Here is a 56,005-nt window from a genome sequence, read left to right as displayed (position 1 = left end):
TGGCGGCTGCTGGCCCGGCGGCGGCATCGGCGGACCCGGCGGCATCGGCGGCTGCTGGCCCTGCGACTGCGCCCACTGCACCTGCTGATAAACCTCGCCGGGCTGCGGGAAACAGAACGTCAGCTTCGCGTTCACCGAACCCTGGACCGCCGCACCCCACAACTTCCCGCCGACGAACGCGTACATCTGCGCCGCCGAAACATCGACGGCCACCATGCGCGTCTCGCCACCGAACTGGTTACCGGACTTCGCCGACGCGGCCTGCGCGGCGTCCGGATACACGCGGTCACCGATCAGCCCGGCGATCACCACCGAAGCGGCCGTCCAGCCGACCGTGCCCATCACGTTCGCGCGCGCGTGCTGCGTCGCCAGCCCGGTGAAGTCGTACAACGCGGGCGCGGTCACCTCCGGGATCGCCGCGGCGACCACGCAGTAGTTCATCGTCGACATCATCACGGATTCGGTGAACAGGCCGACGACAGCCGTGCTCGGACCGATCTGGACGGTGTTCAGCCTGCCCCCGCTGCGCTGGATACGCTCTGCCACCGCACCCAGGTACTGCTCCTTGGTGAGCACCGATGCCTCCCGAAGATTCCTCACGCGGCGCCATCGTCGCACGAACAGGGCGGATGGTCGCACCGGCGCGGCGATCCGATCTGCTTCACTGGACGCCACTATGCGACGTCTTCTGATCTTGCCGCTCGCCGTGCCGCTCCTGGCGGCCTGCGGACCGACGGAACAGCCGCCGACCGCGGCGAGCTCGCCGTCGCCCTCGGCCACCGCGGCGCCCAGCATCCCGCCCGCCCCGGAACCCACCGGCAAAGGCCCCTGCCCGTACCTGGGCACCGAGTTCGTCTCGGACGCCAACGGGCAGAAGGTCTCCAAGGTCAAAACCTCGGCGGATCAGCCGCATCCGACCTGTTTCTTCTACGCGCTCAGCGGGAAACTGCAGCTCACGGTGCGCGTGTACGTCGGAGAACCCGCGGTGGCCAAGGCACTCGTCGATCAGGCGGCACCCATCGACACCTCCAACCCCGCCGACGAACCGGCGGGCTGGAAGGGCGGCTACCAACCGACCGGAGAAGGCGCCGTTTACGCCGTTTCGAAGGCCGGGAACGCGGTAGTCGTGACCACCAACCAGAAGCAGAGCATCAAGGCACGTACGGTGGCGAAGGAGGCTATCGGTGAGCTGCAGCTCTAGGTAGTGGTATCCACACGTCAGAGTGAAGTTGATCTTGTACTACCCTGTGCCGCACGCGCGACGGTTCGCGGGACCAGCGCAACGCCGGATCCGGCGGAGGCCGCCTTGCGGTGTGGCTCGGCGGCACAAAGATCACTTCTCCCCATAAGACAAAAGGACAGGTTTCGTGGCTGACACCCTCAAGGAAATCTTGCTCGACTCCAGCCGTCGCCCGGCTGTCGTGAGCGACTTCGAAGGTCTCGTCGACGCCGAGGTTTCGGACAAGGGCGGCGTTTCGGGTGCCGTCGTGAAGACCGGCTTCGCGGCCGTCAAGAAGATCAAGCCGGGCATCATCCCCTCCGCCGTCGACGCCCTGCTCGACGACTTCACCGTCGCCCTCGAGCCGTTCTACGGCGACTACAAGGCCAAGGGTGGCAACGACTTCGGTGCCTACCTGGCAGGCCGCGGCGACGAGGCCGCCGACGCGCTCCTGTCGGTCACCGACGCGCGCGCCGACAAGAGCAGCCGCGACAGCATCAAGAAGGTCTACGGCAAGCTGCGCCCGAACGGCAAGAAGAACGTCGAGGAGGCCCTTCCCCGCCTCGGCCAGCTGATCGACAAGCACGCGGCGCTTGTTTAATCGCGCGCTGACGTAAACGCGCCGAAGGGGCGCCCGTTCGCTTTCAACGTTCTGTTGGGAGTGGAGGGCGCCCCTTCATCGCGTTTACGTGGGCCTTCGGCCCGAAAGAGGGCGCGCGACTGGTGAAGTCTCGCCGTCGCGCTGGCGCGCTCCCGGCGAGACAGTCCGCCGGTCACCTTGTTGGGCGCGTTGATCTTTGGCACCAAGACATGAGAGGGCCGTCCAGTGACCTTGGGGGTCACCAGACGGCCCTTTCGTGACGGGTGTTAGGCGTCAGTTCTTCTTGTCGGCGGAGCTGGTGCTCGGAGCCTGGTGCCCGTTCTTAGGGGTGCCGGGCTTCGGAGCCGCGGGCTTCACCGGAGCCGGACCGGAAGCGGCAGGCTTCGCCGCGGGCGGAGCGGGAGGCTTCGGAGCAGCCGCGGCCGGAGCAGCCGGCTTCGCGGGCGGGGCAGGCGGAGCCTTCGGCGGCGCGGGCGCGACCGGCGGCTCCTGCTTGGAACGCAGGGCGTAGGCGGCACCGGCACCGACGACCGCGATACCGATCACCCACGGCCAGCGGCGACGCTTGCGCGTCCCCTTGGCGGCGGACTTCGCCTCGACGAGCGCGGCCCTGAAGTCCTTCTTCGCCGCCTTGAAGTCCTTCTTTCCCCGGCGCTTGGACTCACCGGCGGACTTCGCGGCCTGGATGGCGGCCTTGCGTGCCTTGCGGCCCGGCTTCCGCATCTCGGAAATCCTGGCCAGCGCCTCCTTGCGAGCCGCCTTCGAGCTCCGCTTGAGCTCCTTGCGGGTCAGTTCCGTCTTCTTCGCGAGCTTCTTGCGCGCGCGACGGCTGGTCTTAGCGATCTCACCGGCGCTCTCGGAGAGCTTCTGCTCGGCTACCTCTACGGCGTGGGCGGTGGCTTCCTTACCCGCCTCGACGGCACGTTTGCGCAGGCCGAGCGCGCCGGCCTTCGCCGACTCGCTCACCGAATCTGCGGCCCGGGTCATGGCCTTCACCTCATCAATCGTTTTGATTCTGCTTCGTTGCTTGTAACCTATCGTGCCCCTTTTCCCCAGATCTTGCCGCAGATGGCACGATGAAGCTCGTGACTGAAAGCAAGGGATCCCTCATTGGTGGCGCGCTGAAGGCCACTCTGCACACCAACCAGGGTGACATCAACCTGAACCTGTTCCCCGACCACGCGCCTAAAACGGTCGCGAACTTCGTCGGGCTCGCCGAGGGCAGCAAGGAGTACACCCAGCCCAACGCGCAGGGCACGAACTCGGGCCCGTTCTACGACGGGTCGATCTTCCACCGCGTCATCGACGGCTTCATGCTCCAGGGCGGCGACCCGACCGGCACCGGCCGCGGCGGCCCCGGCTACAAGTTCGGCGACGAGTTCCACCCGGAGCTCCAGTTCTCCAAGCCGTACCTGCTGGCCATGGCCAACGCCGGACCCGGCACCAACGGTTCGCAGTTCTTCATCACCGTCTCGCCGACGACGCACCTGAACTTCAAGCACACCATCTTCGGCGAGGTCGCGGACCAGGCTTCCCGCGACGTCGTCGACGCGATCGGCAGCACGGCGACCGGTCCCGCAGACCGTCCGCTGCAGGACATCGTCATCGAGAAGGTCAGCATCAGCCGCGAAGGCTGACACAACGCTGATCACACGGCCTGATACGGGGGATTTCGGTAGGTTGGTGGCATCGTGAGCCAACCACCGAATCCCCAGTACCAGCAGGCCGCCATGCCCGGCTGCTGGTGGCATCCGAACCGGCCGACCGGGCTGAGCTGTTCACGCTGCGAGCGTCCGGCCTGCCCGGATTGCCTGCGCGAAGCCGCCGTCGGCTTCCACTGCACGGACTGCATCCAGGCAGGCCGCCAGCAGGACCGCGTCCAGCAGAAGCAGTACCGCGACGCGGGCTACGGCGCGACCACCCTCGCCGGCGCCCAGCCGGTCCGCACGGCTGTCGTCACGCCGGTGCTCCTGGCGCTCAACGTCATCATCTTCTTCATCACCGTCGCCCAGTCCGGCAGCATCTCGGACAACAACTTCTCCTCGCTCTTCCAGCTCGGTGAGCTGGCGAACCCGCCGACGCTCGCGAACAACGAGTGGTGGCGCGTCTTCACCTCGGGCTTCCTGCAGTACGGCCTGCTGCACATCGCGAGCAACGCCTTCTCGCTGTGGTTCGTGGGCCGCCCGCTGGAGACCGCGCTCGGGCGCGTGCCGTTCACCGCGCTCTACTTCGTGTCGATGCTCGGCGGCTCGGCCGCGAACCTGGTCTTCACGGACCTCGACGCCGTCCCGGTGGTCGGTGCCTCCGGCGCCATCTTCGGGCTCATCGGCGCGTACACGGTCATCGTCATCAAGCTCAGGCTCAACCCGACCTGGCTGCTGGTCATCCTCGGGCTGAACATCTTCATCACCTTCCAGGTGCCGGGTATCTCGGTCCTCGCCCACGCGGGTGGTTTCGCCGCCGGTCTGCTGGCGACGTTCGCCCTGCTGTACGCCCCGGAGAAGAACCGGCTCGGCTGGCAGATCGGCGGCATGGCGATCGTCGTGGTGGCGATGGTCGGGCTCATCGTCTGGAAGGACGTGCAGACGGTGTCCGCCGCGTACTGCCAGCTCACCTCGTTCCAGGGCCAGACCGCGTACCTCTGTTACCGGTAGTAGGCGCGCTTCCACCGAGTGGGTTATGCGAATACCCGGTGGAGAAGCAACCAGGTTGGGTACCTTCGAGTTGATCATCGACATCAACTTGGGGGTTGAGATGAAGATCCGGAAAGCCGCGGCTCTCGCCGCCGTCGCCGTGATGGCTTCGGCACTCGCACCGTCGGTCGCGCAGGCCGACCAGGCCGCTGAAACCTGTCAGACCTATACCAAACGCTATTTCCTCGGCTCGGGCAGCACGATCACGCTGCGTGTCGCTTACGTCGATTCTGCGTTGAAAATCTGCTTCGGGGATCCGGGCGTGACTTCGGCGGTGGCGACGCAGACCGTCGGCACCACCGGGCCGGGTGCGGCCAGCGGCTGGGAGATCACCGCCGGTCCGGCCGTGGTGGAAGACCAGCGGCCGCGGCACGTCAAGGCGAAGTTCAGCGGTTCGCTGCGGACCTGCGTCGTCAAGATCAACCCGATCTGCTCGCCGGCCTCGCCGTACGAGATCTTCGGGGAGTACGCGCCGCCCGCGGTGGGACCGGCCGTTCCGGGCTGGTCACACGGCCCGAACGGCGACGTCCACTACTACGACAACGCCTGACCCTTGAGTGCGGTGAGGACGTCCAGGACGTCCCTGGGGTCCTCACCGAGGTCGATCCGGCCGAACACCAGCAGGTGTTCGCCGGATTCGACCTCGAGGGTCACGCTGTCCCGGCCGAGCCGTCGCGTCGTGCGCAGCCGGAGCCGGGCTTCGGTCCAGGAGTAGCGGTGCGCGCCGCCGACTGTCCTGGCCAGGATTCCGCCGGGACCGGCCGCCAGCCGGGGACGGATCAAGGTGCCGTGGAGTGCGAGCGCGCCCGTGGAGAGCATGGCCATCCCCGTCAGCACGGTGCCGCCGAGGTCGCCGCCGACGGCCAGCCACAGCGCGCCTGCCAGCAACGACAGGGTGATCGCCCAGGCCGCTACCACAACGTTCCGCTGCGGCGCCCACGAGGTGGGGTAGTTATCCACAGGGGTTATCCACACTGGGGATGAGTCACACCGGTGTAATTCGGCGTCAAGCCGCCATCCGGGGTAATGCTCACCGCCACCGCATCGTCATGAGCAGCCCGGCGATCATCAGCACGAAGCCGATGGCGAAGTTCGTGTTGCCCAGATCCGCCATGAAGGGGATCTTGTCGCCCGCGATGTAGTTGACGACCAGCCACATCAGGCCGACCAGCATGAGACCGAACATCACGATCTTGTAGAACAGGTTCGACGGGCCCGCGGCCTTGACCTTCACCGGCGTGCGGCGGTCGGTCGGCGGGGTGTACGCCGTCTTCTTACGGACCTTGGACTTCGGCATCGTGTTCCTCGCGTACTGTTCGGCTTCCCTGGTGGCGATGACCCGCTTTCGGGTGCGCAACCAGCGCCACGTGCACACGTTAACGTAAACGAGCGCCGCTGGGCACCGTCCGGGACCGGTCGATTTCCCGCACTGTGACAATGGTGTCACACACGGTTCGACACGGTGCTGGTTCGACACGTGCTGGTTCGACACTGCGGCTTGGTTCGAGACTGAGGAGCTTGCGTGGCTGAGCGGGAAGAGCCGGGCGGGGACCGACGGCGGTACTCCCCACGACCCCCCGGTGGAGGCGGCCAGGCCCCCCGGCGTAGGCCGGACGAGGGCCGCGCCCCTGGAGAGGCGCCCACGCCGCGCCGGAGGCCGCCGGAAGGCCCGCCGCCGCGCCGCCGGATGGACGGGCCGCCGCCGCGCCGTCGTCCCGCGCCGCCGCCGGGATCGACCGAAGAGACCGTCATGTTCGAACCGGTCGGCGGTGGCACCGCGACCGAAGAACGTCCGCCGCCGCGTGAGCTGGGCAAGGGCGGCGTCGCCATCCGGTCCGTGGGCGAACTGCTCATCACCGCCGGTCTCGTGGTGCTGCTGTTCATGGTCTACGAGGTCTACGTGACCGACCTGTTCTCCGCGGGCAAGCAGTCCGAGGCGAGTTCGGAGCTGGACGGCGACTGGTCGAAGGACCGGCAGCTGCACCCCGACCTCGTCGACGGGAAGGCGTTCGCCAGGATCCACATCCCGGTGTTCGGCGCCGACTTCAACTTCACCATCCAGGAAGGCACCACCGAGGCCGCGCTCGAAGTCGGCCCCGGCCACTACAAGGGCACGGCGCTGCCGGGCGAGCCGGGCAACTTCGCCATCGCCGGCCACCGGGTCGGCAAGGGCGCGCCGTTCAACGACCTGGACAACCTCAGCTCGTGCGAGCAGATCATCATCGAGACCCAGACCGACTTCTACATCTACAAGGTGCTGCCCTACAAGGACGAGGTCGAGGGCTGGGCCGCGGGCAAGGGCGCCGACCCGAAGTGCAAGAACGTCGGGACGCTGCGTGACCCGAACGCCCCGGACGGCGGCGCCTACGGCGAGACCAACGGCCGCCGCATCGTGTTCCCGAGCAAGGGCGAAACGGTGAACCCGGTGCCGTACAAGGACCCGGAGATCCTGCCGAAGGCCGAGCAGGTCTCGCTGCTCACGCTGACGACCTGTCACCCGAAGTTCTCGGCGAAGGAACGGCTCATCATCCACGCGGTGCTGGCCCAGCAGGTGCCGAAGAACCAGGTCGGCTCCTACGCCGAACTCCTGCCCAAGATCTCGGAGGCGCGCTGATGTACGGCTGGATCTGGCGCAAGCTGCCGGGCCCCTTCGCGGTGAAGCTCGCGACGGCGGTCGTACTGGCTCTCGGGGTCGTGGCGCTGCTGATGTTCGTCGTCTTCCCCTGGCTCGAGCCGCGCCTGTGGTTCAACGAAGTGAGCGTCCAGTAGCCGCGCGGTTCGGCGTTTTTCTCGTCTCGGGGCGGTTTCCCGGGCAGGAGGACGCCGATGTCCTCCGCCGGTCGGTCGACGCCGCCATCGCCGCCGAGCGGGCCGGATTCGACGACGTGTGGTTCGCCGAGCACCACTTCATGCCGTACGGCGTCTGCCCGTCCGCGATCACCCTCGCCGCGCACGTCCTCGGCCGCACCGAGCGGATCGCGGTCGGCACCGCGGTGAGCGTGCTGTCGATCGCGCATCCGGTGGCGCTCGCCGAACAGTGGTCGCTGCTCGACGCGGTTTCCGGCGGACGGTTGCGGATCGGCGTCGGCAGGGGTGGGCCCTGGCAGGACCTCGAGGTCTTCGGCACCGGCGAGTCCCGCTACGAAACGGGCTTCGAAGAGAGCCTCGACCTGCTGCTCGCGGCGATGACGTCGGAGACCGTCTCGGCGGGCGGCGACCACTTCAGGTTCCGTGAGGTGCCGATGGTGCCGCGGCCCGAGCGGGCTCCGCGCATGGTCGTGGCCTGCGGGGACGCCGGCTCGCGCGCGGTCCGGCTCGCCGCCGATCGCGGGCTGCCGATGTTGCTCGGCCTGCACGCCGACGACGACGGCAAGATCGAAACCCTTGCCGCGTACGGGGATTCCGCCGCCGAGCACGTCTCGACGGTGATGTGCCAGGTCGGGGACGACGCGCTGGACGTCGTGCGGTCCGCGTTGCCGGGTTCCCTGAAGGAGGGCTTCGCCGGGCACGTGTACCTCGACGGCAAACGCGGGCTGGACAAGGATCCGGTGTCCTACACCGACAAGCTGTGCGAGATGCACCCGATCGGCGGCGTGGAGTACTGCGTCGACCGGCTGGGAACGAGCATCCGGCGTACCGGGGTCTCCCACGTGATCATGATGGTGGAAGCGTCCGGTACGCCGGAGGGAACGCTCGAGAACATCGCGCGGATCGGCGCCGAAGTGCTGCCCGCGCTGCGTTAAACGTCAGCAGTCACGCAGTTCCGGGCTCTGGTTCAGCAGCTGCCCGCGCACCGAGACGAACGCGCGGTAGCGGTCACTGTCCACTTGGGACGGTTTGAACGCGGCGACCCGGTGGCAGTTCTGGAACGCCAGCTTGACACCGAAGTGCCGTTCCAGCCCGCCGCGGATGGAGTCCGAGGCCAGCGCCCGCAGCAGCTGCCCGCGTTCGGCCTCGCTCGGCGGCGGCGTCTCGTTGTCGGCGAACCCGTCGGCCGCGCCATCGGCCTCCGCGATGACACCGGTGATCACGGTCCAGGCGTACGGCAGGGATTCCCGGACACAGGTGACGAATTCGGCGTCGGAGACCTCCCCGCGCTCGGCCTTCTCCAGCAGCGCGGGCGATACATCCAGAGACATCGAACCTCCGAGGGAGACACAGTGAACGTGGGCCTCCTTCCTGACTACTCACCCGAGGGCCAAGCCACAAGAGAAAACGATCATCATCACCACTTTGGCGGAAGCCGTCGTCACTCCCAGCGAAAGAGCTTCGCCGCCACGACACAACTGCCCACCGCGAAAGCCGCCAGAACGGCGAGTTGCAGCGGCTGGGCGCCCGTGCCGGTCCAGGCGTCTTCGAGGGCTTTGACACCCGGTGGGATGTACGCGCCGATGTCCCGGATGGCCTCCGGAAGCAACGGACGCGGCAGCCAGACGCCGCCGAGGAACATGACCGGGATGTAGGCGATCATCGCGATCCCTCCCGCGGCGCGACTGGTCTTGGCGACCGCCGCGGCGATCAGGCCGAGACCGAAGATCGCGATCGTGCCGAGGACGAACGTCAGCAAGAAGCCGAGCGGGTGCCGCGGGCTGGGGACGTCGAAGACGAGGCCGGCCGTCACCAGGAGGATGCCGACCCCGCCGATCGTCACGGTGACGTTGATGATCAGCTGGGCCATCAGCAGCTGGACCGGGTGTACCGGCGTGGTGGCGTAGCGGCGAAGGATGCCCTGCTCGCGGTACGACGCGATGATCCCTGGGATCGATTGCAGGCCCATCATGGCCATGGTGAGCACGATCATCGACGGCACCCAGGCGTCGAGGAAACGCATGCCCGTCGTTGTTCCGCTCTCCGCTCGAATGCCGGGGATCACCCCGAGCACGGCCGTGATGGCCGTCGGCAACACGAGGCCGCCGATGACGAAGCCCGGCGTGCGGAGGGCGAGTTTCGTTTCGGTGAGAGTGATCTTGGCGAGGGTGTTCATTTTTCGTCTCCTCGATCAGTCGCGGCCGGTCAGGGTCACGAATGCTTCGTCCAAAGTGGATTTACCGGCGCGGTCACGGAGTTCGCCGGGGGTGCCGGTGGCGACCACGCGCCCGGCGTCGAAGATCGCGAGGCGGTCGCAAAGGCGCTCGGCCTCGTCCATGAAGTGCGTGACGAGAAGGACGGTGACGCCGGTGTCGCGTACGGTCTCGACGAGCTTCCAGGTGTCGCGGCGGGCATGCGGGTCCAGACCGGTGGTCAGCTCGTCGAGGACGGCGACCTCGGGGCGGCCGACCAGCGCGAGCGCGATCGAAACGCGCTGCTTCTGCCCGCCGGAAAGCTTGCCGAAGTACTGGTTCCGCTGCTCGGTGAGACCGAGTTTCGCGAGCAGGTCGCCGGTCTCGGCGGGGTTCGCGTAGAAGGACGCGTAGAGGTCGAGCGCCTCATGGACCTTGATCTTGTCCGGAAGGCTGCTCTCTTGGAGCTGCGAGCCGAGGCGCTGCCGGAGGGCGCCGTGGTCCTTACCGGGGTCGAGGCCGAGGACCGACATGGTGCCGGAGTCCGGCGAGCGCAGTCCCTGGAGGCATTCGACGGTGGTGGTCTTGCCCGCGCCGTTGGTCCCGAGGATCCCGAAGATCTCGCCCTGTTCCACGTGGAACGAAACGTCGTCGACCGCGACGCGCTCCCCGTACGTCTTGCGGAGGTTGGTGACTTCGATGAGTGGCATGCGAAAAACGTTATGGCGCAAGGGACTTGGCCAGAATGGCGCTGAACCCACACCTGGGGTGGGGCTGGACCCACCCTGATCGGGGGCCTGCGGTCACCGTGCCGGCCGGGATGGTGGGGAAGACTTCGTCGCATGATCCGCACCCACCTCACTTCAGTGCGCCGGGGCTTCGTGCTCGCGGCCTTGGCACTGGTGAGCTGGCTGGACCTGCTGCTCGAACTGGTGGGGTTCTGCCTGCTCTGTGTCGGCCTGGTCTTCGCCTACACACTGGCGCTCGAAGGGACGCGTCCGCGCGCCGCGCTCACCCGGCGACTGTCCGGGCGCTGGTGTGGGATCGAGGTCGAGCCGCCCTATCGGCCGGCGCCGCCGGAGCCGGAACGCGAGCGCGACGGCTGGTACCGCGAAGGGAACAGCCTGTTCAAGCGGTCCTGGTTCATCCGGTGGACCAAACGGTTCGAGTGGATCTCCGACGATCCGGCGACCGGCCGCGACCTCGGCTGGCAGTTGTGGAATCCGCTCGCGGGCTTGCTGCTCGTGCCCGCGGTCCTGGTGGCCGGGCCGCGCGCGCTCCGGCTGTACGGGAAGTGGACGCGCTGGTGGCTCGGCCCCCGCCCGGCCCGCGACCGCGACGGCTGGGTCAAGGGCAGGTTGAAGGCGCTGGGGTTCCAGCTGGGCCTGTTCGCGCTTTCAGCCGCACAGCTCGGGATGGTGTTCCCGACGCTGTTCGCCCTGGTCTGGCCGTCGCCGCTGTTCCCGACGATGGTCGTCGCCGGTCGTACGGTGACCGACACCCTGCGCCGCGAGGCCAAGAACTGGACCGGTGTGCGGATCGACCGCCCGTACCTGCCGGAGCCGCCGTTCCCCGTCCCGCGGGCGGACGGGATGTACCAGCACGGACGGCAGCTGTACGACACACCGTGGTGGCCGGCGCGGCTGGCGCGCTTCCGCTGGGCGATCTCCGACCGCGCGACCTGGCGCGACCTGGCGGCCGCGGTGGTCAACTCCGTGGTGCTGCTGCTGATGGTGGTGCCGACGGCGGCACTGGTGTTCTTCGGCTTCTGGGGCGTGCTGGCCCTGTGGGTCTGGCGGCCGATCGGCCAGTGGACGGGCATCTCGTGGTCGACCACGAACTGGTTCTCGATGGTCGGCTTGCCCGAGGCGACCACGCACGGACAGGCGCTCGCCCTGACTCCCGTCGCGGTGGCGGCCTTCGTCGCCGGGCTGATCGCGACGCCATGGCTCGCCCGTCAAGGAGCGCGCTTCGCGAAGCTGCTGCTGGGGCCGACAGAGGCTTCGCGGCTGGCGCAGCGCGTCGAACGGCTGAAGCAGACACGGACCGACGCGTCGGTCGCGCAGGCCGCCGAGCTCCGGCGCATCGAGCGGGACCTGCACGACGGGGTCCAGTCGCGGCTGGTCGCGCTGGGGATGAAGCTGGGTGCGGTCGAAGCGCTGATCGACAGCGATCCGGCCGCGGCGAAACGGCTGGCCGCCGAGCTCCGGCAGACGTCGTCCGAGACACTGACCGAGTTGCGGCTGCTGGTGCGCGGGATTCACCCGCCGGTGTTGTCCGAGCGGGGTCTCGGTGACGCGGTGCGGGCAATGGCGCTGGACAGCCCGATGCGGGCTTCGGTGAACGGCGTCCTGCCCCGGCTGGAGCAGCCCGCCGAGGCGTGCGCGTACTTCGCGGTCAGCGAGTTGCTGGGCAACGCCGCGAAACACGGCGAGGCGCGGCGAGTGTCGATCGAACTGGGCTACGAAGACGGTCTGCTGCGGATCGAGGTGACCGACGACGGCAAGGGCGGCGCGAACGCGGCGCGGGGGAGCGGGATCCGCGGGATCGAACGCAGGCTGGGCGCGTTCGACGGTACTTTTGCTCTGACCAGCCCGCCCGGCGGGCCGACGAAGGCGACCATGGAGATCCCGTGCCAGCTCGACCCCGATGCGTCGTCGCCGAGGACCAGTACCTCCTCCGAGACGGCCTGACGCATTTGCTGACCGCGCACGGTTTCGACGTCGTCGAGGCGGTCGGGACCGGGCCGGAACTGGAGCACGCGCTGCGCACGCACCGGCCGGACGTTTCCGTCGTCGACGTCCGGATGCCGCCGACGCTCACCGACGAGGGCCTCCAGGTTTCGCTGGCGGTGCGGCGCGACATCCCCGGACTGCCGATTCTCGTGCTGTCACAACACGTCGAGCAGCTCTACGCCAGGGAACTGCTGGCCGACGGCGCCGGCGCGATCGGTTACCTGTTGAAGGACCGGGTCTTCAACGCGGACCAGTTCATCGACGCGGTGCGGCGCGTGGCGGGCGGCGGGACCGCGATGGACCCCGAAGTGATCGCGAAACTGGTAGCGGGCAACGCATCCGACCCCCTCGCGGCGTTGACCCCACGCGAACGCGAGGTGCTCGGCTTGATGGCCGAAGGCTGTTCCAACGCCGCCATCGCCGGACGACTGCACTTCAGCGAAGGCGCGGTGGGGAAGCACACCGCGAACATCTTCGCGAAACTCGGCATCGTCGCCTCGGACGACACGAACCGCCGGGTCCTGGCGGTCCTGGCCTACCTGGGCTCGCCGTGAGGGCCTCCTTCCCTACCTTGAGCGTAGGGAAGGAGGCCCTCACGGAACGGGTTCAGTCCCTCGAGATCCGAGTCATCTCGTCGCGCTCCACGACCTTCACGCGTTCCCGGCCGTGCGGGACGCCGAGGGCCTTCTCGTGGGCGTCGAGCTTGCCCCAGCCTTCCCAGGTGGTGAAGGGAACGCCGCGTTCGGTCAGGAAACCGAGGATCGCGTCGGGGTCTTCGATGGCCGGGGCCGCCAGCGCGTCGGCGTCGGCCAGCAGGCTCGCGATCGTTTCGGCCGCGTCGCCCTTGGTGTGACCGATGAGGCCGACCGGGCCGCGTTTGATCCAGCCGGTCACGTAGACGCCCGGCACCTGGTCCTCGTCGATGTCCAGCACCCGGCCCGCCTGGTTCGGCACGGTCCCGGTGGTGTGGTCGAACGGGATCTCCGGCAGATGCGACGACAGGTACCCCACCGCGCGGTAGACGGCCTGGACGTCCCAGTCGTGGAACTCGCCGGTGCCGCGCACGTTGCCGTCACCGGTCAGTTCGGTGCGCTCGGTACGGAGGCCGGTGACCTTGCCGTCCTCGCCGACGATCTCGCAGGGCGAGTGCAGGAAGTGCAGGTGCAGCCGCTTCGGCCGGTCACCCTGGTCGCGGATCGCCCACTCCTGCAGCGTCTTCACGACCATGTCGATCTGCTTCGACGCCCGCAGCGCGGCGATGCTGCCCTCGTCGAACTCGATGTCCTCGGGGTGGACGATGACCTCGACGTTCGGCGAGTGGTCCAGCTCGCGCAGCTCCAGCGGCGTGAACTTCGCCTGCGCCGGGCCACGGCGGCCGAACACGTGCACGTCGGTGACCGGGCTGGCCTTCAGGCCCTGGTAGACGTTGTCCGGGATGTCGGTGCTGAGCAGCTCGTCCGCGGTCTTCGCGAGGATCCGCGCCACGTCGAGCGCCACGTTCCCGACGCCGAGGACGGCGACCGACGTCGCGTTCAGCGGCCAGGTGCGCGGCACGTCCGGGTGCCCGTCGTACCAGGACACGAAGTCCGCGGCGCCGTAGCTGCCGTCGAGGTCGATCCCGGGGATGTCCAGCGCGCGGTCGGCCATGGCGCCGGTCGAGAAGATCACCGCGTCATAGAACTGGCGCAGGTCGTCGAGTTTGAGGTCGGTCCCGTAGTCGACGTTGCCCAGCAGCCGGATGTTCGGCTTGTCGAGGACCTTGTGCAGGGCGGTGACGATGCCCTTGATCCGGGGATGGTCGGGCGCGACGCCGTACCGGATCAGCCCGAACGGCGCCGGCATGCGCTCGAACAGGTCGATCGTCACGTCGGCGTCGGACTTGTCGAGGATGTCGGCGGCGTAGATACCGGCCGGACCGGCACCCACGATGGCTACACGAAGAGAACGGCTCACTCCTACCACGGTAAGTTAGGCAGCCCTAACAATCATTGTGATCTGGCGTACGGTCCACCTGGTGGGAGCCGCTAAGCTGGCTCCATGCGCGTGCTCGTCGTCGACAACTATGACAGTTTTGTCTACAACCTGGTCCAGTACCTGGCCCAGCTCGGCGCCGACTGCACCGTCTGGCGTAACGACGTGGTGGAGATCGGCAAGCTCGCCGAGTTCGACGCGGTGCTCGTCTCTCCCGGCCCCGGGACCCCGGAACGCGCTGGTCAGAGTATGGACGTCGTCCGCGAATGCGCCGAGAAGCGGATCCCGATGCTGGGTGTCTGCCTCGGCCATCAGGCACTGGGTGTCGTCTTCGGCGCCACCGTCGACCGCGCCCCGGAACTGCTGCACGGCAAGACCAGTCAAGTCCACCATTCGGGCGAAGGGATCCTCGCCGGGCTCCCCGCGGAATTCACCGCCACGCGGTACCACTCGCTGACCGTTTTGCCCGAAACCATCGACGATGCCGTGTTCGAGATCACAGGCCGCACCGAGTCCGGGGTCGTGATGGGCATGCGGCACCGCGAATTGCCGCTCGAAGGCGTCCAGTTCCACCCCGAGTCCGTGCTCACCCAGGGCGGGCACCGGATGCTGGCGAACTGGATGGCTTCCGCCGGGCACCCGGTCCCCGAAGCCAAGGTCAACGAACTCGAACAGGAGACCCGCGCGCTGCAGAAGGCCGCTGCTGCGTGACCTCGCTGATCCGGCTCGAACGAGTCGGGAAGCGCTACGGCCGCGGTGAACCCGTGCTCGTCGACGTCGACCTCGACGTCCCGGCGGGCCGCGTCGTCGGCGTCCTCGGCTCGAACGGCTCGGGGAAGTCGACGCTGCTCAGGATCCTCGCGGCCCTCTCCCGTCAGACCTCGGGAGCCGTCGTGGGCAGTCCGCGCGTCGGCTACCTGCCCGACCGTTTCCCGGCGGGACAGCGGATGAGCGCCAGGGCGTACCTGCGGCATATGGCCCGAATCGACGGTCTTGTCGACTTGTCGGCAATCGATCCCTTGCTGGACCGGCTGGCGCTGGTCGGCGGGCCGGACGCGCCGTTGCGGACCCTGTCGAAGGGCAACGCCCAGAAGGTCGGCCTCGCCCAGGCCGTCTTGGCCGAGCCGGAACTGCTGATCCTCGACGAGCCCTGGTCCGGCCTCGACGTCGAAGCACACATGGTGCTTGGCGAAATCGTCGCCGAGACCAAGGAACGGGGCGCGAGCGTGGTCTTCACCGACCACCGCGCGGCCGTCGTGCACGCCCACGCCGACGACGTCTACCGGATGGACGACGGCCTGCTGACCCGCGTCGAAACGAGAGCCGAAAACGCGACGAGGATCGTCCTTCACGGACCCGGTGGCGACTGGTCTTCGGAACCCGGCGTCAGCCAGGCCGAAACCGAGGGCGAGAAGGTCGTCCTGACGGTCGAAGCGGGGCACACGGACGCCGTCCTGCTGCGCGCGCTCAACCGCGGCTTCTCGGTCCGGGAGGTGGCGCCGTGCTCGCGATGACCCGCTACTACCTCGCGGTGCTCGGCCATTCCCAGCGCTATCTCCCCGCGATCCTCGCCTATCTCGCGGTCAACACCGTGCTCTACACGGATCCGAAGTCGCCGCTGCTGCCGCAGTACGGGATCAGCGCGGGTTCGCTCCTGGTCGTCTCGTGCTGGCTGACCATCGCGATGCTCGACGTCGAAGACCCGGTCCAGCGGCTCGTCACCTTCAGCCACGCACGACGCTGGCGATCGGTCCTCGCCGGCGCCACGCTGGCCGTCTTCGGCTGCGCCACCGTGCTGATCGTCGTGACGTTGGCGTGGTCGGGCCTCAGGTCCGGCGGCTTCCCGATCGGCAGCCTCGCCCTCGGCGCCGCGGCGCACGCGTTGTGCGCGCTGTTCGGGATCGCGATCGGCCTGCCCTGTTCGCGGCTGCTGGTGCCGCGCGTCGGCTGGTCCGTCCTGGCGGCGGTCTTCGCGCTCGCGGCCGTGCTCCTGGTGAAATGGCTGCCGCTGGCCAACCCGCTGCTGCGTGCCCTGACCTCGCAACTTCCGCCGGCAGGCCCGTTCACGGTGGCCGTGGTGGCGGCGGTCGCCGCCCTGCTGCTGAGCGCGACGGCCGTCGGATACCTGCTCCGCCGCAACGCCTGATGCCGCGTCTCATCGCACTCAACGGCCCGCCCGCCTGCGGGAAGTCGACACTCGCCCGGCTGTACGCCGAAGACCACCCGTTGACGCTGAACTGAGAGGTAAGGCAAAGATGTCGTGGTTGACCGCGTCCCTCACTGTGTGGATTTTGGTGCGTTAGATGACCCGAAATCCACACGGTCCCGCACGAGGAGTACCTGTGACCACCAGATTCGGACGGGGTGTGTGGAAATAGGGACACTCAACGTCCCTATTTCCACACACCCCTCACCCGACGTCACCTTTGCCCCACCCCTCAGGATCTTCGGGCGGAAGATCGCCGAGTAGCTCGATCAGCTCGCCTAACGGAACGAAGGTCGGCTTCCAGCTGTGCGGAACGATGTCCGCGACAGGCGAGCCGTCACGGGTGAGAACAAAGCTCTCCCCTTCTTCGACGGCACGCATGATGTTCGGTGTGTCGTCGCGCAGCTCGCGTTGAGTGATTTGCCGGACCATGCTCGAAAAGTAGCGACCCGACCTCTTCGGCATGAAAAGGGCCCCGCACGAAACCGTGCGGGGCCCCTTTCAGCTCTGCCTACCCGTTACCCGGCAGACCGGGGATGCCCGTCCGGGAACTCGTCGTCGGTGTCTCGTCGCCTTCGACGATGAACAGCGTGATCGCCGCGTTCTTCGCGATCTTCGCGCCGGCCTGCGGGTTGGTCTTGCTGACCTTGCCCGCCATGTCACGGTCGCCGTTCTTGTCGGCCTGCGTGTTCAGCTGACCGTTCCAGCCCAGCTGCTGCAGCTGACGCGTCGCCTGCTCCTCGGTCATGCCCTGCAGGATCGGCATCTCGAAGGTCTCCTGGCTGCCGTCCGACACGGACAGCTTGACCACACTGCCGACGGCCAGCTTGCCGCCGTTCGGGGTCTGGTCGATGACCGTGCCCTTGGGCTGTTCGGAGCTCACGTTGGTGACCTGCGGGGTGAACCCGGCCGCCTTCAAACCGGCTTCGGCCTCGGCCTGCGTCTTGCCCTTGTAGTTCTGGACCGTCTTCAGTTCCTTGGACTTGCCGACCGTGATGTCGACCTTCGAACCCTGGTCGACCTCGGCCTGCGAAGCCGGGTTCTGCGAGATGACCTTGCCGGCCTCGTTGGTGTCTTCGGTCTCTTCCTCGCTGGTCGCACCGAGCTTCAGACCGGCTTCGGTCAGCGCCGTAGTGGCCTCGGCCACGCTCTTGCCCTTGAGGTCCGGCGTCTTGACCTTGCCCGGCTTCGCGCCGACGGTCAGCGTGATCTTGTCCGAGGTGGGCGTCACCTGGCCTTCGGCCGGGCTGATCGCGATGACCTTGTCGATCTGGTTCTCGTCGCAGGCGGGCTGGCCGTTCACGGACTCGCCGGTGCACGTGATCTTCTTGGTCTGCTCGAACGAGATGAACCCGACGCCGCGGAGCGTGTCCTTCGCCGAAGCCTCGGACTGGCCGATCACCTTCGGGATCGCCTTGCTCTCCGCGTTGGAGCCGTTGAACGCGTTGGACAGCCACATGATCAGCAGCACCACCGCCGCCAGCGAGACCACCAGACCGGCGATGAGCCAGGCACGGCGCTTCTTCTTCGCGGCCGGGTCTTCGTCTTCGTCCTCGTACTGGTCGTAGCGCTGCGGCACCCGGCGGTCGGAGTCCATGACCTGGGTGCGCTCGTCCTCCGACATCACCATCGGCGCGGACGGCCGCTGGCCGGACAGCGTGCGGACCAGGTCCGAACGCATCTCCGCCGACGACTGGTAGCGGTTCGCCGGACCCTTCGCGAGCGCCTTGAGCACGACGGCGTCGAGTTCGGGCGCCACGGCCGGGTTCACCGACGACGGCGGGTTCGGGTCTTCCCGGACGTGCTGGTACGCCACCGCCACGGGGGAGTCGCCGGTGAAGGGCGGCTCGCCGGTGATGAGTTCGTACAGCACACAGCCGGCGGCGTAGACGTCGGAACGCGCGTCGACGGACTCACCGCGCGCCTGCTCCGGCGAGAGGTACTGCGCCGTGCCGATCACCGCGGCGGTCTGCGTCATCGCGGACTGCCCGTCGTGCATGGCGCGCGCGATGCCGAAGTCCATCACCTTGACGGCGCCGTTCTTCGTGATCATCACGTTCGCCGGTTTGACGTCGCGGTGCACGATGCCGTGCCGGTGCGAGAAGTCCAGCGCCGCGCAGACGTCGGCCATGACCTCCATCGCCCGCTTCTGCGACATCGGGCCTTCGGTCTTCACGATGTCCCGCAGAGTCCGTCCTTCGACGAACTCCATGACGATGTAGGGCAGCGGGCCGAACTCGGTGTTCGTCTCGCCGGTGTCGTAGACGGCGACGATCGCCGGGTGGTTCAGTGCCGCCGCGTTCTGTGCCTCGCGACGGAAACGTTCTTGGAACTGGGGATCCCGCGCCAGGTCGGCACGCAGGATCTTGATCGCCACCTCCCGGCCCAGGCGCACGTCGTGGCCGTGGTGGACCTCGGACATGCCTCCGTAGCCGAGTGTCTCGCCCAGCTCGTAGCGGTTGCTGAGCAGTCTTGGTGTGCTCATCTCTGCGTGCCGTTCCATTCCGTCCAAGGTTTGCTGCTCATCATTCCTGGATTCGCCTGTCCGGCCGGCTCCTCGGTGCCGCCCTCCGTCGGCACCGCGGGGTACGCGGATGTCGGCGAAGGACCTTCAGACTCCTTACCCGGAGCCGGTGCTTGTTCACTCGTTTCCACGCCGCCCGACTGCGGTCCGTTGCCCGAACCGACCAGTCTCACGATGAGGAAGGCTCCTGCCACCAGTACTGCGATCAGGATCACCGCGAGCAGCACCCACCAACCCCACTGCGTCCGTCTGCCGGGCAGGCGGCGGACCGCCATCGGCGGCGGGCCGGTGACCGGGTGCATCGCGGGATGCGACGCCGGTCCGACCGCCGCCATCGGGTTCGGCGGCGAATGCGGGCCGGGCGGGACCTGCTGCGGCAGCACCGGCTGGCCTGCCGAGTAGGCCACGTTGACCAGCCCAGACGGCGTCGGCAGCGGAAGCCCGGCGCGGACCGCGGCCACCGCGGCCGCGAACTCGCCGCCGCTGTTGTACCGCTGTCTCGGATCCTTGATCAGGGTCGCCTCGATGACCGCGCGGGTGCCGGGGGGCACGTCCGGCGGCAGCGGCGGCGGGAGGTCGCGGATGTGCATCATCGCGACGGTCACCGCGTTCTCCGAAAGGAACGGCCGGTGCCCGGTGAGGCATTCGTAGCCGCAGACGGCGAGCGAGTAGACGTCGCTCGCCGGTTCGGCGTTGTGCCCGAGCGCCTGTTCGGGGGCGATGTAGTGCGCGGTGCCCATCACCATGCCGGATCTGGTCACCGGCGCGGCGTCGGCGGCCTTGGCGACCCCGAAGTCGGTGATCTTCACCTGGCCGGCCGGGGTGACCATGATGTTGCCCGGTTTGACGTCGCGGTGCACAAGACCCGTTTCGTGCGCGGCCTGCAGTGCGTTACCGGCCTGCTCGAGGATGTCCAAAGTCCGCTCGGCGTTCAGCCGCCCTTCGCGGGTGATGATCGCGGCCAGCGGATCGCCTTCGACCAGCTCCATCACCAGATACGCGATCGACAGCTCGTCCGCGACCGTCTCGCCGTAGTCGTGCACGGCGGCGATGCCGGGGTGGTTCAGCGACGCCGTCATCCGCGCCTCGGTCCGGAACCGGTGCAGGAACTCCGCGTCGCCGGACAGCTCCGCCTTGAGGATCTTGACCGCGACCGTCCGGTCCAGCCGCGTGTCACTGGCCTGCCAGACCTCGCCCATCCCGCCGACGGCGATCCGGTTCGTCAGCTTGTACCGGTCGGCCAGCAGCTGACCCGAGGACAGCATCCGCTATCCACCCCCGAGCATGGCGTTGACGGCGGCGCGGCCGATCTCCGCGGCCACGGTGCCACCGGTCGCTTCGAGCCCTCGGTTGCCCCCGGACTCGACGATCACCGAGACGGCGATCTTCGGGTCCATCGCCGGCGCGAACCCGGTGTACCAGGCGTGCGGCGGGGTGGCCTTCGGGTCGTTGCCGTGCTCGGCGGTGCCGGTCTTGGAGGCGATCTGGATGTCGCCGCGTTTGCCGGCGCCCTTCGTGTTCTCTTCCGACGCCAGCATCATGTCGCGCAGGATCGCGGCGTTCGCGCTGGACATCGCGGCGTCACCGGTCAGTTCGGCCGGGGTGTAGTCCTCGATGGTCGACAGGTTCGGCGCCAGCAGCGACTGCACGAGCTGCGGCTTCATCGCCATCCCGTTGTTCGCGATGGTCGCCGAGAGCAGGGCGTCCTGCAGGGGCGTCAGCCGCACGTCGCGCTGGCCGATGGCGCTCTGGAACAGGGCCGCCTTCGATTCGAGCGGGCCGAGGGACGAGCCGGCGACCCGCATCGGCACGGCCAGGTCCTCGCCGACGCCGAAGTTCTTCGCCATCGCGTTCAGCTTGTCCTTGCCGAGTTCGCCCGCGAGTTCGGCGAAGGGCACGTTGCAGGAGTACCGCAGCGCTTCCTTCAGCGTGCTGCCCTTGCAGGCCGCGCCGCCGTAGTTCTCCAGCGTGGTCTGCGTGCCGGGGAGCTTCACGTTGGGCGCGGTGCTGACCGGCATGTCCGCGGTCTTGCCGTCTTCGAGCGCGGCCGCGGTCACCAGCAGCTTGGCCGTCGACCCCGGCGGGTACGTCTCCGAGATCGCGCGGTTCAGCATCGGCTTTTTCGGGTCGTCGCGCCACTGCGACCAGGCCGCGACCTGTTCCTTGGTGGTGTGCGAGGCCAGTTTGTTCGGGTCGAACGACGGCGTCGACACCATGGCGAGGATGCGCCCGGTCTTGGGCTCCAGCGCGACCACCGCGCCGGTGTAGCCCTTCTGCGTCATCAGGTCGTACGCGGCCTTCTGCACGGCCGGGTTGATCGTCAGCCGCACGTTCCCGCCGCGCGGGTCGCGGCCGGTGACCATGTCCGAAAGGCGTCGCACGAACAGCCGCGGGTCGGAACCGTTGAGGACGTCGTCCTCGGACCGCTCCAGGCCGCCGGCGCCGTAGTTGATCGAGTAGTAGCCGGTGACCGGCGCGTACATCGGACCGTCGGCGTAGGTCCGGATGAACTTGTACTTGTCGTTCGACGGGTCGACCTTCGCGAGCGCGGCGCCGTCGGGCGTCACGATCAGCCCTCGCTGGCGGGAGTACTCGTCGTAGAGCACGCGCACGTTGCGCGAGTCGGTGCGGTAGTCGTCGGCCTTGACCACCTGGATGTAGGTGGCGTTGGCCATCAGGAGCACCACCATGACGAGCATGGCGACACCCACCTTGCGGAGCGGGGTGTTCACGCGGGGCTCCCCTCACCGGTCGCGGGCGGCCGCTGGACCATCACCGTGTGCGCTTCGGCGAGCGGCGCTTGCGGCTGCTGCGGCTTCGGCCGCACGGCGGGTTTGCGGGCGGCGTCGGAGATTCGGAGCAGGAGGGCCACCAGGATGTAGTTCGCGAGCAGTGAAGAACCACCGCGGGAGAGGAACGGGGCGGTGATGCCGGTGTTCGGGATCAGGTTCGTGACGCCGCCGACGACGACGAAGATCTGCATGACCAGTGCGAACGACAGACCGCCGCCGAGGAGTTTGCCGAAGGTGTCGCGCACGGCGAGTGCGCTGCGCATCCCGCGCATCGCCAGGATCAGGTACAGCATCAGCATCGCCGTGAGCCCGATCAGGCCGAGTTCCTCGCCGATCGCGGTGGTGATGAAGTCCGTCTTGGCCTCGGGGACCATGTCCGGCCGTCCGGCGCCGAGGCCGGTTCCGCCGACGCCGCCGGTCCCGAGCCCGAACAGCCCCTGCGCGACCTGGTAGCCGCCGCCGGGGTCGTCGTAGGTGGCCAGCGGGTCGATCCAGTTCCGGACGCGCTGCTGGACGTGCGTGAACAGGTTGTAGGCGATGATCGCGCCGGCGGCGAAGAAACCGACCCCCAGCACGACCCAGATGACCCGTTCGGTGGCGACGTACAGCATCACCAGCGTGACACCGAAGAACAGCAGCGACGTGCCGAGGTCCTTCTCGAACACCAGCACGCCGAGGCAGGCGGCGGCCGCGATGAGGATCGGCCCGAGGTCACGGGCACGCGGCAGCTCGACACCGACGATCCGCTTGCCCGCGACCATGAACAGGTCGCGTTTCGTCACCAGGAACGAGGCGAAGAAGATCATCAGCAGGATCTTCGCGAACTCGCCCGGCTGGATCGAGAAGAACGGCAGCTTGATCCAGACCTTCGCGCCGTTGACCTCGGACAGGCTCGACGGCAGCACCGCGGGCAGCGCGAGCGCCACGATGCCGACCAGGCCGCAGGTGTAGCCGTAGCGGGTCAGCGTGCGGTGATCGCTGATCACGACCAGCACCACCACGAACAGCACCAGCGAGATCGCCGTGAACAGCACCTGCTTGGTGACGTCCGGCGTGTACTCCTTGCCCTGCTGGATCGCGCGTTCCGCGAGCGCCAGGTCGATCCGGTGGATCATCACCAGGCCGAGCCCGTTCAGCAGCGCGACACACGGCAGAATCACCGGATCCGCGTACGGCGCCCAGCGGCGGACCGCCAGATGCGCCGCCGTCAGCACTCCGAGGTACGACAGGCCCAGCCAGATGATCGAGCTGGTGAGCTCCTGCTCCTGGTTCGCCTCCACCAGCACGAGCGCGACGGTGACGATGAACGTCGCGAACGCCAGGAGGACGAGTTCGGTCCCGCGCCGCTTGGGCAGCTCGCGCGGAGGGTTCGTGGCGAACTGGGCCGAAGCCGGATCGGCGAGCGGCGTGCTCATCAGTTACCGCCCCCTGGTGCTGCCGTGGTCGGCGTCGAGCAGTCCCTCCCCGCTGGCTGGTTCGCCGAACTCGGCGAGGCGGGGGTAGAAGGGGCTGCCGCCGACGACGACACCGGAGGCGACGACGCGGTGGGCGGCGTGGAAGTCGAGCTGGTGGCCTGCTTGCAGTCGGCCAGCTGCTTGTGCGGACGCAGGAAGTCGTCGATGTACTTGCGGGCGTCGTCGAGGTTGTCCTTCTTGACGCCGTTCTTCACCGCGATCCGCGCGTCCTCCTGCAGGGCCGGCACCAGCAGCTTGTCGGTGCACAGCCCGCCCGGCGGGCACGAGCCCTGCTCGTAGGCGTGCAGGTCGATGCCGAGGATGCTGCCAGGGACGCCGCGGTAGATCACGACCTCCTCGCCCGCACCCTCGCCGACGTAGTACTGGCTCAGCACGAAGTACCGCGTGGCGATCGCCGCCGCGGCCAGCACGATCAGGACGACCACTGCTCCCGCCAGCCAGCGAAATCGCCTCCGGCGCTTGACCTTCGGGTCCTCCTGCTGGGGCTGGACCTCCGGCCGCGGCTGCGGCGCGGGCTGGGTCAGCGCGCGGGCACGGGCGGCGGGGGAGTCGCCCTGATGGAATTCGTCACTGCCGTCACCGGCGGCGCCGCCCACGATGGGCGCGTCCTCACCGAAGTCGACGTCGACGACGTCGGCGATGATCACCGTGACGTTGTCCGTGCCGCCGCCCTTGAGCGCCAGCTCGATCATCCGGTCCGCGCAGGCCTGCGGATCCGGGATCTGGATCGCCTCGGACAGCGTCTCGTCGCTGACCATGCCGGACAGACCGTCCGAACAGATCAGGTAACGGTCACCGGCGCGGGCTTCGCGCACGGTCAGGCTCGGCTCGACCTCATGGCCGGTGAGCGCCTTCAGCAGCAGCGACCGCTGCGGGTGCACCGCGGCCTCTTCCGGCGTGATCCGGCCCTGTTCGAGAAGTTCGTTGACGAAGCTGTCGTCCCGCGTGATCTGCGAGAACTGCCCGCCGCGCATCAGATACGCCCGCGAGTCGCCGACATGCACGACACCCATCCGCGAACCGGCGAACAGCACGGCGGTCAGGGTGGTGCCCATCCCGTCGAGGTCCGGGTCCTGCTGGACGAGTTCGGCGATGGCGGCGTTGCCGTTCTGGACGGCCTCACGCAGCTGAGCGAGAAGGTCGTCGCTGGGGTCGTCGTCGTCGAGGGGGGCGAGGGAGGCGATGACGACCTTGCTGGCCACCTCACCCGCGGCGTGACCGCCCATGCCGTCGGCGAGGGCGAGCAGGCGGGGACCGGCGTACACGGAGTCCTGGTTGCTGGAACGCACCAGGCCCCGGTCGCTGCGAGCCGCGTAGCGGAGGACGAGAGTCATGGGCGAAGCTCGATCACCGTTTTGCCGATCCGGATGGGGACTCCGAGCGGGACCCGGAGGGGTGCCGTGACCTTAGCCCGGTCGAGGTACGTCCCGTTCGTCGAGCCCAGATCTTCCACGTACCAATCCTCCCCGCGCAGTGCGATCCGGGCGTGCCGGGTCGACGCGTAGTCGTCGTCCAGCACCAGGGTCGAGTCGTCGGCACGGCCGATCAGGATCGGCCTGCCGTCCAAGGCGATCCTGGTACCTGCCAGCGCACCATGGGTCACGAGCAGCTGCTGCGGCGACTTCCCGCCGCGCGGCTTCTTGTTTTCCTTCTTCTTGCGACCGAACGTCGGGACGGCGACTCGCAGCCCCGATGCCGCGTACAGATCCGAACGGACGACACGCAACGCGGCGAACACGAAGAGCCAGAGCAGCACGAGAAAGCCCACCCTGGTGAGTTGAACGACCAGCTCTGGCACTTGTTGTGTCCGCTCCCGTTTCTCCTGTACGCCGCGGAGAGCCCGTGCCGTCCGGGATGGTCGGCTCCGGACAGCGCTGCTCTCCGCGTACGACCCGAGGTGCCGATCCACCACAGGTCCGCCCACCGCAATTCTGCGATACCCCCTCCGGACGCCGCCGGTCAGCCCTGCGTACGGAACACGAGAGACGAGTGGCCCACGCGGATCACGTCGCCGTCGGCCAGCTGCCAGGTCTGCACCGGGGTGCCGTTGACGGTCGTGCCGTTGGTCGAACCGATGTCCGCGAGCGTCGCGCTCTGGCCGTCCCAGGTGATCTCCAGGTGACGACGCGAGACACCGGTGTCCGGGAGCCGGAAATCGGCGTCCTGTCCACGGCCCACGACGTTCCCGCCCTGCTTGAGCGAGTACGAGCGGTTCGATCCGTCGTCCAGCTGGAGGCTCGCCGCGAGCTGACGACCTGCCGCGGGCTGGCCACCGTAGCCGCCACCCTGCGCGTACGGATCCGCCGCGGGCTGGCCGTACTGCTGCTGGGCACCGCCGTACTGGTCGTAGCCGGGCTGCTGCTGGCCGCCGTACTGGTCGTACCCGGGCTGCGCGGCACCGCCGCCGTAGCCGCCCTGGTCGTAACCGGGCTGCTGCTGCTGGCCGCCGTACTGGTCATAACCCGGCTGCGGTGCGGCACCGCCGCCGTAGCCCTGGTCGTAACCCGGCTGCTGCTGGCCGCCGTACTGGTCGTAGCCAGGCTGCTGAGCGCCGCCATAGCCCTGGTCATAGCCGGGCTGCTGCTGGCCGCCGTACTGGTCGTAGCCAGGCTGCTGAGCGGCACCACCGCCATAGCCCTGGTCGTAGCCGCCCTGCTGTTGGCCGCCATAACCCTGGTCGTACCCGGGCTGCTGCTGGCCAGCCTGCTGTCCGTAGCCGTACTGGCCCTGCTGGCCGTACGGGTCACCCTGGTCGTATTGGCCGTAGCCGGGGGGCTGGCTCATTGCTGGGTCTCCTGCGTTGCTGGGTCGTGCCGACCGTGACGAACCTTCGGCGCCGTGGGGCCTGACGTCGGGATCGACGGACGAACGGGTCTTGAACTGTCCAGTATGCAGCGCCTCGTTGCGCTCGAGCGAAACTACGACGTCACCATAGGTGTCCCAACCGTGCTCGGCGAGGTGTTCCTTGACCGCCTCCGCCAACACCGAAGTGACCCGACGCTCGTCTCCGGCCATACGTTCGTGATCAGCCTGCCCCAACGACACGATGTAGTGATTGGGGGCGAGCTGTCGACCACCGGCCAGCTCACGAACGTTCTCCTCGCTCTCGCGCTCAAGCGCCACCGCCACTTCCTGCGTGACGACATTGCCACCGAACATGCGCGCGAAGGTATTGCCCACGAGGTTCTCGAGCCGCCTATCAAAGCGCTCAACGCGGCCCACCGGGCAACCTCCTCACACGTGTGCTTCCCCGTCGATCCTATCCGGGTACGGCCAGTCGGACACGGCCCCCGGTGAAACCCGTGAAATCAGCCTGCTACGCTTTGCGAGCTGTCAGAGAACGAAGCACTCGGGCGAGTGGCGGAATGGCAGACGCGCACGGTTCAGGTCCGTGTGTCCGAAAGGACGTGAGGGTTCAACTCCCTCCTCGCCCACTCTTGTTCGAGGCCCCCTTTGCTCCGCAACGGGGGCCTCTTTCGTGCGGTCGTCGCTCGTCAGCTCCCGAGGGCCGAGCCCTGGACCCCCACGGTGCGTTAAGGCGGCGGTTGGCGGGTGGGCTGAAAGGGACCTTCACCTCGTGTGATGCGACGAAGGGAGCCTTCGCCCCATTAGATGAGGCGAAGGCTCCCTTCGCGAGGTGTTCTGTGGGTCAGTTCACGCCGACCAGGTCGACGACGAAGATCAGGGTCTCGTTCGGCTTGATGACGCCGCCGGCGCCGCGTTCACCGTAGGCGAGGTGCGGCGGGATGGTCAGCTTGCGACGGCCGCCCACCTTCATCCCGGCGACACCCTGGTCCCAACCGGGGATGACCTGACCGGCGCCGAGGCCGAAGCGGAGCGGCTCGCCGCGATCCCACGAGGCGTCGAACTGGTCACCGGTCGAGTGCGAGACACCGACGTAGTGCACCGAAACGGTGTCGCCGGCCTTCGCCTCCTGGCCCTCGCCGACGGTGATGTCGGACTTCTCCAGGTCGGACGGCGCGGGGCCCTCCGGGCGGTCGATCTGGGGCTTCTCCAAAGGCATGCTCAGGAAGATACGTGAAGCGAAGCTTCTCCGCTGAGGGCGGCGGCGGGGAGGAAGGAGGGGTACATCCGCTGGTCCTGGGTTCGCAGGTCGAGTGTTCCACCGAACGGCGGCAAGAACGCGAAAACTCTTCACAAATTCGGATACCCGTGGGTAGTGTGCGCCTCGTCACTCTCCGACGACGGAGGTCTTTCATGCGACGAGGCATACGGGTCTTGACGACGCTGGCGGGGCTGACGCTGGTGGCGGGCACCGTTCCGGCACTCCAGGCGAACGCGGCGGAGGCACCACAGAACTCCGTGGTCGCGGCGGCGCTCGACGACTACTGCGGCGGCCAGTGCGCCGACATCCTGCCGCCCGGCACCAAGGGAAACGCGACGCTCGCCGAGATCCTGGCGCACAAGGCGCTCGGCACCCGCCCCGCGCATTCGGCCGATCAGCTCGGCAAATACGCCTCGCTCGCCGACGGCTACAAGACGCTGACCACGGACAAGATCAACCAGTTCTTCAACGACGCCTCCTTCGGCGTCCAGTCCGGTCAGGTCGAGAGCACGATCAAACCGCGTTCGGACGTGACGATCACCCGCGACAAGGCGACCGGCGTTCCCCGCGTCGTCGGCACCACGCGGCCGGGCACGATGTACGGCGCCGGGTACGCCGCCGCGCAGGACCGGCTGTGGCTGATGGACATCATGCGCCGCGTCGGCCGCGGCCAGCTGACCTCGTTCGCCGGTGGCGCCCAGGGCAACCGCGAGCTCGAGCAGAGTTTCTTCTCGTCGGCGCCGTACACCGAACAGGAACTGCAGAAGCAGATCGACAACGCCGCGGCCAGTGGCCCGCGTGGCGCGCAGGGCAAGGCCGACGCGGAGGCTTACGTCCAGGGCGTCAACAAGTACATCGCCGACGCGCACGGCGGCCGCTACTTCCCCGGCGAGTACGTGCTCACCGGGCACGTCGACGCGATCACGAACGCCGGGACCATCGAGCCGTTCAAGCTGACCGACCTCGTCGTCCTGGCCGCCGTCGTCGGGGCGCAGTTCGGCGCGGGCGGTGGCGGCGAGGTGCAGAACGCCATCGCGAAGATGGCGATGCAGGAGAAGTACGGTCTCGAGCAGGGCGACAAGGTCTGGAAGAGCCTCCGGTCCGAGGACGACCCCGAGACCGTCAAGACCCTCCACAATGGACAGACTTTCGACTACGGCAAGGCGCCGTCGAACCCGCAGGGCGCCGCGATGCCGGACAAGGGTTCGGTCACCGGGCAGCAGCTGGTCTTCGACCCGACCGGTTCCGCCGGGACGGCGACGCCCGCCAAGGTGGACGTCCCCGCGCCCGAGGACCAGAAGGCCGTCCGCGGGATCTTCGACGACGGCGTCCTGCCCGGCAACATGCTGTCGGAGAAGCACGGCATGTCCAACGCGCTGGTCGTCTCCGGTGCCAAGACCGCGAGCGGTCACCCGGTCGCCGTCTTCGGCCCGCAGGCAGGCTACTTCGCGCCGCAATTGCTGATGCTGCAAGAACTCCAGGGCCCTGGCATCAGCGCCCGCGGTGCCTCGTTCGCGGGCATCAGCATGTACGTGCTGCTCGGCCGCGGCAAGGACTACTCGTGGAGCGCGACCTCGGCGTCGCAGGACATCACCGACACCTACGCCGTCGAACTGTGCGAGCAGAACGGTTCCGCGCCGACGAAGAACTCCAACTTCTACCGGTTCCGCGGCCAGTGCCTGCCGTTCGAGATCGTCGAGCGCAAGAACGCCTGGAAGCCCACCGTCGCCGACGGGACGGCGGCAGGTTCGTACACGCTGCGCAGCTTCCGCACCAAGTACGGGCCGGTGACGAGCCGGGCGCTGGTCGCAGGCAAGCCGGTCGCGTACGCGTCGCTGCGGTCGACCTTCCAGCACGAGATCGACACGATCATCGGCTTCCAGAAGTTCAACGACCCGGACGCGATCAAGTCCGCGCAGGACTTCCAGGCCGCGGCGGCCGACGTCAACCAGACCTACAACTGGTTCTACGCCGACTCACGTGACGTCGCGTACTTCAACTCCGGCTCGAACCCGGTCCGCAACCCGAACGTCGACCCGGCCATGCCGGTGCGGGGCGACGCCGGATTCGACTGGCAGGGCTGGAATCCCGACGGAAACCTCGCGAACTACACGCCGTCGTCGCACCATCCGCAGTCGATCAACCAGGACTACTACATCAGCTGGAACAACGCGCAGACCAACGGTTACGCGGCCAGCGGCGCGGACAAGAGTTCCGTGCACCGCGGCGACCTGATCGACGCGCGGGTCAAGAAGATGATCTCCAACGGCACCAGGGTGACACGCGTGAACCTCACGCAGGCCATGGAGGAGGCGGCGCTGGCCGACCTCCGCGCGGAGAGGGTACTGCCGGAACTGTTCAAGGTGATCGACAAGGCGCCGGTGACCGGTCCGGCCGCGGACGCGGTGGCGAAGCTGAAGACCTGGCTCGCGGCGGGCGGCCTGCGTTCGGAGACCGCGCCCGGCAGCAAGGCGTACGCGAACGCCGACGCGATCCGCATCATGGACGCCTGGTGGCCGCTGCTGGTCAACGCCCAGTTCAAACCCGGGATGGGCGACGCCGCCTACGCGGCGATGGTCGGTGTGCTGAAGATCAACGAGTCGCCTTCCGGCTGGCAGAACGAGGTCCCCGGCAAGCACGTCGGCCAGGGACACGCGGGTTCGTCGTACCAGGCGGGCTGGTGGGGCTACGTGCACAAGGACATCCGCTCGGTCCTCGGGCAGAACGTGGCCGGCCCGCTCGCCGTGAAGTACTGCGGTGGCGGCGACGTCAACACCTGCCGTCAGGTGCTGCTCGACTCGCTGACGCAGGCCGCCGCACAGCCCGCCAACACCGTCTATCCCGGTGACGGCGACTGCGCCGCGGGCGACCAGTGGTGCGCCGACACGATCATCCACCGCGCGCTCGGCGGCATCACGCAGGACAAGATGAGCACCCAGAACCGGCCGACGTTCCAGCAGGTCGTGGAGTTCCCGGCGAAACGCGGCGACAACATCGCCAACCTCGCCACCGGCCGCTCGGTGAGCGCGACCAGCCACGAAACGGGCTGGTACAACTCGCCGCCGTCCAACGCCATCGACGTCAACCTCTCGACGCGCTGGGCGAGCGACTGGAGCGACAACCAGTCGATCACCGTCGACCTCGGTTCGGTGCAGCGCGTCTCCCGGGTCGTCCTGCACTGGGAATCCGCGTACGGCAAGGCGTACAAGGTGCAGGTTTCGGCCGACGGGACGAACTGGCGCGACGTGGCGTCCACAGTGGACGGTAACGGCGGGCAGGACAACGTCGCCTTCGAAGCCGTGGACGCCCGGCATGTCCGGATGGCCGGTGTCCAGCGCGGCACGAAGTACGGCTACTCCCTCTACGAGTTCGAGGTGTATGCCCACTAGCGAGGCGAAGGTTTACGGTGGCGGGGTGGACACGAACGACTGGTCACCCCGCACCCTCGCCGTCGCCGCCGGACGACCGGAGGGTCCCGGCGAACCGCTGAACGTGCCGATCGTCGCGGCGAGCACCTTCGATGCCGGCGCCGACCGCGCGTATTCGCGGGAAGACGGCACCCCGACCTGGGAAGCCCTCGAAGCCGCGATCGGCGCGCTCGAAGGCGGGCACGCCACCGCGTTCGCCTCGGGGATCGCGACGCTCAGCGCCGTCGTCGACACCCTGCCGGTCGGCGCGAAGGTCTGCGTCCCGACGTTCTCCTATGCGGGATCGCGTGGCCTGCTCGCCCACGCGCAGCGCACCGGCCGCCTGGTGGTGACCGAGATCGCGCCGGACGACACGGCCGCCTGGGTCGCGGCCGCGGACGCCGACCTGCTCTGGCTCGAATCGCCGACCAACCCGACGCTCGACGTCATCGACATCGAGACGATCGCCGCCGCCGCGAACGGCCTGGTCGCCGTCGACAACACGTTCGCCACCCCGCTCGGGCAGCGGCCACTGGACCTCGGCGCCGACATCGTCGTGCACAGCGCGACGAAACTCATCGGCGGCCACAGCGACCTGCTGCTCGGCCTGACCATCGCGGCCGACGAAGGCGTCGCGAAGGACCTGCGCGACGCGCGCACCAGGTTGGGCGCGACGCCGGGCGCGCTCGAAGCGTGGCTGGCCCTGCGCGGGCTGCGGACCCTGCCGGTCCGCCTGGCCGAGCAGACCCGCACGGCCGCGCTCCTCGCGGCGCGGCTGGTCGACCACCCCGCGATCACCCGGGTGCGTTATCCCGGCACCGGCACGATGATCGCGTTCGAACTCCCCGACGCGGAGACCGCGGACAAGGTCATCGGGTCGCTGCGGCTGATCCGCGCGGCCACCAGCCTCGGCGGGGTGGAGAGCCTGGTCGAGCGCCGGGCTTGGCTGGCAGGCGACGCCCACGTGCCCGCCGGGCTCGTCCGGTTCAGCGTCGGGCTCGAAGACCCGGAAGATCTGTGGACGGATCTGTCCTCGGCACTGGGTTAGCGCCTTAACCTGAATCACGTGGAGGAGACGAAACCGCCAAGGCGGCTCGGTCAATTGCTGTGGGGCCTGTTCTGGCTCCTGGTGCTCGGCTTCCTCGCGATCGTCGCGGCGGGGTTGCTGGCCGAATTCGCGGCGTCGCCCTGCCCGAACGACGGAATCTGGGCGTGTGACGCGGAAAACCGGACCTTCGCCACCTTCCTGCCCGCGATCGGGTTCGGTCTCGGCTTCCTGCTCGCGGTGGTGGGCGGCGGCCGGGCGGTCCGGAACCGGACGTCACCGAAGCCCTGGCTGTTCTTCGCGGGACTCCTCGGCGTGGTCTCCCTCGCCGTGGCCCTGTTCCTGGTGTTCTGATCGTGACCTTCGGGTTGCCGGGCACCGGCCTTCATTCCGGAATGGACAGTTATTCACGGGCGGGTACTCCGAACGCGTGAACGCGTCGGTGGCAAGTCACTGTACGAAGTGAGTTTGCCCAGAAGGACCGGCATTTTCGCGACGTGGTGCGGGTGGCGAAAAAATACTTCCGCAACGCAACCGATCCACCCCCGCGGGTGTTAACATTCCTTCGTCGCGGCGAGGTTTCCCTTTGCCGAGCGGCTTTCGGGCCCATGTATCGAGCGGGGACATTCCCGCGTTACCGGTTTCCCCAGTGGCTCTTGTCACCGCCTATCCGCTACGGCTCACCTGCACTTTTCCGGCAGTATCACGCTGTCACCCGAACGTGGGATTCCGCTCGGGTGGTCGCAGGGTGGGGGTCACCGTGCGTTGCGATGTTTTTTCCACCGGGAGATCACTTTGAAGAAGACGTTGGGCCGCCTCGCGGGCGCGGTGCTGGCCGGCGCCGTCATCTCGCTGGCCGTGACGCCGGTCGCGATGGCGCAGACCGAAACGACGACCACGCCTCCCGCGCCGACGAGCGAGACGCCCACCACGGCGCCCTCGCCTTCGTGGTCCGGCGGCCAGGTCAGCTCGGCCCCCGAGTGGTCGGGCGGCAAGGTCACGACGGCTCCGCCGACGACCGAGAGCAGCACTCCGACCTCGACGAGCGGCAAGCCGACTTCCAGCAAGCCGTCGCCGACCTCCACCTCGGAGAAGCCGACCACGCCGCCGGAGGAGCCCTACGTCGACAACGTCGGCGCGGGCTACATCGGCGACAACGGTGTCGGCGCGCTGGTCATCGCCTGCGAGTCGGGCGAGCCGTCGAACGTTTCGGCGCCGGACTTCGACACGCTGTACAGCAACCAGGCCGAGGACGACGGTCGTTACTGGGTCTACATCGTGAAGGTCAAGAAGTCCTTCAAGGGCAACTCCAGCACCTTCACCTGGACCTGTGCCGGCAAGCCGGGCAAGGCCGACATCGAGTTCGAGGCGCCCATCGGCGGCGGCGCGGCCACTCCGGGCAAGCCGGAGAAGCAGGTCAAGTACGCCCCCAAGGGCGGCATCGAGACCGGTTTCGGCGCCACCGCGGCCTGATCGATGTCGACGAAGTTCCTCAGGCGGGGTGGCCGCGCGGTCGCGGCCACCCTGATCCTTTCCCTCGCGCTGACCGGTTGCGGTTCCGACTACCCGGCGCCCGCGGCACAGCAGGCCCCGGCGGAATCGACCGTCCCGGTCACGAAGCCGTTCAGCGGCACCAGGCCGACGAACGTGAAGATCCCCAAGATCGGCGCGGAGTCGAACCTGATCGCCGTCGCGGTCAACAAGGACGGCAAGATGGCCGTCCCTTCGGCGAAGAAGCCGATGCAGGCTGCCTGGTACCAGCTTTCGCCGGTGCCCGGTGACGTCGGCCCGGCGATCCTGCTCGGCCACGTCGACGGCAACAAGCAGCCGGGCATCTTCTACAAGCTCAAGGACGTCAACCCGGGTGACGAGATCCTCGTCGACCGCAGCGACGGCAAGAGCCTGAAGTTCGTGGTCGAGAAGAAGGACCAGGTCCCCAAGGACCAGTTCCCCGAGGAAGCGGTCTACGGCAACACGGACAAGCCGCAGCTGCGGCTGATCACCTGTGGCGGTGTCTTCGACAAGGAAGAGCACAGCTACAAGGACAACGTGATCGTCTACGCGAACCTCGTCACCTGACGAGCGCTATAAAAGGACCTTTCCTTGCAAATTTGGCAAGGAAAGGTCCTTTCATAGCATCGGTGGACGCGCTCAGCCCAGCCCCGCGGCCGGGAACGGGAACCCGGCGGGAGCGGCCGCTTCGGTGTCGACCCACTTCCGCATCCCCGCGTCGCAGGCCGCGTAACCCCAGTTGATCAGCCGCTCCTGCAGCACTTCCGGCAGCTTCGTCAGGCGCGTCGGCGTCTCCGCCAGCTCGTGCGTGAGATCCACGGGCGCCCTCAGCGAATCCTTGAGCTCGAAGTTCTCGAGGTCGACATAAGACCCCCAGTAGGCGCCGGCGAAATCCTTCTCCACATAGGACTTGAGCAGCGCGCCGCGCCGCAGTTCGCGCACCTGGTTGTCGATCACGTCGAGGACGCGCAGCAGCTGCCGTCCCCAGTCGCGGTTGACCTTCCGTTTGACCTTCATCCGCTTGCCCGCGTCACTGACCAGCACCGTCGCGTGCCCTTCGACCGGGTCCAGGCCGAGGTTGTCGTAGACGCCGGCGTCGCTCAGCACGATCTTGCGTTTCCGGTCGTCCGAATGCGGGTCTTGGATCACGACAGGCGAAAGCATCGGCGGGAACGCCGAAGAAGCGGCCACCGCGGTCGCGAGCGGGATGTTCCCGTGCGGCCCGTTCTGCCGGAAGAACCACCATTGCGCGCCGTCCTGGAGGTTCGTCGCGGTGAAGACGAACTGCGGACCGGCGGGATCGATGTCCTTGAGACAGCAGTCGCCGAACAGATGTTTCGCATACACCCGCGCGAGTTCCTCACCGGCGCTCCGCCAGGGAATCGCCATGGCCAGCAAGGTGACCGGGATGTCGAGCCGGGTGCGCGCGAGGTTCCGTACCGGCGTGACGACCTCGTCGTAGAAGTTGTTCGCGGCACCGTTCTCGAACTTCAGGTCCGACCACGCGTACGCGAGCACGCCCGCGGCGATCGAGCCGCCCGAGACGCTCGAGAACGTCGAGATCTTCGACAGCCAGCCGAGTTCGTTGAGCCGCCACAGAGCGCCGGTGTGGAACAACATCGCGCGGTAGCCGCCGCCGGACAGCGCGAGACCGACACCCTGGCGGGCTGTTGAAGGCTTCTCGGTATCCCCCACCTGAGCGAGTGTAGAGGCGGTCAAGCGAGCAGCGGCCGCAAGAGGCGACGTTGCTCTTCAGGGACGTACTCGGCGTAGTTGTCGTACAGCGCCTGCTTCGCCAGCCTTGACGCGCGCTCGCCGTCGGAATCCCTGATCGCTCCCAGCACTTCTTCGTGATGCGCCAGCCAATTGCGCATCAACGCCGTCCGGTCGTCGGCGTGCTCCAGTTTGTCTTCGATGAGCTCCAGCACGACGCCGCGGACGACCTCGCCGCTGATCACCAGCAGCGGATTCCCCGTCGCCCGGGCGATGGCCTCGTGGAACGCGACGTCCGCGTGGGAGAACTCGGCGAAACCCTCCGTGATGCCGGCGCGCATCGCCTCGAGCGCCGTGTCGAGTTCGGCGAGATGGTCTTCGGTCCTGAGCTGCGCGGCGAGCAGATGTGCGGAACCGTCGAGGACCATGCGGAACTGCAACAGCTCGGACAGGCCGATGTGGTCGGCGCGCGCGAGCCGGTGCATCGACCGGTGCAACGCGGCGGGCGAGGCGGCCAGCACTTCGGGGCCGCGCGGATCGCCGGGCCGCGAGCGGATCATTTCCGCCGCCTGCAGCACACGCAGCGCTTCCCGCACGGTCGAGCGGCCGACGTCGAACTGCACCATCAGTTCGCGTTCGCTCGGCAGCCGGTCGCCGGGTTTGATCCGGCCGCTGAAGACGGCTTCCTCGATCTGTTCGACGACGCGCTGGTACGCGCGGACAGGGGCGACCGGCTCGAATTCCATCTTGACCCTGCCGTCTCGTCTGGTTTACTGGTCAGACCAGTCTACCGGCTAGGGGGCAGGATGAAAGCCCGGATTCACGCGGCAGTGGCAGCGTTGCTGCTGGTGGCGTCCGGCTGCTCGGCCGGTTCGAGTGCCACAGTCGCCAAGGATCCCGGCACGCTCGCCGTCGGGTACACCGCCGAACCCGCGAACTTCGACTTCACCCGCACCGACGGCGCCGCCATCCCGCAGGCCTTGCTCTACAACGTCTACGAGGGCCTGGTGAAACTCGACGCGGACGCGAAGATCGTGCCGCTGCTGGCCGAATCGTGGACGGTCTCGGAAGACCGCAAGACCTACGACTTCAAGCTCCGGAAGAACGCGAAGTTCAGCAACGGCGCCCCGTTCACCGCCGAGGACGTCAAGTTCTCGCTGATGCGCGTGAAGACCGACTGGACGGTGTCGATCAAGTCCACAATGGACGTCGTCGATCGGGTCGACGTCGTCGCGCCGGACCACGCGCGGGTCGTGCTCACGAAACCCAGCAACGGTTGGCTGTTCAGCCTCACCAGCAGGCTCGGCGCGATGTTCAGCCGTGCCGGGGTCGCGGATCTGGCGAACAAACCGATCGGCACCGGGCCGTACACGGTGTCCTCGCGCAGGCGCGGCGATTCGATCGTGCTCAAGGAGAATCCCGCGTACTGGGGCAGGAAACCGGCGTACTCCACGGTGGTCCTCAAGTACATCAAGGATCCGACGGCGCTCAACAACGCCTTGCTCAGCAACGGGATCGACGTCATCTCCGCGATCACCGTGCCGGATTCGATCCCGCAGTTCCAGAGCGACGACCGGTTCACCGTCGTCGAAGGCACGACGAACAGCGAGGTCACGCTCGCGTTCAACAACTCGCGCCCGCCGTTGAACGACGTCCGCGTCCGACGGGCGCTGTCGTACGCCATCGACCGGAAGGCCTTGCTGGACACGGCTTGGGGCGGCCGCGGCACGCTCATCGGCAGCATGGTCCCGCCGACAGACCCCTGGTACGAGGACCTGTCGAAGGCGTACCCGTTCGATCCCGCGAAGGCGAAAGCGCTGCTCGCGGAAGCAGGCCAGCCGAATCCGGCACTGCGGCTGAGGATTCCCAACTTGCCGTACGCCGTCTCGTCCGCGCAGGTGGTGGCGTCGCAACTGGCGGACGTCGGGGTCACGGTGACGATCGAGCCGCTGGACTTCCCGGCGGTGTGGCTCAAGCAGGTGTTCACCGACCGCGACTACGACCTGTCGATCATCCAGCACGTCGAGGCACGCGACATCGTCACCTTCGGCAGGCCGAAGTACTACTGGGGTTACGACAGCAAGCCCGTCCAGCAGAATCTGGCGAAGGCCGACGCCGGAACGCCTCAGGAGCAGGCCGACGCGATGCGCCAGGTCGCGCGGCGGCTGTCCGAAGACGCCGCCGCGGACTGGCTCTTCCTGTTCCCCAACGTGATCGTGGCGAAGAACAAGGTGACCGGGTTCGTCCGCAACCAGGTCAGCGAGTCCTTCGATCTCACGGGATTGGCGCCGCGATGACGGTCAAGGTGCTCCGCCGCCTGGGGATCCTGGTGGCCAGCGTGCTGGTCGCGTCCATCGTGGTGTTCCTGTTCATGGCCGTGCTGCCGGGTGATCCGGCGCAGGTCGCGCTCGGCGTCAACGCGACGCCGGAACTGGTCGCGAAGACCCGCGCCGAATTCGGTATCGACCGGCCGTTGGTGACGCAGTACTTCGACTGGATCGGCGGTGTCCTGCAAGGCGACTTCGGCCGCTCGTACGTCACGCGCGAGGAGATCGGGCCCGCGCTGGCCGACCGGCTCGGCGTGACGTTGTGGCTGGTCGGGGCCGGGATGCTGGTGGCGCTGCTGATCGCCGTCCCGGCGGGGACGTTCGCCGCGGTGCGGCATCGGAAGGCCGACGGCACCGCGGTTTCCGGCCTCTCGCAGCTCGGCGTCGCGATCCCCGCGTTCCTCGCCGGCATCATCCTGGTGCAGATCTTCGCGGTGCAGTTGCGCTGGCTGCCGTCCGGCGGGTGGACGCCGCCGGTGCAGGATCCCGGCGAATTCCTCCGCGGCCTCGTCCTTCCCGCCCTGTCGCTGGGACTCGTTCAGGGCGCCGTGCTCACGCGGTATGTCCGGTCCGCCGTACTCGACACGCTCGGGCAGGACTACCTGCGCACGGCGAGGTCCAAGGGCCTCCGGCCGTTCCCAGCGCTGTTCCGGCACGGTCTGCGCAACGCGGCCGTGCCGGTGGTGACGGTGCTCGGCCTGCAACTGGCGACCCTGCTGATCGGCGCCGTCGTCGTCGAACGCGTCTTCGTCCTGCCCGGTCTCGGCAGCATGCTGCTCGACTCGGTGGCGTCGCGGGATCTGCTGTCCGTGCAGGGGATCGTGCTGGTCCTGGTGGTCGGCGTGCTGCTGGTGAACTTCGTGGTCGACGTCCTCTACACGGTGCTCGACCCGAGATTGCGGGGTTCCTGATGCGTAACCGCACTCTCGTCATCGGCGGCGTGCTGGTCGCGCTGATCGTGCTCGCCGCACTGCTTTCGTTCGTGTGGACGCCGTTCGACCCGGTGAAGGTCGACGCGGCCAACCGGCTGCACGACTTCAGCGGCTCGAACCCGCTGGGCACGGACAGCTTCGGCCGCGACGTGCTCAGCCAGCTCATGGTCGGCGCGCGGACGACGCTGTACGTCGGCGTGGTCGCGGTCGGGATCGCCGCGCTGATCGGGACGCCGCTGGGCATCCTCGCCGGGATGTCGTCGCGCTGGCTCGGCGAGTTCGTCATGCGGGTCAACGATCTCGTGCTCGCGTTCCCGGCGCTGCTGCTGGCGATCATGTTCGGCGCGGTGTTCGGGGCGAACACGCTGACCGCGATGGTGGCGATCGGCATCGCGACCATCCCGTCGTTCGCGCGGATCGCGCGGTCGGGGACGCTGCAGGTGATGAGCAGCGAGTTCGTGCTGGCCGCGCGGTCGGCCGGGCGTTCGCGGCTGAACATCGCGGCGCGGCACGTGCTGCCGAACATCTCCGGGCTGCTGATCGTGCAGGCGTCGGTGTCGTTCGCGATCGCTGTGCTCGCGGAAGCGGCGCTGTCGTTCCTCGGGTTCGGCACCCGGCCGCCGACGCCGTCGTGGGGCCGGATGCTGCAGGAATCGCAGATGTTCCTGACCCTGCACCCGCGGCTCGCGCTCGTGCCCGGCGTCGCGATCGCCATCGCCGTCCTCGGTTTCAACCTGCTCGGCGACGGCCTCCGCGATCGTCTCGACCCCCGATTGGCGGCGCGGCTATGACCGCTATGACACTGCAGGTACATGGTCTCGGCATCTCCGGCCTGGTTCGCGGAGTCTCGTTCGGCATCGCGCGCGGTGAGCGGGTCGGGCTGATCGGCGAGTCGGGTTCCGGGAAGTCGTTGACAGCACTGTCGATCATGGGGCTGCTGCCCGAAGAACTCGCCGCGTCCGGATCGGTGAAGCTCGACGGCCGCGAACTGCTGGGCGCGCCGGAGAAGGACCTGTCGCGGCTGCGCGGCAACGAGATGTCGATGGTGTTCCAGGAACCGATGACCGCGCTGAACCCGGCCATGCGGGTCGGCGCGCAGGTGGCCGAACCGATGCGCATCCATCGAAACGGCGGGAAGGATCCCGAGGCTTTGCTGGATTCCGTCGGGTTGCCCGGTGTCGCTCGCGCGTATCCGCATCAACTGTCCGGCGGGCAGCGGCAACGCGTCGTCCTCGCGATCGCGCTGGCCAACGATCCGAAGCTGCTGATCTGCGACGAGCCGACGACGGCGCTCGACGTCACCGTGCAGGCGCAGATCCTGGAGCTGATCCTCGCCGGCGTCCGGGAACGGGAAAGCGCGCTGCTGTTCATCACGCACGACCTCGCCGTCGTGGCGTCGGTCTGCGAGCGGGTGCTCGTGATGCTGGACGGCGAGATCGTCGAAGCCGGCACCACCCGCGACGTGCTGACCGCGCCCCAGCACGACTACACGAAGAAACTTCTGGCCGCTTCGGATCTGGAGGCGAGCCGATGATGCTCGAAGTGCGCGGCCTCGAACGTCGCTACACACGGCGCGATGTGCATGCCCTGCGCGGCGTCTCGTTCGACGTCGAGGCTGGTCAGCGGTTCGGCATCGTCGGCGAGTCGGGTTCGGGAAAGTCCACTTTGGTCAGACTGCTGGCCGCGCTCGACAAGCCGACGGCGGGCAGCGTCTCGTTCCAGGGAAAGCGAATCGACACCCTGCCCGAACGCAAACTCGGCTTCCTGCGGTCGGAACTCCAGATCGTCTTCCAGGATCCGATGGGTTCGCTCGATCCGCGGATGCGGGTGCGCGACATCATCTCCGAGCCGTTGGGCCGCCGGGACCCCGCGCGGGTTTCGGAGCTGCTGAAGGCGGTCGGCCTGCCCGAAGACGCCGCCGGCCGCTATCCGCACCAGTTCTCCGGCGGGCAACGGCAACGCATCTCGATCGCGCGGGCGCTCGCGCCGAACCCGAGCGTCCTCATCGCGGACGAACCGGTGAGCGCGCTCGACGTCTCGGTGCGAAAGCAGATCCTCGACCTGCTCGCGTCGCTGGTCGAGCTGTACTCGCTGACGCTGATCTTCGTTTCGCACGACCTCGGCGTGGTGCGGCACGTCTGCGACCGGGTCGCGGTGATGCGGCGCGGCGAGATCGTCGAGATCGGCGACGTCGACCAGGTCTACGACGCGCCGGAACACGAGTACACCAGGGAGCTGCTGGCGGCCGCGCCGAATCTGCGGGCCGAACTGGCGCGGTTGAGGGGAGGGGACGATGGCTGAGTATCCCGAGGGACTGCCGATCGGTGACGGCTGGGTGTCCACTGTGGACACTGTGTCGGTGGACTTCCCGTACGACGGGAGTGAGATCGGCCGGGCGTCGGTCGGGACGCCGGAGCTGGCCACGCGCGCGATCGACGAGGCCGTCGCGGTGTTCAAGCAGGTCGCGGCCCTGCCGTCGCGCACCCGGCGTTCGCTCCTGAACGACGTCGCCGCTGCTCTGGAAGCCCGGCGCTCCGAATTCGAGCAGCTTCTGGTCCTCGAAACCGGAAAGCCGTTGGTCGACTGCCGGGTCGAGGTCGCGCGCACGATCGTCACCTGGCAGGCCGCCGCCGAAGAGGTCTCGCGGTTGCACGGCGAGACCGTGCCGCTCGACCTGCTGCCGTCCGGTGACGGGCTGGTCGGGTTCTGGAAACGCAAGCCGATCGGCGTCGTGGTCGGCATCGCCGGGTTCAACTATCCGCTGCTCCTGGCGTCGCACAAGATCGCGCCCGCCATCGCCGCGGGCTGCCCGGTCGTGGTGAAACCCGCGCCGCAGACCCCGCTGGCGACGTTGTGGCTCGTGCATCTGGTGCGCTCGCTGACCGAGCTGCCCGCGATGGTCCAGCTGGTCACCGGGGACGCGGCCGTCGGCTCGGCGCTGGTCACCGACCGGCGGGCCGGCGCGGTGTCGTTCACCGGATCCGCACTGGTCGGGCACCGGATCGCCCGCGACGCCGCACCCACGAAGACGTTGCTGGAGCTGGGGTCCAACGCCGCCCTGGTGGTCGCCGAAGACGCCGATCTCGACGCGGCCGTGGACGCCGTGCTGCGCGGCGGGTTCTACGCGTCCGGCCAAGCGTGCATCTCGGTGCAACGCGTTCTGGTCGTCGAAGCCGTTGCCCAGGAGTTCACCGAACGGGTGCTCGCGCGGCTCGATGAGGTCGTCATCGGTGACCCCCGAGACGAGAAGACGCGGGTCTCGGCGCTGATCGACCCGGGGTCGACCAGGCGCGTTCAGGAATGGGTCGACAAAGCGACTTCGGCCGGTGCGCGGCTGGTCGGAGGCGGCGTGGACGGCACCGTGCTGCGTCCGGCCGTGCTGCTCGACGTGCCCGACGGCCTCGAATGCTGGGACGAGGAGATCTTCGGCCCGGTGGTCTGCGTCCGCACCGTGTCCTCTGTGGACGAAGCGTTCGACGCGGTCAACGCGTCGCGGTACGGCCTGCACGCCTCGGTGTTCAGCACGTCCTTGAAGACTGCGTTCCGCGCGCTCGACGAGCTCGAAGTCGGTGGCGTGGTGGTCAACGAGGTGCCCGGTTTCCGGTCCGACACCATGCCGTACGGCGGCGTGAAGGACTCCGGCATCGGGCGGGAAGGGCCGCGGTTCGCGGTCGAAGAACTGACCGTGACGAGGATGGCGGTGCTGCGCCCGTGAGCTACGAAAACCTGTTCCGGCTCGACGGAAAGCGAGCGGTCGTACTCGGCGGTGGCAGCGGGATCGGCCGCGAAGCCGCCAAGGCCTTGGCCGCGCACGGCGCCGAGGTGATCGTCGCCGACCGCGATGTCGCCGCCGCCAAGGAAACCGGCGTGGGCGAGGCGTACGAGATCGACCTGCTCTCCGACGGTGCGGCCGCGCGGGCGGCGGTGGAACTCGGCGAGATCGACGTCGTCGTGCTGACCGCAGCGACCAACGTGCGCAAACGGCTGCTGGAGTACTCGCGCGAGGAATTCGACCGGGTGATCGCGCTGAACCTCGGCGCGACCTTCGAGGTCGTCCGCGCGTTCGGCGCCGGGATGGTCGAACGCGGGCGGGGGAGCATCATCGGGTTCTCCTCGATCCGTGGCACCACCGTCGAGCCGGGGCAAGGGCCGTACGCGGCGACGAAAGCCGGGCTGGTGCAGCTGTTCCGCACGGCCGCGGCGGAGTTCGGCCCGGCCGGGGTGCGGGTCAACGCGATCGCGCCCGGCGTCGTCGAGACGCCGCTGACAGCCCAGATCAAAGCGAATCCGGCCTGGTACGACGCGTACGCGACCAAGGGCGCGCTCGGCCGTTGGGCACGTCCGGACGAACTCGCGGGCGCCGTCGTCTACCTGGCCTCGGAGGCGTCGTCGTTCGTGACCGGCTCCGTGCTGGCGGTGGACGGCGGCTGGACCGCGGTCGACGGCCGCTTCGAACCGCCCGCGACGTAAAGGAGCCTGTCCGTGCCGGAGTTGCCTGATCTGACCGCCGTCGAACTGGTCGCGCAGTACCGTGCCGGGACGTTGTCGCCGGTCGAAGTCACCGAAGCGGTCCTCGCCCGCGTCGAGGCGCGCGAACCCGAGCTGCACGCGCTCTACGCGTACGACCCGAGCGGCGCGCGTGAAGACGCGAAGGCGTCCGAAAGCCGCTGGCACGCCGGGGAACCGCTCGGTCCGATCGACGGCGTTCCGTTGACGCTCAAGGAGAACATCGCGACCCGCGGCACTCCGGTCCCGCTCGGCACGGCCGCCACGTCACTGGAACCCGCGCCCGAAGACGCCCCGGCGGGCGCTCGCGTGCGCGAGTCCGGCGGGGTCCTGCTGGGCAAGACGACCATGCCGGACTACGGGATGCTGACGTCCGGGCTGTCGAGTTTCCACACCGCGTCGCGGAATCCCTGGGACACCACGCGCACGCCCGGCGGCTCCAGCGCCGGTGCCGGTTCGGCGGCCGCCGCGGGCTACGGCCCGCTGCACGTCGGCACCGATATCGGCGGCTCGATCCGGCTGCCCGCCGGCTGGTGCGGCCTGGTCGGGCTGAAGCCGAGCTTCGGCCGGGTGCCGGTGGATCCACCGTTCCTCGGCCGCGTCGCCGGGCCGATGACGCGGACCGTGGCCGACACCGCGCTGCTGATGAGCGTTCTGTCCGGTGTGGACGGTCGCGATCACCTTTCGCTGCCTGCGTCCTCTGTGGACTGGTCGTCGCTGTCTTGCGCGGTCAGAGGTCTGCGGATCGGGCTGCACCTCGATCCTGGTGTCGGGCTTCCGGTGCTGCCGGAGACGATCGCCGCCGTCACCGAAGCCGCACGTGTCTTCGAGGCCGCGGGCGCCGTCGTCGAGCCGGTTTCGCCGTTCCTTCGCCGCGAAATGCTCGACGGCCTCGACACCTTCTGGCGCGTCCGAGCCTGGTCGGACATGTCGGCCCTGCCCGAAGACCGCCGCGCGAAGGTCCTGCCGTACATCGCCGACTGGGCCGCCGGCGGCGCCGACGTCAGCGGCGTCGACACCTACCGAGGCTTCGCGCAGATCGACGCCATCGCCGTCGCGACCCTGCGCGCGACCGAACGCTTCGACGTCGTCCTGTCCCCGACCTGCCCGGTCTCGGCCCCGCCCGCCGACTGGCCCTCGCCGACCAACGACCCGCGTCGCCCGTTCGAGCACATCGCGTTCACCGTGCCGTACAACATGTCCGGCCAGCCCGCGGTCTCGATCAACTGCGGCTACACCAGCGACGACCAGCCCATCGGCCTCCAGATCAGCGGCCGCCGCTTCGCCGACCTCGACGTCCTCCGCGCCGCTGCCGCCTACGAAACCCTTCGCCCCACTCCGCGCCCCTGGCCCTGACCCCCGTCCCGCAATTCGGCACCTGGTTGCGATCCTTGCGCGCGCAAGCATCGCAACCAGGTGCCGAATTGCGTCAACCTCGGGAGTCGAGTTCGCTCAGCCACGTGGCGAAGTGCGGGCACTGGGCTCGGAGACCTTCGATGCCCAGATGACCAGCAGGTCAGGGGCCATCCGGGGCTATCGTCGACCAGTCTAGCGTGAGCTGAAGGGCGCTTTCCCCGCATGCGACGCGGGTAAAGCGCCCTTCACCGCGTCTCATGCGGGTATGGCGTCCTTCAGCTCCTGCCGCTGATCGCCTCGGCCAGCGCCAGGATCCGCCGCGCGTTGTCCACGTGCAGGTTCTCGATCATCCGCCCGTCCACGGTCACGACGCCCTGCCCGGCCGCCTTGGCCTCCTCGAACGCCGCGATGATCTTGCGTGACCGCGCGATCTCCTCATCGGACGGCGCGAAGATCCGGTTGCACGGCTCCAGCTGCGCCGGGTGGATCAGCGTCTTGCCGTCGAAGCCGAACTGCCGCCCTTGCAGGCATTCCGCCTCGAAGCCTTCGAGGTCCTTCACGTCGTTGTAGACGCCGTCGAGGATCGCCTTGCCGGTCGCCCGCGCGGCCAGCAGCGCGAGCGAAAGCCCGCCGAGCAGCGGCGCGCGGCCGGGGACGAACTCGGCGTGCAGTTCCTTCGCCAGGTCGTTCGTGCCCATGACCAGCACGGTCAGCCGGTCGGACGCCGCGGCGATCTCCTCGGCGTGCAGCATCGCGACCGGGGTTTCGACCATCGCCCAGATCTTCGTGTGGTCGGGTGCGCCGCCGAGTTCCAGCGCGCGCTCGATGTTGTGCACTTCGGCGGCGGAGTTCACCTTCGGCACCACGATCGCGTCCGGGCCAGCCTGCGCGGCGGCGCGGAGGTCGGCGTCGTGCCATTCGGTGTCGAGGCCGTTGACGCGGATGGTCACCTCGCGCGAGCCGTACTCCTTCGACGAAGCGGCGGCGCACACGCGTTCACGTGCGGCTTCCTTCGCGTCGGGTGCGACGGCGTCTTCGAGGTCGAGGATGAGCCCGTCCGCGTCCAGCGTCTTGGCCTTTTCGAGCGCTCTTTCGTTCGCGCCGGGCATGTAGAGGACGGAACGTCGAGGGTTCATTCGGAAGCCTCCTTCGTGGCCGCCTCGTAGGCGGCGGCGAGTTCAGGATCGTCGGCGGCGAGGGCGTCCGCGAGTTCGGCGACCACCCGGCACTGCTTCACCGAGGCGTCGTCCTGCATCTTCCCGTCGATCATCACCGCACCGGTGCCGTCACCCATCGCGGCGATCACGCGCCGTGCCCAGGCGACGTCCTCGGGCGAAGGGGAGAACACCTTCTTCGCGATGTCGATCTGCACCGGGTGCAGGCTCCAGGCGCCCACACAGCCGAGCAGGAACGCGTTGCGGAACTGGTCTTCACAGGCGACGACGTCGCGGATATCGCCGAACGGCCCGTAGTACGGCAGGATCCCGTTCGCCGCGCAGGCGTCGACCATCCGCGCGACGGTGTAGTGCCAAAGATCCTGCTGGTACGTCGTGCGTCCCTCGTTCAGGTCTTCGCCGGTCGGGTCCGTGCGCACCAGGTAACCGGGGTGTCCGCCACCCACCCGGGTGGTCTTCATCCGGCGGCTCGCGGCGAGGTCGGCCGGGCCGAGCGAGATGCCCTGCATCCGGGGGCTCGCGCCGGCGATCTCTTCGACGTTCGCGACGCCGCTGGCGGTCTCGAGGATCGCGTGCACCAGCAGCGGTTTCGTGAGCCCGGCCCGCGCTTCGAGCTGCGCGAGCAGCCGGTCGACGTAGTGGATGTCCTGCGCGCCTTCGACCTTCGGCACCATGATCACGTCGAGTTTGTCGCCGATCTCGGTGACCAGCGTGATCAGGTCGTCGAGCACCCACGGCGAGTCGAGGCTGTTGACGCGGGTCCACAGCTGCGTCTTGCCGAAGTCGGTCGACTTCGCGATGGAGACGAGCCCGTTCCGCGCGGCCTCCTTGCGGTCGGCGCGTACGGCGTCCTCGAGGTTGCCGAGCAGGACGTCGACCTTCTTGGCAAGATCCGGGACCTTGGCGGCCATCTTCTCGTTGCCGGGGTCGAAGAAGTGGATCATCCGCGAAGGAGGCACGGGGATCTGGCGGAGCGGTTCCGGCGCCCCCACCGCGAGCGGGGCGAAGAAATCCTTCGGCGAACGCATCGTTCCTCCATCGCAACGGGCTAAGTGACCGACGGGTAACCCTAAACCCGGAAGGTGGGGAACCGCTGCGGCGCAGCTCACCTCCAAGGGAACACGATCGGGAATCGCGGAGGACTCTGTGGACGACTGGGCCTTGCCGGGTTTCACCGAGCTGGGGTCGCTGGGCGAAGGCGGATTCGGACGGGTCGTGCTGGCCCGTCATGATGAATCCGCCCAGGTCGTGGCCATTAAATACCTGTACGCGCGGTTCGCGGCCGACCCGCAGCGGCTGGCCGAATTCCGCCACGAGGCGCAGATCCTGAGCCGTGTTTCGGGGCCCCACATCGCCCGTCTGCACCAGTTCGTGGAGACCCCGCAAGGGGCCGCCATCATCATGGAAGCCGTTCACGGAATCTCCCTGAAAGAGATCCTCGGCCGCCAGGAGAAGCTCGAACCCGAAGCCGCGCTGGCCATCCTCAAGGGTTCGCTGCTCGGCCTCGCCGGCGCGCACGCCGCCGGCACCGTCCACCGCGACTACAAACCGGCGAACGTCCTGGTCACCCCCGATGGGCAGAGCAAACTCGTCGACTTCGGCATCGCCGTGCTCGCCGGGCAGACCGGTGTCGCCGCGGGCACGCCCGCGTACATGGCGCCCGAGCAGTGGTCCGGCGGCATCGCCACCCCCGCGACCGACGTCTACGCCGCGACCTGCGTTTTCTTCCAGTGCGTCGCCGGGCACCGGCCCTATCAGGCCGAACAGACCGAAGTGCTACGCACGCTGCACGAGTACGCCCCGATCCCGTTCGGTGAGGTCCCCGAACCGGTCCGCGACCTCATCGCGCGCGGCATGGCGAAGGACGTCGCCCAGCGGCCGTCCGGCGCGGCCGAGTTCGTCACCGAACTGGAGTCGTCGGCCAGGAAGGCGTACGGCGAAGACTGGGAGCGCAACGGCTGGCACTGGCTCGCCAAGGGCGCCGGTGTCCTGGTCGCCCTGTCGCCGCTGGCCCTGCTCGGCGCCGGGACCGCCGCCGCGCCGGTCATCGCGGGCGGCGCGGCGGGCGGGGTCGCGGCGACCACCGGCGGCGGGATCGCGCTCGGGCTCAAGGTGACCGCCGCGGTCGCCGCCGTCACCGCGGCCGCCGTCGGCACGGTCGTGGTGGTCAACGCCGACGGTGACGACGCGCCGCCACAGACGACCACCGTCGCCGCGATGCAGGTCGACCTCCTCACCCGCACCGAGAAGTTCGACGGCTTCGACTACAACGGCAAGTACGTCCGGATCAGCGGGTTGAAGGACAAGGCCGCCGAGGAGCGGATCAACAAGGCGCTGATGGCGCCGATCGACGGCTGGCTCGAGAACTTCTGGCCCGACAGCTACCAGGCACAACTGGAGCCCGACGGCGACATCCCGCATATGAAGACCGAAGCCGAAGTGCTGCGCCAGGACGACAAGCTGCTCTCGGTCGTATACAAACGCTCGATCGACTCCGTCCAGTTCGGCAACCACGGCGGGTTCAGCGTCCGCCCGATCGTCATCGACCTGACGAAGGGCGAGCAGATCTCCACCGCGCATCTCTTCGACAACGTCGACGGCACCGCCGCGCGGATGCGGATGCTCGAAGACCGGCTCCTCGAATCCGTGAAGCCGGGCGACTGCCTCGCGGGTTCGCGGAACTCGACCGAGCACCTCCCGGCGACGTCGATGTCGGAGCGCTACACCTTCGACTATGACTCCATCGTGCAGGCGGCGCCGACCGCCGACGGAATGCGGTTCTACGTCTACGGCACCGCGCTCGGCTACCCGCGCGTCTGCGATCCGACCGAGGTCACCGTCGGCTACCCCCGCCTGCTCGACCTCGTGAGCCCCACGGTGCTGGACCTGCTCGGCCTCACCGGCGGCGGCACGCAGGGCAAGCGGACCAAAGAAGACAACGTCGGCGCCTTCACCATCACCACGCCGGAGAAATGGTGGCTGCTCTCCAGCGCTCCCATCGAGCGCTACCTGGTGACCGCCGACCAGTGCTCGAACAGCGGCATGCAGCCGTTCCACTGCGCGGGCGTCCTGTTCAGCGACAACTCGCGGGTCGAGGCGGCCGTTCCGGCGTATGAACCGGGCAAGCCGTACAACCGGTCCTATGGCCCGCGGCCGTGTCATTCCCTCGGGGCACCCGATGAGACTCAGGGATCACCGGTACTGCAGAAGAAGGAGCTTCGCCCGGTCGGGACGAAGAAGGCCGCGTACGAGGAGTGGCTGCTCACGTGCACCGGCGGCGGCACCGTCACCCAGCGGGTCTGGTTCCTGCCGAAAACGCAGCTCGTGATCGTCGACGAGTGGAACACTCCAGGTCTCGACAAGATTCTGGAAGAGGCCCGATGGAACTGACCGACGCGTGGAGACTGCCCGGCTTCACCGAGCTGGAGCAGCTGGGCACGGGCACCTTCGGCCGCGTGGTGCTCGCGCGCCAGGACAACACCGGCCACGTCGTCGCGATCAAGTACCTCTTCTCCCGCTTCGCCGCGGACCCGGCGTACCTGGCCGCGTTCCGGCAGGAAGCGCTGGCGCTGCACCGGGTGTCGAGCCCGCACGTCGTCCGTCTCCACGAGTTCTTCGAGACGCCGCAGGGCGCGGCGATCGTGATGGAGGCGATCAACGGGGTCTCGCTGCGCGCGGTGCTCCAGGCCGAAGGCGCTCTCGAACCCGAAGCCGCCCTCGCGGTACTGAAAGGCTCGCTGCTCGGACTGGCCGCGGCGCACTCCGTGAACGTCGTCCACCGGGACTACAAACCGGCCAACGTCCTCGTCGCCGACACCGGCGAGAGCAAGCTGGTCGACTTCGGCACCGCCGTCCTGGCGGGTGAACGCGGCCCGTCCGTCGGCACGCCCGCGTACATGGCGCCCGAGCAGTGGGCAGGCGGCCAGGCCACGCCCGCGACCGACGTCTACGCCGCGACCTGCGTGTTCTTCCAGTGTGTCGCCGGGCACCGGCCGTATGAGGCCGAACAGACCGAAGTACTCCGCACGCTGCACGAACACGCGCCCATCCCGTTCGGCGAGGCCCCCGAGCCGGTGCACGAACTCGTCGCGCTGGGGATGGCGAAGGACCCATCGAAACGGCCGGTCGACGCGCTCGTGTTCGTCAGCGAACTGGAACGCGTCGCCCGTGCCGGCTACGGCGACGAATGGGAGCGCAAAGGCTGGTCACGGCTGGCGAAGGCGACAGGCGTGCTCGCCGCCGCGACGCCGTTGGTCCTGCTCGGCGCCGGCACCGCGGCCGCTCCCGGGGTCGCCGCCGCCGGAACGGGCGCGGTCGCCGCGTCGACCGGCGGGATCGCGGCCGGACTGAAGATCGCCGTCGGGGTCGCCGCGGCGGCGGCCGCCGTGGTCGGCTCGGTCGTCGTCTTCGCCGACCCGAGCACCCCGCCGCCGTCGCCGACCACTCAACAGGCCGTCGCGCTCAAGGTCGCCATGAAGACCCGAACCGGAACCGTTCCCGGCACGAATCTCTCGTACAGCGGGGACCACCCCGAGGTGACGGGTTCGCCCGATCAAGCCTGGCTGAAGCGCGTCAACGACGCACTGACCGCGCCGATCGACGAGTGGAACCGCAAAACCGGCCCGGGCGCCGCCAAGCTGGAGCCGGAACGCGGCCCGTACAAGCTCCTCACCAAGGCCGAGGTGCGCTCGCAGAACGAGCGGTACCTCTCGGTGCGCTACACGCACGACCTCGAGAACAAACCCCATTCGACCTGGGGAAACGGCCGGAACGCGGTGACGATCGACCTGAAAGAGGGCAAGGCGCTCACCCCCGCCGAACTGTTCGCCCCCGGGAAGTTCACCGACGACGGACTACGGACCCTCGAAGCATTGCTCTGGCCCGACAAGGAACAGTGCGGTCCGGCCAACAGCACCTTTCCGTACCAGCCCCTCAAGACGGCCGACCTCACCGACGAGCGGAAGGTGTGGCTCGCGTTCACCCCCGCGGCCGTCGAGGTCACCGTCGACCTCAACACCCTCGGCTTCGCCACCGCCTGCGGCGTCCAGGACTACACGCTGCCCTACGACAAACTGGCCGATCTCCTGAACCCGGACCTCGTCGCGGGCGTGACCGGCGGAAAACCCCTGAAGGCGACGTCGGCCGCGCCGCCCGCGCAAGGACTCACCGACGTCCCGGTCGGCGCGCTGACCCTGCACCTGCCCGACGGCTGGACCGCCGTCTCGCAGGGGCTGGAGAAGGTGATCGTCGCCCCGGGCTGCCCGGATCCCAAGAAGTACTTCAACTGCCAATACGTCCTCCTCACCGACAACACCCAGGAGTCCGCCGAACAGCCGCCGTACCGGCCGGGCGGCTTCTACCGGCGCAGCGCGGGCGGCCGGGCCTGCAACGCCGCCGGGCGCAAGGACCTCCGCCAAGAGGGTGACGCCGTGCGGACGGTATCCACCACCGCACCGGTGGGCGGGGCGACGGCGATCCACGAGGAGTGGACGATCCAGTGTGTTCCTCGTGGACAGACCGGTGGAAGCGGCGAGGCGCAAGTGACGCAGCGGATCTGGTTCCTTGCGGACAGGCAAATCGTGGTGCTGGACGAGTGGCGGACACCGGGCGTCGAAGAACTCCTCCGTACCGCGACGATCTCCTGATCCACCTGCGAAGTCCACAGTGGAATGAGTATTCATTGGGCTGAATGGCCTAACGGACTGCTTCGCTTGCCACGCCGGTGTTCGGTAGCGGTCATCGCATACCGGTGACCGTTCGGAGACGCCGGGTAACACCACTTACCTCGCCCTCACTCGGTTGGCGGCACGGTCGGACTGAAGTCCGATGACCGCCTACCGACCGGTCACCGATGACAAGGCGCCGCCGATCGCAGCCACTCCCGTTGTCCGGCGCCGCCGCCTTCCTGCCCTGTTAGACAGTTCATGTGCCGCTTCCACCGAGGTGGCACGGGATGAAGAGCCCTTGGGAAACCAGGTTCGAAGGAGGCGGAACGTGGCGGCTACACCGAACATGGAGAGCTCGACGGTCGCCGGTGGCGCGAAGCGCAGCCGGTCACTGCCGAGCCGGGTGGTGCCGCCGATCGAACTGCCCGCGAGCGTCGAGGAGCTTTCGCGCAAGGCGGCGGCCCTGCTCGGCTGGAACGGCATCGTCTTGCCGGAGACCACCGTGCTCGGCCGCAAGATCTGCGTGGTCGCCCGGCTCCGCACCGACGTGCACGCGGAGCGCATCGCGATGGGCATGGATCCCGTCGTCGATCGCGCCACCGTCGACACCTGGACTTGGCCAGAGCTGGCCGCGACCGCACCCGCGCCGGCCGCCGAGATCATCGGCGTCCTCGCGGTCGCCCGGCACTGGCGCACCGCGATGGCCTCCGCGGTCCCGTTCGCACGTTACGGCGAGGCCGCGATGGTTCTCCCATCGCCAGCCGTACTGACGGAAGACTACGTCGGCAACTGCCTGCCGCGTGCCCGCGCCTACGGGCTCGGCATCGTCTCCGCCGACCCCAACGCGGTGACCGACCTCGACCTCGAGGGGCACAACGAGCGCATGATCCTGGACGAGGACCCGGTCTCGCGCCTGGTCAACGAGATCGTCTACGACCAGCTGCTGCGCGGCACCGAGCTCCCTGCCGAAGTGGACTGAACGCGCTACCGTCGGGCGTATGCGAGTCGTCATTGCGGGTGGACACGGACAGATCGCGCTGAAGCTGGAGAAACTCCTGGCCGAGCGCGGTGATCAAGCGGTGGGGATCGTACGCAATCCCGACCACGTCGCCGACCTGGAAGCGGTCGGCGCCGAAGCCGTCGTCCTCGACCTGGAAAAGTCCGATGTGGACGCCGTCGCCAAGGCGCTCGACGGCGCCGACGCCGCCATCTTCTCCGCCGGGGCGGGCCCCGGGAGCGGCACCGCTCGCAAGGACACTGTGGACAGAGCCGCCGCGGAACTCTTCGCGGCGGCCTCCGAGCGCGCGGGCGTGCGACGGCACATCCAGGTCGGCTCCATGGGCGCCGACAAATGGGAGACCGCGGACGTACCGGACGATTTCCGGATCTACCTCAAGGCCAAGAAAGCGGCCGAAGACGATCTGCGCGCCCGCGATCTCGACTGGACGATCCTTCGACCAGGGCAGCTCACCAACGACGAGGGAACCGGCAAGGTCCTGATCGCCGAATCCACCGGACGCGGACCCATTCCCCGGCAGGACGTCGCCGCGATCCTCGTCGCGCTGCTCGACAATCCGGCGACGGCGGGACGCGTCCTCGAGGCGATCTCGGGTGATACTGCTATCTCTCAGGCCTTTTCCGCTTTGTGAAACCATAGTGTGTGGACGTAATCCGTCTTTTGACTGAACGGAGTAAGTCCTTGCGCGAGGACATCGCGGTCTTCAGTGGCAGCGCACATCCCGAGCTCGCCGAAGAGATCTGCGCTCATCTCGGTATCCCGCTGCATCCGGTGAAGGTGCAGCGGTTCGCCAACGACTGCCTCGAAGTGCAGCTCGAAGCGAACTGCCGCGAGCGCGACGTCTTCCTGATCCAGCCGCTGGTGCGGCCGGTGCAGGAACACCTCGTCGAACTGCTGCTGATGCTGGACGCCGCGCGGGGCGCGTCGGCGAAACGGATCACCGTCGTCATGCCGCACTATTCGTACGCCCGATCGGACAAGAAGGACGCGCCGCGGATCTCGATCGGCGGCCGTCTCGTCGCCGACCTGATGGCGACCGCGGGCGCCGATCGCGTCCTCGCGATGACCCTGCATTCGCCGCAGGTGCACGGCTTCTTCAGCGTCCCGGTCGATCACCTGCACGCGTTGCAGGAGCTGGCCAAGCACTTCCGCCAGTACGACCTCTCCGCGACCACCGTGGTCTCGCCGGATCTCGGCAACGCCAAGGAGGCCGCGCATTTCGCCCGGCTGCTCGGTGTTCAGGTCGCCGCCGGCGCGAAGCAGCGCTTCGCCGACGACAGGGTCGAGATCAGCTCGGTGATCGGCGAGGTCACCGGCCGCGACGTGATCGTCCTCGACGACGAGATCGCCAAGGGCAGCACGGTGATCGAGCTGCTCGGCAAGCTCCGGGAACTGAAGCCACGCTCGATCCGCGTCGCCTGCACGCACGGCCTCTTCTCCAGCGGCGCGCTCGAACGGATCGGCAGCCAGCCCGACGTGCTGGAGGTCGTCTGCACGAACACGGTGCCGATCCCCCCGGAGGAGCAGAGCCCGAAGCTGCAGGTCCTTTCGATCGCGCCCGCGCTGGCGGAGGCGATGCGGAGGATCCACAACGGCGAGTCGGTCAGCGCGTTGTTCGAAACCGCCTAAGCGGTGCCGAGGACCCGGTCGAGGTAGGTGTTCGTGAAGACCCCGGCCGGGTCCACCTCCTTGCGGATCCGCAGGAAGTCGTCGAACCGCGGGTACCGCGAGCGCAGCGTCGCGGCGTCGAGGTCGTGCATCTTGCCCCAGTGCGGGCGGCCGCCGACCTCGCCGACGATCGACGCGAATCCGGCGAAGTACTCGCGGTAGGGCATGCCGACGAACTGGTGGATCGCGATGTAGGCGGAGTCGCGGCCGTTCGCGGTCGAGAGCCAGATGTCGTCCGCGGCGGCGACGCGCACCTCGACCGGGAACGCGACCGGATTCTCCAGCTTCGGGACGAAAGCGCGGAGTTCGGCGAAGACGTCGTGCAGTGCTTCGCGGGGGATCGCGAACTCCGACTCGACGAACCGCACACCGCGATGGGTCACGAAGACGCGATGCGAAGTGTCGCTGTACTCGCGGGCGGAGAGGATGTTCGAGGCGAACCGGCCGAGCGGCTGGACGAGTTTCGGCACCGCGCGGCCGAGTCGGCAAAGCCCGCCGAACGCGACGTTCTCCGTCACCTCGTAGTCGATGAACTCCTTCACCTTGGTCAGCGGACGGCGTTCGCTGCCTGCCGGAAGCCGGTTGTTGCGTTTGACCAGGGCGTTCTTGCCATACGGGAACCAGTAGAACTCGAAGTGGTCGTTCTCGTCGGCGAACTGGTCGAAGCCTTCGAGGACCTGTTCGAGTGGTTCCGGCCGCTCCTGGGCGGAGAGCAGGAAGGACGGTTCACACTGCAGCGTGACCGTGCTGATGACGCCGAGCGCGCCGAGGCCGACTCTCGCGGCGGCGAAGAGATCGGGGCGCTCGTCCGCCGAACAGGTGACCACGGTGCCGTCGGCGAGCACGAGTTCGAGCGCGGCGATCTGGGTGGCGATGCCGCCGAGCCGGGCGCCGGTGCCGTGGGTGCCGGTGGAGATCGCGCCCGCGACGGTCTGCGCGTCGATGTCGCCGAGGTTGGTCATCGCCAGGCCCAGCGCGTCGAGTTCCGCGTTGAGCTGCTTGAGCGTGGTGCCCGAACGGACCGTGACCAGGCCTTTCGCGACGTCAGCGGACGCGACGCCGGTCCAGCCGGTGAGATCCATGGCGTCCGAATCCGCCGCGGCGATCGCCGTGAAGGAGTGACCGCTGCCCAGCGGGCGCAGGCGCCGTCCGTCCGCGGCGGACCGGCCGATCGCCTCGGCGATCGCGTCCGTGTCGCGCGGCCGGTGCACGCGCAGCGACGACGCCGTCGCGGTGCCGGCCCAGTTGCTCCACCGTGTCATGCGCCCACCTAACTCTCGTCTGTGAGTGCCGAAACAGTAAGTGAATAGTATTCGCGTTTCAAGCCCTTCTGTCGTACCTTAGTTCGGGTGACCAGTGCGACGGTGTACGACTTGGCGACGAAGGACCTGGATCCTCCGTTCGCGGTTGTCGACTTGGATGCGTTCGACGCGAACGGCGCCGACCTGCTGCGGCGGGGAGGCGGCAAGCCGATCCGCGTGGTCAGCAAGTCCGTGCGCTGCCGGTACCTGCTCGAACGAGTGCTCGCGCGGCCCGGCTTCGAAGGCCTCATGTGCTACTCGCTCGCTGAAGCCGTCTGGCATGTCGAGCAGGGGACGTCCGACGACATCGTCGTCGCGTACCCGACCGCCGATCACGGCGCGCTGCGACGGCTGGCGGCGAACGACCGGGCACGGGCGGCGATCTCGATCATGGTCGATTCGCCCGAGCATCTCGATCTGGTCGATGCCGCGCTGGGTCAGGGGCACCCCGAAATCCGCGTCTGCCTGGAGCTCGACGCTTCGTGGCGGCCGCTGCCAGGGGTACACGTCGGCACCCGGCGCTCGCCGGTGTTCAGTCCGCGGCAGGCCGCGGACCTGGCGCGGACCATCTTGTCCCGCAAGGGTTTCCGGCTCGTCGGGATGATGGCGTACGAAGGCCAGATCGCCGGGCTCGGCGATGCGGCAGGCAGCGGCGTCAAGAACTCGCTCATCGGCTGGATGCAGCGGAAGTCCATTGTGGAAATCGCGAAACGCCGCGCGGCCGCGGTCCGCGCTGTCCGGGCCTTGGCGGATCTGGAGTTCGTCAACGGTGGCGGCAGCGGCAGCGTGGAATCGACCGGCGCCGAAGCGGCCGTCACCGAAATCGCTGCGGGCTCGGGGCTGATCGGACCGACGCTCTTCGACGGCTACGCGCACTTCTCGCCGCGTCCGGCCGCGATGTTCGCGCTCCCCGTCGTCCGCCGCCCGGCACCTAAGGTCGCGACGCTCTTCTCCGGCGGCTACATCGCTTCAGGCCCCGCGGAGTCTTCGCGGCTCCCGACGCCTTACCTGCCCGAAGGCCTCTCGCTGCTCGGATTCGAGGGCGCCGGCGAAGTCCAAACCCCCGTGTCCGGCGAAGCCGCCCGGCACCTGCGCCT

54 protein-coding genes and 1 tRNA gene (2 of these 55 cut by a window edge) are annotated in these 56,005 nt (G+C 68.4%); 33 read left to right on the top strand and 22 right to left on the bottom strand.

Features of this window, described 5'->3' with window-relative positions; translation table 11 throughout:
- A protein-coding gene (locus ACLJO0_RS01105; RefSeq protein WP_125781814.1) for a hypothetical protein crosses the window boundary here: on the bottom strand, positions 1–576 show its 5' portion. Its footprint begins 144 nt before the window's first position; only the first 576 of its 720 coding nucleotides appear in the window; it begins with the start codon at positions 574–576; its stop codon lies off the left edge, out of view.
- A 100-nt stretch (positions 577–676) separates the two neighbouring features.
- Here ACLJO0_RS01105 and ACLJO0_RS01100 point away from each other — a divergent pair, with 100 nt between their 5' ends.
- Both ACLJO0_RS01100 and ACLJO0_RS01095 read left to right on the top strand, forming a co-directional pair.
- Positions 677–1,201: a DUF2020 domain-containing protein gene (locus ACLJO0_RS01100; protein ID WP_410576185.1), complete on the top strand. Its 525-nt coding sequence runs from the start codon at positions 677–679 to the stop codon at positions 1,199–1,201.
- A 166-nt stretch (positions 1,202–1,367) separates the two neighbouring features.
- Entirely contained in the window at positions 1,368–1,820 is a 453-nt protein-coding gene (locus ACLJO0_RS01095; RefSeq protein ID WP_410576184.1) for a DUF6918 family protein, read from the top strand.
- A 273-nt stretch (positions 1,821–2,093) separates the two neighbouring features.
- Here ACLJO0_RS01095 and ACLJO0_RS01090 read toward each other — a convergent pair whose 3' ends face one another.
- Positions 2,094–2,807 (bottom strand): hypothetical protein, encoded by a 714-nt coding sequence (locus tag ACLJO0_RS01090; RefSeq protein ID WP_410576183.1) that lies wholly within the window; start codon positions 2,805–2,807, stop codon positions 2,094–2,096.
- A gap of 89 nt (positions 2,808–2,896) precedes the next feature.
- On the opposite strand from ACLJO0_RS01090, the gene ACLJO0_RS01085 reads away from it, so the two are divergent.
- The 3 genes from ACLJO0_RS01085 to ACLJO0_RS01075 all read left to right on the top strand — a co-directional run bounded on the left by ACLJO0_RS01085 (position 2,897) and on the right by ACLJO0_RS01075 (position 5,063).
- Positions 2,897–3,457, top strand: coding sequence for a peptidylprolyl isomerase (locus ACLJO0_RS01085; RefSeq protein WP_410576182.1), 561 nt, complete (start codon positions 2,897–2,899; stop codon positions 3,455–3,457).
- A 54-nt stretch (positions 3,458–3,511) separates the two neighbouring features.
- A complete protein-coding gene (locus tag ACLJO0_RS01080; RefSeq protein WP_410576181.1) occupies positions 3,512–4,474 on the top strand; it encodes a rhomboid family intramembrane serine protease in 963 nt (320 codons plus the stop codon).
- A gap of 100 nt (positions 4,475–4,574) precedes the next feature.
- A complete protein-coding gene (locus tag ACLJO0_RS01075) occupies positions 4,575–5,063 on the top strand; it encodes a hypothetical protein (protein WP_410576180.1) in 489 nt (162 codons plus the stop codon).
- On the opposite strand, the gene ACLJO0_RS01070 is transcribed toward ACLJO0_RS01075, so the two are convergent.
- Complete coding sequence (locus ACLJO0_RS01070) at positions 5,048–5,431, bottom strand: PH domain-containing protein (RefSeq protein ID WP_410576935.1); 384 nt, start codon at positions 5,429–5,431, stop codon at positions 5,048–5,050. The two genes, ACLJO0_RS01075 and ACLJO0_RS01070, sit on opposite strands and share 16 nt — an antisense overlap.
- A gap of 112 nt (positions 5,432–5,543) precedes the next feature.
- Positions 5,544–5,810 carry a cell division protein CrgA gene (gene crgA / locus ACLJO0_RS01065; RefSeq protein ID WP_101613637.1) on the bottom strand — a complete coding sequence of 89 codons (267 nt, stop codon included), beginning with the start codon at positions 5,808–5,810 and terminating at the stop codon, positions 5,544–5,546.
- Between the two features lie 390 nt (positions 5,811–6,200).
- Between crgA and ACLJO0_RS01060 the strand changes: the two genes are divergently transcribed.
- From ACLJO0_RS01060 to ACLJO0_RS01050, 3 genes are read left to right on the top strand one after another with little or no spacing between them, the layout of a single operon-like run.
- Positions 6,201–7,127, top strand: coding sequence for a class E sortase (locus tag ACLJO0_RS01060; RefSeq protein ID WP_410576934.1), 927 nt, complete (start codon positions 6,201–6,203; stop codon positions 7,125–7,127).
- Positions 7,127–7,282: a hypothetical protein gene (locus tag ACLJO0_RS01055; protein ID WP_125781595.1), complete on the top strand. Its 156-nt coding sequence runs from the start codon at positions 7,127–7,129 to the stop codon at positions 7,280–7,282. Before ACLJO0_RS01060 ends, ACLJO0_RS01055 begins: the two co-directional genes overlap by 1 nt.
- Complete coding sequence (locus ACLJO0_RS01050) at positions 7,255–8,256, top strand: LLM class flavin-dependent oxidoreductase (RefSeq protein ID WP_410576179.1); 1,002 nt, start codon at positions 7,255–7,257, stop codon at positions 8,254–8,256. The genes ACLJO0_RS01055 and ACLJO0_RS01050 overlap by 28 nt, the downstream gene beginning before the upstream one ends.
- 3 nt (positions 8,257–8,259) lie before the next feature.
- Here the strand turns inward: ACLJO0_RS01050 and ACLJO0_RS01045 are convergent, their stop codons facing one another.
- The 3 genes from ACLJO0_RS01045 to ACLJO0_RS01035 form a co-directional block, all read right to left on the bottom strand.
- Complete coding sequence (locus tag ACLJO0_RS01045; RefSeq protein ID WP_125781599.1) at positions 8,260–8,652, bottom strand: SCO5389 family protein; 393 nt, start codon at positions 8,650–8,652, stop codon at positions 8,260–8,262.
- 110 nt (positions 8,653–8,762) lie between these two features.
- On the bottom strand, positions 8,763–9,497 hold the full coding sequence (locus ACLJO0_RS01040) for an ABC transporter permease (RefSeq protein WP_410576178.1): 735 nt from the start codon (positions 9,495–9,497) through the stop codon (positions 8,763–8,765).
- A 15-nt stretch (positions 9,498–9,512) separates the two neighbouring features.
- The gene (locus ACLJO0_RS01035) at positions 9,513–10,223 is read right to left on the bottom strand and encodes an ABC transporter ATP-binding protein (RefSeq protein ID WP_410576177.1); all 711 of its coding nucleotides are present in this window, start codon (positions 10,221–10,223) and stop codon (positions 9,513–9,515) included.
- 132 nt (positions 10,224–10,355) lie between these two features.
- Here ACLJO0_RS01035 and ACLJO0_RS01030 point away from each other — a divergent pair, with 132 nt between their 5' ends.
- Together ACLJO0_RS01030 and ACLJO0_RS01025 are read left to right on the top strand one after the other, a co-directional pair.
- Positions 10,356–12,206 carry a sensor histidine kinase gene (locus ACLJO0_RS01030; protein ID WP_410576176.1) on the top strand — a complete coding sequence of 617 codons (1,851 nt, stop codon included), beginning with the start codon at positions 10,356–10,358 and terminating at the stop codon, positions 12,204–12,206.
- The gene (locus ACLJO0_RS01025; protein WP_396554405.1) at positions 12,146–12,802 is read left to right on the top strand and encodes a response regulator; all 657 of its coding nucleotides are present in this window, start codon (positions 12,146–12,148) and stop codon (positions 12,800–12,802) included. The genes ACLJO0_RS01030 and ACLJO0_RS01025 overlap by 61 nt, the downstream gene beginning before the upstream one ends.
- A 52-nt stretch (positions 12,803–12,854) precedes the next feature.
- Here the strand turns inward: ACLJO0_RS01025 and ACLJO0_RS01020 are convergent, their stop codons facing one another.
- Positions 12,855–14,174 (bottom strand): FAD-dependent oxidoreductase, encoded by a 1,320-nt coding sequence (locus ACLJO0_RS01020; RefSeq protein WP_410576933.1) that lies wholly within the window; start codon positions 14,172–14,174, stop codon positions 12,855–12,857.
- 111 nt (positions 14,175–14,285) lie between these two features.
- On the opposite strand from ACLJO0_RS01020, the gene ACLJO0_RS01015 reads away from it, so the two are divergent.
- From ACLJO0_RS01015 to ACLJO0_RS01005, 3 genes are read left to right on the top strand one after another with little or no spacing between them, the layout of a single operon-like run.
- Entirely contained in the window at positions 14,286–14,930 is a 645-nt protein-coding gene (locus ACLJO0_RS01015; RefSeq protein ID WP_410576175.1) for an aminodeoxychorismate/anthranilate synthase component II, read from the top strand.
- Positions 14,927–15,733 (top strand): ABC transporter ATP-binding protein, encoded by an 807-nt coding sequence (locus ACLJO0_RS01010; protein WP_410576174.1) that lies wholly within the window; start codon positions 14,927–14,929, stop codon positions 15,731–15,733. Before ACLJO0_RS01015 ends, ACLJO0_RS01010 begins: the two co-directional genes overlap by 4 nt.
- Complete coding sequence (locus ACLJO0_RS01005; RefSeq protein WP_410576173.1) at positions 15,721–16,365, top strand: hypothetical protein; 645 nt, start codon at positions 15,721–15,723, stop codon at positions 16,363–16,365. The genes ACLJO0_RS01010 and ACLJO0_RS01005 overlap by 13 nt, the downstream gene beginning before the upstream one ends.
- 264 nt (positions 16,366–16,629) lie before the next feature.
- Here the strand turns inward: ACLJO0_RS01005 and ACLJO0_RS01000 are convergent, their stop codons facing one another.
- The 8 genes from ACLJO0_RS01000 to ACLJO0_RS00965 form a co-directional block, all read right to left on the bottom strand.
- The gene (locus tag ACLJO0_RS01000; protein WP_410576172.1) at positions 16,630–16,857 is read right to left on the bottom strand and encodes a type II toxin-antitoxin system Phd/YefM family antitoxin; all 228 of its coding nucleotides are present in this window, start codon (positions 16,855–16,857) and stop codon (positions 16,630–16,632) included.
- Between the two features lie 79 nt (positions 16,858–16,936).
- On the bottom strand, positions 16,937–18,910 hold the full coding sequence (pknB, locus tag ACLJO0_RS00995; protein ID WP_410576171.1) for a Stk1 family PASTA domain-containing Ser/Thr kinase: 1,974 nt from the start codon (positions 18,908–18,910) through the stop codon (positions 16,937–16,939).
- On the bottom strand, positions 18,907–20,214 hold the full coding sequence (locus ACLJO0_RS00990; RefSeq protein ID WP_125790649.1) for a protein kinase domain-containing protein: 1,308 nt from the start codon (positions 20,212–20,214) through the stop codon (positions 18,907–18,909). Before ACLJO0_RS00990 ends, pknB begins: the two co-directional genes overlap by 4 nt.
- A gap of 3 nt (positions 20,215–20,217) precedes the next feature.
- A complete protein-coding gene (locus ACLJO0_RS00985; RefSeq protein WP_125781623.1) occupies positions 20,218–21,681 on the bottom strand; it encodes a peptidoglycan D,D-transpeptidase FtsI family protein in 1,464 nt (487 codons plus the stop codon).
- A complete protein-coding gene (locus tag ACLJO0_RS00980; protein ID WP_410576170.1) occupies positions 21,678–23,156 on the bottom strand; it encodes an FtsW/RodA/SpoVE family cell cycle protein in 1,479 nt (492 codons plus the stop codon). Before ACLJO0_RS00980 ends, ACLJO0_RS00985 begins: the two co-directional genes overlap by 4 nt.
- On the bottom strand, positions 23,156–24,550 hold the full coding sequence (locus ACLJO0_RS00975) for a PP2C family protein-serine/threonine phosphatase (RefSeq protein ID WP_125790646.1): 1,395 nt from the start codon (positions 24,548–24,550) through the stop codon (positions 23,156–23,158). The genes ACLJO0_RS00980 and ACLJO0_RS00975 overlap by 1 nt, the downstream gene beginning before the upstream one ends.
- On the bottom strand, positions 24,547–25,014 hold the full coding sequence (locus ACLJO0_RS00970) for an FHA domain-containing protein FhaB (protein WP_007030429.1): 468 nt from the start codon (positions 25,012–25,014) through the stop codon (positions 24,547–24,549). Before ACLJO0_RS00970 ends, ACLJO0_RS00975 begins: the two co-directional genes overlap by 4 nt.
- 161 nt (positions 25,015–25,175) lie before the next feature.
- On the bottom strand, positions 25,176–26,438 hold the full coding sequence (locus ACLJO0_RS00965) for a DUF3662 and FHA domain-containing protein (protein ID WP_410576169.1): 1,263 nt from the start codon (positions 26,436–26,438) through the stop codon (positions 25,176–25,178).
- 129 nt (positions 26,439–26,567) lie between these two features.
- On the opposite strand from ACLJO0_RS00965, the gene ACLJO0_RS00960 reads away from it, so the two are divergent.
- Positions 26,568–26,650, top strand: a tRNA-Leu gene (locus ACLJO0_RS00960).
- A 215-nt stretch (positions 26,651–26,865) separates the two neighbouring features.
- Here the strand turns inward: ACLJO0_RS00960 and ACLJO0_RS00955 are convergent.
- Positions 26,866–27,240, bottom strand: a complete 375-nt coding sequence (locus ACLJO0_RS00955) for an FKBP-type peptidyl-prolyl cis-trans isomerase (RefSeq protein ID WP_410576168.1) — start codon at positions 27,238–27,240, stop codon at positions 26,866–26,868.
- 194 nt (positions 27,241–27,434) lie between these two features.
- Between ACLJO0_RS00955 and ACLJO0_RS00950 the strand changes: the two genes are divergently transcribed.
- The 5 genes from ACLJO0_RS00950 to ACLJO0_RS00930 all read left to right on the top strand — a co-directional run bounded on the left by ACLJO0_RS00950 (position 27,435) and on the right by ACLJO0_RS00930 (position 33,813).
- Entirely contained in the window at positions 27,435–30,671 is a 3,237-nt protein-coding gene (locus ACLJO0_RS00950; RefSeq protein WP_410576167.1) for a penicillin acylase family protein, read from the top strand.
- A gap of 25 nt (positions 30,672–30,696) precedes the next feature.
- On the top strand, positions 30,697–31,737 hold the full coding sequence (locus tag ACLJO0_RS00945; protein ID WP_410576166.1) for a trans-sulfuration enzyme family protein: 1,041 nt from the start codon (positions 30,697–30,699) through the stop codon (positions 31,735–31,737).
- 18 nt (positions 31,738–31,755) lie between these two features.
- The gene (locus ACLJO0_RS00940) at positions 31,756–32,088 is read left to right on the top strand and encodes a hypothetical protein (RefSeq protein ID WP_410576165.1); all 333 of its coding nucleotides are present in this window, start codon (positions 31,756–31,758) and stop codon (positions 32,086–32,088) included.
- Between the two features lie 441 nt (positions 32,089–32,529).
- The gene (locus ACLJO0_RS00935; RefSeq protein ID WP_410576164.1) at positions 32,530–33,207 is read left to right on the top strand and encodes a hypothetical protein; all 678 of its coding nucleotides are present in this window, start codon (positions 32,530–32,532) and stop codon (positions 33,205–33,207) included.
- Between the two features lie 3 nt (positions 33,208–33,210).
- Complete coding sequence (locus ACLJO0_RS00930; RefSeq protein ID WP_410576163.1) at positions 33,211–33,813, top strand: class F sortase; 603 nt, start codon at positions 33,211–33,213, stop codon at positions 33,811–33,813.
- Between the two features lie 72 nt (positions 33,814–33,885).
- On the opposite strand, the gene ACLJO0_RS00925 is transcribed toward ACLJO0_RS00930, so the two are convergent.
- Positions 33,886–34,941 carry a patatin-like phospholipase family protein gene (locus ACLJO0_RS00925; protein WP_410576162.1) on the bottom strand — a complete coding sequence of 352 codons (1,056 nt, stop codon included), beginning with the start codon at positions 34,939–34,941 and terminating at the stop codon, positions 33,886–33,888.
- 20 nt (positions 34,942–34,961) lie between these two features.
- Complete coding sequence (locus ACLJO0_RS00920) at positions 34,962–35,705, bottom strand: FadR/GntR family transcriptional regulator (protein ID WP_125790639.1); 744 nt, start codon at positions 35,703–35,705, stop codon at positions 34,962–34,964.
- Between the two features lie 60 nt (positions 35,706–35,765).
- Here ACLJO0_RS00920 and ACLJO0_RS00915 point away from each other — a divergent pair, with 60 nt between their 5' ends.
- The 8 genes from ACLJO0_RS00915 to ACLJO0_RS00880 are packed head-to-tail and all read left to right on the top strand — an operon-like array spanning position 35,766 to position 44,080.
- Positions 35,766–37,256 (top strand): ABC transporter substrate-binding protein, encoded by a 1,491-nt coding sequence (locus ACLJO0_RS00915; RefSeq protein WP_410576161.1) that lies wholly within the window; start codon positions 35,766–35,768, stop codon positions 37,254–37,256.
- On the top strand, positions 37,253–38,197 hold the full coding sequence (locus ACLJO0_RS00910) for an ABC transporter permease (RefSeq protein WP_410576160.1): 945 nt from the start codon (positions 37,253–37,255) through the stop codon (positions 38,195–38,197). The genes ACLJO0_RS00915 and ACLJO0_RS00910 overlap by 4 nt, the downstream gene beginning before the upstream one ends.
- Positions 38,197–39,009, top strand: a complete 813-nt coding sequence (locus ACLJO0_RS00905; protein ID WP_199748668.1) for an ABC transporter permease — start codon at positions 38,197–38,199, stop codon at positions 39,007–39,009. The genes ACLJO0_RS00910 and ACLJO0_RS00905 overlap by 1 nt, the downstream gene beginning before the upstream one ends.
- Positions 39,010–39,014: 5 nt before the next feature.
- Positions 39,015–39,752, top strand: coding sequence for an ATP-binding cassette domain-containing protein (locus ACLJO0_RS00900; protein ID WP_410576159.1), 738 nt, complete (start codon positions 39,015–39,017; stop codon positions 39,750–39,752).
- Positions 39,749–40,519, top strand: a complete 771-nt coding sequence (locus ACLJO0_RS00895) for an ABC transporter ATP-binding protein (protein ID WP_410576158.1) — start codon at positions 39,749–39,751, stop codon at positions 40,517–40,519. Before ACLJO0_RS00900 ends, ACLJO0_RS00895 begins: the two co-directional genes overlap by 4 nt.
- On the top strand, positions 40,512–41,933 hold the full coding sequence (locus ACLJO0_RS00890; RefSeq protein ID WP_410576157.1) for an aldehyde dehydrogenase family protein: 1,422 nt from the start codon (positions 40,512–40,514) through the stop codon (positions 41,931–41,933). Before ACLJO0_RS00895 ends, ACLJO0_RS00890 begins: the two co-directional genes overlap by 8 nt.
- Positions 41,930–42,688 carry an SDR family NAD(P)-dependent oxidoreductase gene (locus ACLJO0_RS00885; RefSeq protein ID WP_410576156.1) on the top strand — a complete coding sequence of 253 codons (759 nt, stop codon included), beginning with the start codon at positions 41,930–41,932 and terminating at the stop codon, positions 42,686–42,688. The genes ACLJO0_RS00890 and ACLJO0_RS00885 overlap by 4 nt, the downstream gene beginning before the upstream one ends.
- Positions 42,689–42,700: 12 nt before the next feature.
- Positions 42,701–44,080 carry an amidase gene (locus tag ACLJO0_RS00880; protein ID WP_410576155.1) on the top strand — a complete coding sequence of 460 codons (1,380 nt, stop codon included), beginning with the start codon at positions 42,701–42,703 and terminating at the stop codon, positions 44,078–44,080.
- A gap of 275 nt (positions 44,081–44,355) precedes the next feature.
- Here ACLJO0_RS00880 and ACLJO0_RS00875 read toward each other — a convergent pair whose 3' ends face one another.
- Together ACLJO0_RS00875 and ACLJO0_RS00870 are read right to left on the bottom strand one after the other, a co-directional pair.
- Positions 44,356–45,216 carry an HpcH/HpaI aldolase/citrate lyase family protein gene (locus ACLJO0_RS00875; RefSeq protein WP_410576154.1) on the bottom strand — a complete coding sequence of 287 codons (861 nt, stop codon included), beginning with the start codon at positions 45,214–45,216 and terminating at the stop codon, positions 44,356–44,358.
- Positions 45,213–46,283, bottom strand: a complete 1,071-nt coding sequence (locus ACLJO0_RS00870) for an HpcH/HpaI aldolase/citrate lyase family protein (protein ID WP_410576153.1) — start codon at positions 46,281–46,283, stop codon at positions 45,213–45,215. The genes ACLJO0_RS00875 and ACLJO0_RS00870 overlap by 4 nt, the downstream gene beginning before the upstream one ends.
- Before the next feature lie 118 nt (positions 46,284–46,401).
- Here ACLJO0_RS00870 and ACLJO0_RS00865 point away from each other — a divergent pair, with 118 nt between their 5' ends.
- The 5 genes from ACLJO0_RS00865 to ACLJO0_RS00845 all read left to right on the top strand — a co-directional run bounded on the left by ACLJO0_RS00865 (position 46,402) and on the right by ACLJO0_RS00845 (position 53,568).
- Positions 46,402–48,645: a protein kinase domain-containing protein gene (locus ACLJO0_RS00865; protein ID WP_410576152.1), complete on the top strand. Its 2,244-nt coding sequence runs from the start codon at positions 46,402–46,404 to the stop codon at positions 48,643–48,645.
- Positions 48,636–50,900, top strand: coding sequence for a serine/threonine-protein kinase (locus ACLJO0_RS00860; RefSeq protein ID WP_410576151.1), 2,265 nt, complete (start codon positions 48,636–48,638; stop codon positions 50,898–50,900). Before ACLJO0_RS00865 ends, ACLJO0_RS00860 begins: the two co-directional genes overlap by 10 nt.
- Before the next feature lie 349 nt (positions 50,901–51,249).
- Positions 51,250–51,900: a hypothetical protein gene (locus ACLJO0_RS00855; protein WP_410576150.1), complete on the top strand. Its 651-nt coding sequence runs from the start codon at positions 51,250–51,252 to the stop codon at positions 51,898–51,900.
- A 19-nt stretch (positions 51,901–51,919) separates the two neighbouring features.
- On the top strand, positions 51,920–52,570 hold the full coding sequence (locus tag ACLJO0_RS00850; RefSeq protein ID WP_410576149.1) for an SDR family oxidoreductase: 651 nt from the start codon (positions 51,920–51,922) through the stop codon (positions 52,568–52,570).
- Positions 52,571–52,620: 50 nt separating this feature from the next.
- Positions 52,621–53,568, top strand: coding sequence for a ribose-phosphate diphosphokinase (locus ACLJO0_RS00845; protein ID WP_410576148.1), 948 nt, complete (start codon positions 52,621–52,623; stop codon positions 53,566–53,568).
- Here ACLJO0_RS00845 and ACLJO0_RS00840 read toward each other — a convergent pair.
- Positions 53,565–54,869 carry a D-arabinono-1,4-lactone oxidase gene (locus tag ACLJO0_RS00840; protein WP_410576147.1) on the bottom strand — a complete coding sequence of 435 codons (1,305 nt, stop codon included), beginning with the start codon at positions 54,867–54,869 and terminating at the stop codon, positions 53,565–53,567. The genes ACLJO0_RS00845 and ACLJO0_RS00840 overlap by 4 nt on opposite strands.
- Before the next feature lie 87 nt (positions 54,870–54,956).
- On the opposite strand from ACLJO0_RS00840, the gene ACLJO0_RS00835 reads away from it, so the two are divergent.
- Positions 54,957–56,005: the 5' portion of an amino acid deaminase/aldolase gene (locus ACLJO0_RS00835; protein WP_410576146.1), read on the top strand. 136 nt of this gene lie beyond the right edge of the window; only the first 1,049 of its 1,185 coding nucleotides appear in the window; its start codon is at positions 54,957–54,959; its stop codon lies off the right edge, out of view.

The sequence above is a fragment of the Amycolatopsis sp. lyj-108 genome (assembly GCF_046549005.1).
In the GTDB taxonomy this organism is placed as follows: domain Bacteria; phylum Actinomycetota; class Actinomycetes; order Mycobacteriales; family Pseudonocardiaceae; genus Amycolatopsis.
Note: the sequence above shows the minus strand (reverse complement) of the source record. Positions and strands in the feature narration are given on the sequence as shown.

Excerpts from the sequence above, each read along its gene's own strand:
- ACLJO0_RS01100 (WP_410576185.1), top strand. The coding sequence starts at position 677 with ATGCGACGTCTTCTGATCTTGCCGCTCGCCGTGCCGCTCCTGGCGGCC.
- ACLJO0_RS01090 (WP_410576183.1), bottom strand. The coding sequence starts at position 2,807 with ATGACCCGGGCCGCAGATTCGGTGAGCGAGTCGGCGAAGGCCGGCGCG.
- ACLJO0_RS01085 (WP_410576182.1), top strand. The coding sequence starts at position 2,897 with ATGAAGCTCGTGACTGAAAGCAAGGGATCCCTCATTGGTGGCGCGCTG.
- ACLJO0_RS01075 (WP_410576180.1), top strand. The coding sequence starts at position 4,575 with ATGAAGATCCGGAAAGCCGCGGCTCTCGCCGCCGTCGCCGTGATGGCT.
- crgA (WP_101613637.1), bottom strand. The coding sequence starts at position 5,810 with ATGCCGAAGTCCAAGGTCCGTAAGAAGACGGCGTACACCCCGCCGACC.
- ACLJO0_RS01060 (WP_410576934.1), top strand. The coding sequence starts at position 6,201 with ATGGACGGGCCGCCGCCGCGCCGTCGTCCCGCGCCGCCGCCGGGATCG.
- ACLJO0_RS01055 (WP_125781595.1), top strand. The coding sequence starts at position 7,127 with ATGTACGGCTGGATCTGGCGCAAGCTGCCGGGCCCCTTCGCGGTGAAG.
- ACLJO0_RS01045 (WP_125781599.1), bottom strand. The coding sequence starts at position 8,652 with ATGTCTCTGGATGTATCGCCCGCGCTGCTGGAGAAGGCCGAGCGCGGG.
- ACLJO0_RS01040 (WP_410576178.1), bottom strand. The coding sequence starts at position 9,497 with ATGAACACCCTCGCCAAGATCACTCTCACCGAAACGAAACTCGCCCTC.
- ACLJO0_RS01035 (WP_410576177.1), bottom strand. The coding sequence starts at position 10,223 with ATGCCACTCATCGAAGTCACCAACCTCCGCAAGACGTACGGGGAGCGC.
- ACLJO0_RS01030 (WP_410576176.1), top strand. The coding sequence starts at position 10,356 with ATGATCCGCACCCACCTCACTTCAGTGCGCCGGGGCTTCGTGCTCGCG.
- ACLJO0_RS01015 (WP_410576175.1), top strand. The coding sequence starts at position 14,286 with ATGCGCGTGCTCGTCGTCGACAACTATGACAGTTTTGTCTACAACCTG.
- ACLJO0_RS01000 (WP_410576172.1), bottom strand. The coding sequence starts at position 16,857 with ATGGTCCGGCAAATCACTCAACGCGAGCTGCGCGACGACACACCGAAC.
- pknB (WP_410576171.1), bottom strand. The coding sequence starts at position 18,910 with ATGAGCACACCAAGACTGCTCAGCAACCGCTACGAGCTGGGCGAGACA.
- ACLJO0_RS00990 (WP_125790649.1), bottom strand. The coding sequence starts at position 20,214 with ATGCTGTCCTCGGGTCAGCTGCTGGCCGACCGGTACAAGCTGACGAAC.
- ACLJO0_RS00980 (WP_410576170.1), bottom strand. The coding sequence starts at position 23,156 with ATGAGCACGCCGCTCGCCGATCCGGCTTCGGCCCAGTTCGCCACGAAC.
- ACLJO0_RS00975 (WP_125790646.1), bottom strand. The coding sequence starts at position 24,550 with ATGACTCTCGTCCTCCGCTACGCGGCTCGCAGCGACCGGGGCCTGGTG.
- ACLJO0_RS00955 (WP_410576168.1), bottom strand. The coding sequence starts at position 27,240 with ATGCCTTTGGAGAAGCCCCAGATCGACCGCCCGGAGGGCCCCGCGCCG.
- ACLJO0_RS00950 (WP_410576167.1), top strand. The coding sequence starts at position 27,435 with ATGCGACGAGGCATACGGGTCTTGACGACGCTGGCGGGGCTGACGCTG.
- ACLJO0_RS00930 (WP_410576163.1), top strand. The coding sequence starts at position 33,211 with ATGTCGACGAAGTTCCTCAGGCGGGGTGGCCGCGCGGTCGCGGCCACC.
- ACLJO0_RS00920 (WP_125790639.1), bottom strand. The coding sequence starts at position 35,705 with ATGGAATTCGAGCCGGTCGCCCCTGTCCGCGCGTACCAGCGCGTCGTC.
- ACLJO0_RS00915 (WP_410576161.1), top strand. The coding sequence starts at position 35,766 with ATGAAAGCCCGGATTCACGCGGCAGTGGCAGCGTTGCTGCTGGTGGCG.
- ACLJO0_RS00910 (WP_410576160.1), top strand. The coding sequence starts at position 37,253 with ATGACGGTCAAGGTGCTCCGCCGCCTGGGGATCCTGGTGGCCAGCGTG.
- ACLJO0_RS00905 (WP_199748668.1), top strand. The coding sequence starts at position 38,197 with ATGCGTAACCGCACTCTCGTCATCGGCGGCGTGCTGGTCGCGCTGATC.
- ACLJO0_RS00900 (WP_410576159.1), top strand. The coding sequence starts at position 39,015 with ATGACACTGCAGGTACATGGTCTCGGCATCTCCGGCCTGGTTCGCGGA.
- ACLJO0_RS00895 (WP_410576158.1), top strand. The coding sequence starts at position 39,749 with ATGATGCTCGAAGTGCGCGGCCTCGAACGTCGCTACACACGGCGCGAT.
- ACLJO0_RS00890 (WP_410576157.1), top strand. The coding sequence starts at position 40,512 with ATGGCTGAGTATCCCGAGGGACTGCCGATCGGTGACGGCTGGGTGTCC.
- ACLJO0_RS00875 (WP_410576154.1), bottom strand. The coding sequence starts at position 45,216 with ATGAACCCTCGACGTTCCGTCCTCTACATGCCCGGCGCGAACGAAAGA.
- ACLJO0_RS00870 (WP_410576153.1), bottom strand. The coding sequence starts at position 46,283 with ATGCGTTCGCCGAAGGATTTCTTCGCCCCGCTCGCGGTGGGGGCGCCG.
- ACLJO0_RS00860 (WP_410576151.1), top strand. The coding sequence starts at position 48,636 with ATGGAACTGACCGACGCGTGGAGACTGCCCGGCTTCACCGAGCTGGAG.
- ACLJO0_RS00850 (WP_410576149.1), top strand. The coding sequence starts at position 51,920 with ATGCGAGTCGTCATTGCGGGTGGACACGGACAGATCGCGCTGAAGCTG.
- ACLJO0_RS00840 (WP_410576147.1), bottom strand. The coding sequence starts at position 54,869 with ATGACACGGTGGAGCAACTGGGCCGGCACCGCGACGGCGTCGTCGCTG.